A 55,454-nucleotide genomic window follows, 5' to 3' on the forward strand; every position below is an offset into this window, starting at 1 on the left:
CCGGGGAACGGGAAGATGTCCAGGGCGCGAAGCTACAGGTGATTAACGGTCACATGGGATTTGGGCGCGTGTGATAGGCATCCAGCAGGGCTTTGCCGTTTTCATAAAACGCAGTTTCACCAATCAGTTCTGTGATGCCGTAGCGATCCAGCTCGGCTTTCACATCTGGCTCGACCAGCGTGAAAACCAGCCGTATCCCCTTGGATTGCAGGAAATTGGCGATACTGCGCAACGTGAACCCGGCTGTGAAATCGACAACGTCAATTGCCGAGGCGTCGATGCAGAACCATGTCAGTTTTCCGTCTGCGTTCTGAACGATTGTTGTGACTTCCTCGGTGAATATCTGCATGTTCGCGTAGTACATGCCGTGGGAAAACCGGTAGATTACCAGACCGGGCTCGAATTGGTTTGGTGCTTCCAATCCCTTTGAACGCCAGCCACCGGACTCGGTACGCAATACTACCGAATTCTTTGGGTGGTATCCCCGGCGTGTGTGGTCGACCAAAGACAGGACCATGGCAAAAATGACGCCTTGCTCGACACCAACCAGAACAACCACGGTGGCGGTTGCCGTGGCAACCCAGAACTCGGACCGGGCCTGCCTGTAAATTGTTGCCATTCCGTGCAGGTCGATCAGCTTGAGACCGATCAGGAAAACGATGGCCGAAAGTGCTGCTGTGGGAAGATAGGCTAAAGGCTTGGTCAGAAACAGGATAACCAACAGGACTATTACCACTGTTGTCAGTTGCGCCACCTGGCTGCGCCCTCCGGCGCTGGCGACCATCTCGGTCTTTGTGGGGCTGCCATTGACCACGAATGTCCCCGTGAATGCGGCTCCGAAATTCGCAAGACCCAGTCCGATCAGGTCCGTGTTTTCGTTGAAAGTCTCATCATATCTCGAGGCGTATGCCCGCGATGTGGCGGCGCTTTGTGCCAGAATAACAACGAAGATGGACAAGGCCGTGGGGAGCAATTGTTTGAACAAGGTCCAGCTCCACTGCACGTCCGGGATCGAGAACGAGGGCAAACCGCCGGCAACCTCTCCCAACACCGAGATTCCGGAAGTGTTGAATGAAAAGGCCCAACTGCACAGGATCACCCCGACAATGGCAACCAACGGCCCCGGGATTTTGCGCGACAGTCTTGTGCATCCCAGGACAATGCCCAACACGGCTGATGTGACGATCACGGTTGGCCAGTTGACGTTGGATATGTTGAAGTAAACGTCCTTCAACCTTGCAAGTGTTCCGTGCCCAGCGGATTCGATGCCCAACAATCCGGGGATTTGGCCCGTTGCAACCTGAATGCCCACGCCGGTCAGAAAGCCGACCAATACCGTTCTGGACAGAAAATCAGCCAGAAACCCCAGCCCGATGACACGCGCGGCAATCAAAAGCATAGCAGCCATAAGCGCCAGCAAGGACGCCAGTGCCAGATACTCAGACGTTCCGGACATCGCCAAGCCCGCCAGTCCCGAGGCGGTGATGGCTGCTGTCGCCGAATCGGCGCCGACAACAAGGTGTCGGGACGATCCGAACAGCGCAAACAGAGCCATGGGAATCAGGATCGTATACAGCCCGGACATGACCGGAGTGCCGGCGATTTTGGTGTAACCCATGACTTCGGGGATCGCGAGACATGCAAAACTCAGACCAGCCAGCATTTCCGCCGGAAGGCGCGCGCGGTCAACAGGCAGAATGCCCTGCAGGATTTGCAGACGCGCCGCTCTCTGATTTCTGTCCTGTTTTTCCATGGGTTACCCTATACCCATTCAACCAGCGAACCGAATGTTCGAACCGTCAGGCTATCTTACAGGCAAATTATCACAGGTAAATTGGGTGGTCTGACGTGCCGCTTTTCCAGTTTTTCAGTTATTTTCGCCGAACTACGGGAATCCCCCAATTTCGCAAACTGCCGATCAGGGGTAAACATGACTTACCGTACTTACCACACACAAACACGGTATTTACTTTCCCCGATGAGGGGCTGGTCACACCCCCTCGGCCGGCCCCTCTTAACTTTTAGGGGTTCGCGAAGGCCCAAGTCATTCGTTTTATGACTCGTGTCGAGTGAACTTACTTAGTTTTGGATCAATTTGGTCACGAGTGTCGGCAGTGTTTCCGACGCACTGTAAGCAACGGTGTGCGGTATATTGGCCACCGGGGTTTTGCGGTACCCTTCCGTGAACAGCAGAAACGGTATCCTGGCGTTTACAGCTGTTTCTGCGTCGACCTCGCTGTCGCCGACATACAAGCGTGTACCCGAGGTCCCAAGTGCTTTGAAGCTTTCCAGCAGGTGGCCCGGATCCGGTTTGCGAATTGGCAATGTATCACCGCCGAAAACAACGTCGAAGAACCGGGATAGGTTGAGCGCCTCCAGCACGTGGCGTGCGGGTGCTTCGGGTTTGTTGGTGCAGATACCAAGAACGCAACCCATCTGTTTCAGTGTTTCCAGGGCTTCGGGAACTCCGGGATAAGGCACTGTCGTTGCACTGACCGCCGCATTGTAATGCTTCAGTGTCTGTTGCGTCAGTTCCGTGTGGCGGTCCATGGGCAAATCACAGTGTCGCATCAAACGCTCGACCAGTTTGGGAAGGCCATTGCCAACAAACCCTCTGATCACATCAACGGGCACAGGATCGTGACCCAAACCGTTCAGCGTTTTATTGGCCGCTGCTGCCAGGTCCCCGACGCTGTCGACCAACGTTCCATCCAGATCAAAAACAACTGCTGCGGTCACGTTTTGCTTGCCTTTCAATACCCGCCCCAAGTCTTAACCCGTCGTTTTCAGGGGTGCAATCGGCTCAATGATGCTTGATTTGAAACAGTGCTTGACATTCCTTACTAAAATAATCAGATTTAATAACAGGAACGGAAAGCCAACCCTCTCGGGTCAGCCAGATAAAACGAAACGCAACAGGTATGGCACCATGCCGACTCGCTCTGGAGATGCCCCGATGAACGTACAGAACCCGACCCCAACCCAAGGTTATGCTGTCTCGATGCTGCCTGCGCACAAGGCCGAGGATTTGACCAAAGGTGGCCACCTGGCCCATATCGAGTTGGGCGACCAATTGTATACCCTGCGCATCACCCGTGCAGGTAAACTGATCCTGACGAAATGAGCGCGCATTCAATGCGCGGCGGTGCTGCGGTCGGCCGTCTGGCGGACCTTGATCCTGTCGAAGCAGGTGCGGTGATGTATCTGCGGATGTGGAGCCAGGGTGAAAGCGGTCGCGCTGATATCGCGAGCGATTTTTGCATAGCGCTGGGATCAGATTATGGGCGTGCCGCCATGCTGACGCTGGATCGTCTGTGTTCGCTTTGCGCAACGCATTGTCGACGCCCGCTAATCAGGCACGGTCTGGGGTGTGCATGTCTGGGCGCGGATGAGAGTTGTTTTGCCCAAATGGTTGCCGCCGCATCCGAAGGGGCACGCGAAGACGCGATGATGATGGCGTCACTGATCGTGCGCCCGGATTTTGCGCCTGCTCTGGCATCCCTGTCGGAGGAACTGGGCCTGACGCTCCGGCGTATGACAACGGGAAATGCGATTCCGACGACAGGTCACGATACCCGCACTGCCGTTTTGCATTGACTGTTCTTGCAGGACGGTCAAACCCCGGCAAAGCGCCGGGGTCAATCCTTCAGCAGCACCCGCATCCCGCGTGGTGATGGTCGTGATCGCAAACCGGAGCAGGAGAGAAGTCACCGACCTCGGACAGCACGTCCCTTAGCGCCCACAGGATCATGTCCACATCCTCGACCTCAATCGTCAGCGGTGGGCGGATTTTCAGGATGTTGTCCTTTGGTCCCTCACTGCCGATCAGAATTCGGTGATCGCGCATCCGGTTTTTGACATAGCTGCAAATCTCGGTTCCTTCGGTTCCGTCGGTATTGATCAGCTCAACACCCAGAAACAGTCCCATGCCCCGTACATCGCCAACGCAATCAAAGTCGGCTTCGATCTGGCGCAGCCCCGCCATCAGGCGCTCACCCATCTGACGCGCATTGTCCTGCAGGCCTTCGTCATCGACAATGTCCAATACCTCTTTACCGATCCGGCAAGACAGCGTCGATCCGCCAAAGGTCGAGAAGAATTCGATCCCGTTATTGAAGCTGTCGGCAATCGCCCGCGTCGTCACCAGCACACCCAGAGGGTGCCCGTTACCAATGGGTTTACCCATCACCACGATATCAGGAAGCGCGCCCTGATGTTCAAATCCAAAGTAATACTCACCCAGGCGACCCAGACCGGTCTGTACCTCATCTGCAATGCAGACACCCCCGGCGGCGCGGATTTTTTCATAAACCGCAGGCAGGTAGCCCTTGGGCGGAATAATCTGTCCACCGACAGATGGGAAAGTTTCGGCGATGAACCCGGCTAGACCTTGACCCCGGTCCTGCAAGGCAGCAATGGCCGGGTCCACAAGATCAGCAAATTTCTGCGCCCGATCCGCATCGTCACGCTTGAACGAGCCGCGATAGTCGTCCGCAACCTCGACCAGTTCGACCCAATCGGCTTTCCCGATGCCACCCGGTTTGTTGAACTTGTAGGCCGATATCGCCACAGCCGCATTCGTATTGCCGTGATAGCCATGGTCTGGCGTCACGATCCCCTTGGCGCCGGTATGGGCACGGGCAAGCCGCAGGGCCAGTTCGTTCGCTTCAGTTCCGGAATTGACGAAGAAGCAGACCTCGAAGTGATCGGGCAGTTTGGACAGGATCTTGTCAGCAAAAGTTGTCTGTGCCGGATGCAGGTAGCGGGTATTCGAGTTCATCCGCTTCAACTGATCCGCCGCTACAGCTTGAATGCGGGGATGCGCATGACCCACATGAGGGACGTTGTTATAGGCGTCCAGATAGGGGCGGCCCCATTCGTCAAACAGGTGATGTTTCCACCCGCGTACGAGCATGACAGGGTCATCATAAGTCAGCGACAGGTTGCCGCCAAAGTGATCGCGGCGACCCTGCAGGATCGCCTGTTTGTCTGTGGGTTGGTAGAAAACCTTGTCATCCGGCAGGTTCAGTAAGGCCGCCGGGTTCGGGCAGACTGCGTGCCACAACTCCATCTCATCCGGATCGCCGACACCGGGCCAATCCGCCTCCATGCCATTGGTTGTCAGCGCCAGCTGGAAATGCACATGCGGTGCCCATCCGCCATTCTGGCTGGCGTCGCCCAACCGGGCGAACGCCGCCCCCTGTGCCACCGGATCACCGGGTTTCAACCGGTCACAGCATTCCGGGTCCAGATGACCATAGAGTGTATAGAACGGATCGCCCTCGGGTGTTTCATGGTGCAGGATAATTACCCCACCGTAATCGAGGTGCTGATCTCGGTTCTCGACCACCTCGACCCGCCCGCTCATTGGTGCGTGCAGCACCGTCCCTGCGGGTGCAAACACATCCACCGCCAGATGCACTGTTCGCCGGTCCGAGGCTTTCCATGGCCCTTTGCGAAATCCTGGCTCGGCATAAATCAGGCGGGGTTCGTTGTAATAGCCCAGCCACAGCCCTTCGCCGTATTCCTCGCCAACACGTGCGGCCTCGGCCAATGGCATGTGGAAAGGGTTCTGGGGCCACACGCAATTCTCGACTGACAACGACCCCATCGGAGTATCGCTTAGGTCCTGACCGAACATCTGGGAAAACCGGCCGCGATGTCCTTGCAGATACGCATGGATGCGTTCTGCGCCGTCCACGACCGGCAGCCCGCACGCTGCCCGAAGACGCGCAGACATCAGCCCGCCATTGACGGAAGCATTCTCAAGAAACCGCCACGCAGGTGCCTGAGAGATTGTCACATATGGGTCGTCCGGGTTTTCGACTGCCATCAGGGTCGAGTTGAGGACAGACACTGCCAATCGCATCCGCAGCAGCGGCCAGATCAGGTCGATCTCCTCGGCTTGCAGCCGGTTTGCGGCATGGTATCCCCGCACGAGAGCAGTCAATGCCCGCTCGGGTCTGGCATGATCTAGCACCACATAGGCCCCGGCGATCGCAAGATCACAGACGCGCGGTGCCGCACACATGTCACCCAGATCAATCAGGCCGGAAACCTGCCTCCGCTCACCCAATTCACCTTCAACCAGAATGTTATAGTCATTGGCGTCGTTGTGAATGGCCTGTTTCGGCAGCCGCCCCAGCCTATCCGTGATCGCCGTGAATTCGTTGCAGATATCCCGAAGCAACGCCCGACGCGCGGGATCGCTGATAGCGCCTATCTTGTTACTGATCCAACCCGCTTGCGTCAGGTCCCATTTGAAATCCGGGCGGTGCAAAGCTTCATGTTGAAACCCCTCCAGAGCGCGATCCGTTGAGCCCAGAACACGACCCAATTTCAGGATCAGCTCTTCGGATTTCGGGTTCGCTTGTGCATAGCATCGCCCGGGCAGGCGTTCCTGCAACCACACCAGCCGCGACTTCCCTTCGGAATCGGAATTTTCCGGCAATATTGCGCCGTTCAACGCCGGGAACACCTTTGGAAACGGCAACCCCGGTGCTTCCGAGGCGATATGCGCAAGTGCTTCGATCTGAAGATCTACCAGACCCGCATCGCACCCCGCGCGCATGACTTTCAGCACATAGTCCTGGCCATTTGTGGCTTGCGCCAGAAAGTTCAGATCATATTCGCCATCCAGCCGGGTCAACCGTGCGTCCAGTCCCCAGTTTTGGCGCAGCGCGTCCGCCCAGAAGTTCACCAAATCGCTCATGTCTTTCTCCGTCCCGCTCATCCGGGATCCTCTTCATCTGGCCGAAATATCCTCGGGGGTGAATTGGCCCAAAGGGACAAGAGGGGGCAGACAGCCCCCCGACCCCTTAATCCAAGGCACGCAAACGTTTGAACAGCGATGATGTGTCCCATCGCCCGCCGCCCAGTTTCTGCACGTCCTTGTAGAACTGATCGACCAGAGCGGTCACCGGCAGAGACGCGCCGGTTTCATTGGCCGTATCCAGACAAATCCCCAGATCCTTGCGCATCCAGTCCACAGCAAAGCCATGTTCGAACTGATCATTCAGCATGGTTTCATACCGGTTTGCCATCTGCCAGCTGCCAGCCGCACCCTGGCTGATCACCTCAACAACGGCCTTCCCGTCCAGGCCCGCTTTTTCGGCAAAGTGCAAGGCTTCGCTGAGACCCTGAACCAGACCAGCAATCGCGATCTGGTTGCACATCTTGGTCATCTGGCCCGCGCCGCTGGCTCCGAGCCGACGGCAGATTTTGGAATAGACGTTCATAACCGGCTCAGCCGCATCATAAGCTGTCTGATCGCCGCCACACATAATTGAGAGAACGCCGTTTTCAGCGCCGGCCTGACCGCCCGAAACCGGGGCGTCCACAAAAGCGATACCCTGAGATAGGCCAGCAGCGTAAAGCTCGCGCGTGACCTTTGCTGAAACCGTCGTATGGTCGACAAAAATGGCCCCGTTGGACATTCCTTGAAACGCGCCATCTTCTCCGGTGCAAACCGCGCGAAGGTCGTCGTCATTGCCGACGCAGGCCATGACAAACTCAGCACCCTTGACGGCGCCTTTCGGAGTGGTCGCCATTGCGCCGCCATGCTGCGCGACCCAGGCCTCGGCCTTGGTGGTCGTACGGTTGTAAACGGTGACGTCATGGCCTGCGGTTTGCAGATGTCCGGCCATGGGATAGCCCATGACACCAAGGCCAAGGAACGCGACTTTTGCCATTTTGTGATCCTCTCCGCTGTTCGGTCGGCTTTAGCGAAACAGGCCTGACCGAAATCTCTGGCGAAGACAAAGCAAAGCTGCGCCCAAAGGGCAACCCCAAGTCAGCCTTTCCCGCCCAGATCTCGCAGGATTGGGCAATCGGGCCGGTCGTCCCCCGCGCAGGCCTCGATCAGATGGCTCAGCGTATCGCGCATGGCGTTCAGGTCAGAGATCTTGGTTTCAATCTGAACAAGATGATCGCGTGCAACCTGTTTCACGTCGGCACTGGCACGGGTTTCATCTTCGTAGAGTGCCAGCAGGGTCCGGCAATCCTCGATGGTGAACCCAAGCGCCCGGGCGCGGCCCAGAAAGTTCAGCTTGTGCACGTCCTGGTCGCGAAACCGGCGGTAGCCATTGTCGTCGCGCATTGGTTTGATCAGGTTGATGTCCTCATAATACCGGATCGTCTTGGCGGGCAGGCCGGTGCGCGTGGAAACATCTCCGATATTCATGCGCGCACCTCTTTGGTGGCCGTACCTGAGGCTTCCGGCACGCTAGCGCGAATACGGCGCAGGCGCAGCGCATTCGAGACCACAAAAACGCTCGATAGTGCCATTGCACCAGCTGCCAGCGCCGGGGACAGCAGATAGCCGCCAAACGGGTACAGCGCACCGGCAGCCACCGGTATCAGAAGGACATTGTATCCGAAGGCCCAGCCCAAATTCTGGCGAATATTCCTCATTGTCCGGCGGCTGATCTCGGTCGCATTCGCGACGCCCCGCAAATCACCGGACATGAGGACAACGTCGGCTGTTTCGATGGCCACATCCGTGCCGGTTCCGATGGCGATGCCGATATCAGCCGCCGCCAGAGCGGGGGCGTCGTTGATCCCGTCACCGACAAAGGCCAGCACTCCGAACCGGTCCCTTAAGGCCGTGATTGCGTCTACCTTGCCATCAGGCAGTACCTCGGCAGTGACATGATCAATCCCCAGCCGGTCGGCCAGAGCCCGCGCCGTGCGTGCGTTGTCACCCGTGATCATGGCCACGGTCAAACCCATCTGGTGCAACCGTTCCAGCGCTTCCACTGTGCCGGGCTTGATCGGGTCGGAAACGGACAAAGTGGCCGCTGCCTGCCCACCCAGAGCGACGAACAGAGGGGTTGCCCCCTGTGCGGCACGGGCTTCTGCCTCATCCGCCAGGGCTCCAAGGGTGATCCCACGCTGCTGCATCAACCGGTGCGACCCGATCAACACGTCGCGGCTTTCAACCAACCCTTGCAGGCCAAGCCCGGTAAGCGAACGGACATCCGATACCTCTGGCAGTGTCGCGGGCCCCGCGCGGGTGATGGCGGATGCGATCGGGTGTTCCGACCGTGCCTCAAGGGCTGCAGTCAGCCGCAGAACCTCCTCCCGGTCAAATCCTTTCGCCGTAGTCACGCTGTCCAGTTCGGGGCGCCCCAGCGTCAGGGTTCCGGTCTTGTCCAACGCAATGACGCGCGCCTGCTGAAGCTGTTGCAACGCATCCCCCTTGCGGAACAAAACCCCGAGTTCTGCCGCACGCCCGGTGCCCACCATGATCGAGGTTGGGGTCGCCAACCCCATAGCGCAGGGGCAGGCGATGATCAGAACTGAAACACCTGCGACAAGCGCCAGGGGAAGGGCCGGGCTGGGGCCGAAGATCAGCCAGAGCGCGACGGTGATCACCGCAACAGCGATGACCGCAGGAACAAAGCGATAGGTAATCCGATCCACCAACCCCTGGATCGGCAGCTTCGCGCCCTGCGCCTGCTGCACCATTCGAATGATCTGTGCCAGAGCCGTGTCGCCGCCGACGCGGGTAGCGCTTACCCGTAAAGCGCCGGTGCCATTCACGGTGCCGCCGACAACAGGCGCGCCTGCCGACTTGCCAACAGGCACTGGTTCGCCCGTGATCATGCTTTCATCGACGTAAGAGGTGCCTTCAAGCACTTCGGCATCCACCGGTACACGCTCGCCGGGGCGGATGTGCAGGATATCTCCGACAACAATTTCGGCGATTGGCCGGTCCTGTATCTGTCCATCCAGTTCGACCCGCGCGGTTTTTGGTTGCAAACCCACCAGTTTTCGGATCGCAGCTCCTGTTTTGCCTTTGGCGCGCGCCTCCATCAACCGGCCGAGCAGGATCAGAACCACGATCACCGCGGCCGCTTCGAAATAGACATTGGCGGTACCTTGCGGCAGCAGGCCGGGCGCGAATGTGGCCGTGACCGAATACAGATAAGCCGCGCCGGTCCCAAGCGCTACCAACGCGTTCATGTCCGGCGTGCCTTGCAACAGCGACGGGATACCTTTGCGGTAAAACACACGGCCCGGTCCGATCAGCAAAGCCGAGGTCAGGGCAAACTGAATCAAATGGCTCGTCTGCGTTCCAATGGTCGCCTGTATCCAATGGTGGAAGGCGGGGATCATGTGCCCGCCCATCTCAAGAATGAATACGGGCAGGGCTAGTGCCGCTGCCAGTATTGTGGAACGGACCAGCCGCTGAATTTCACCGTCTTCCCGGCTTTCTGGTTCCGCAACGCCTTGGATACGCGCGGGGTATCCAATTTCGGTAACAACCTGAGCCAGCGCCTCGGGTGTAGTTGCCGCTATAGCATAAGTTACCGTGGCCGTCCGAGTTGCCAGATTGACCTGTGCTTCGATCACGCCAGCGGTGGATGCCAACGCGCGCTCGATCTTGCCAACGCAGGATGCGCAGTTCATGCCCTCGAAACTCAGATCCGCTTCACTAGTTTCAGCCGGATAGCCAGCTGCATCCAGCGCCGCTGTCAGTGCCGAGACCGGCCCGTCAAATGCCACCTGCGCTGTTTTGGTCGCGAAATTGACCGAGGCCGCATCAACACCAGACACATCACGCAGTGCAGCCTCGACACGGCCCACACAGGATGCGCATCCCATGCCGGTGATTTTCAGTTCTGTCAGTGCTTCTTGCGCCATGCGACTCATCCCAAGTGGTTTTCTGCCCTCCAGATGGGGGTTCCAGTGACGGGAAGGTCAAGGGGGTCGCGGCGAAATTCTACGACCCGGGCCCGCGCATGTTACGCTCCATTAAGCGCTGATACAGGCGTGGTGACAGTCGGTTGAACCACCACGATATGTGTGCAACGCGACCGACCGGGATCATGGGCTGCGATTTGTCCAGTCCGCGCAGGATTGCCATGGCGGCACTCTCGGGGCTCATTTCGTCCATTCCGTCCTTGGCCGATCCGGGACGCGCGGTTCCATCGGGTTGCTCCATTGCGTTGCCGGGGTTGGTGGCCACAAAAGACGGCGCTGCAATCTGAACCTGAACGCCATGTGGCTTTTCTTCGGATCGAAGCGATTTGAAAAAACCCTCAAGCGCGTGTTTTGAGGCTGCATAAGCCGTGCGATGGCAGAGCGGAGCGAAACCAGCCACCGACGAGATCGCCAGATGTGTTCCCTTTGACGCGCGGAGAGGCTGCAAAAATACGCGAGCCATCTCAATGGCTGCAAAATAGTTGATATCAAACAGTGCACGGTGACTGGCCGTGTCGGACTGGTCAAACCCCCGAATTTGCGTAACCCCGGCGTTGTAGATGACCAGATCAATGCTGTCGCTTGACGTGATCGCCCTTTGAGCTGCGTTGGCAAGCTGTTCGGGGTCAGTCAGATCACAGGCAATTGGCAGTTGGTTCGGTTCTGTTTGCAGACCGGACACATCAAGATCCAACAGCACCACCCGCCACCCACGGGCTTGCAGTGCACGGCTTAGAGCCTGTCCCAAACCGCCCGCACCGCCAGAGATGACCGCGGTTTTCATAACCCGGCCTGCCGTTGCCACAGCGCAAAAACCTCGGCGCTGGATTTTTCGGGCGTATAGCCGAATTCAGATTTCAGGGCGGAATTATCCAGAACTGGCCGATATTGAAGGAACCGTACCTGTTCCGGCCCATAGCGAGATAAACCCAGTGGGCGAGCCAAGGCTAGGGCCGCTTTCAGCACCCAGGGGGGGAGGCGCAGAACCGGTTTTCCCATGGCGCGCGCCAAGTCGTTCACACCCATCGTGCCGTCACCGGCGACGTTGTAAATCCCGGCTGGTCCGTCGGTTGCTGCGCGCTGAAGGATGCGTGCCAGGTCCCGGGTCCAGATAAAGACAAACGGGCTTTCGCTGCCGGACACCGCCAGCAACCGGGGCTTTCGAAACAGGGCGGTGATCTGGTTCTCGGTTCCGGCTCCCAGAACCGTACCCACACGCAGGACAACCTGCTCAAGATCGGGGGCGGTGCTGCGGGCTTCGGCCAAAATCTCTTCGACCTGACGCTTGTGATCTGAATAAGGAAACTCGGGGTTGCCGCGCAATGGATCGCCTTCGCGCAACGGCACAGGATTGTCTGCATGATAGCCATAAGCGGCACCGGAAGATGTGACGACCAATCTGCGCACCCCGTTTGCGATGGCGGCATTCACCACTTTTCGCGTGCCTTCGACATCGACAGCATAGGCTGCGGCGCGCCCCATCTTTGGCGGCGGCGTTACGACTGAAGCCAAATGCACAATCACATCCGGATTCACCTTGGCAATCGCACGTGCAGGAGCGTCGGTTGTAACATCCATGGACAAAAATGAGGCGTCTTCCGGCAGGTTATCCGGGCGTTTCAGATCGGTTGCAAAGACCTCGTGCCCAACAAGTTCGGGCAACAGCGCTTGCCCGACCATCCCGGCAGCGCCGGTAATCAGGATGCGGGTCATCGCGCGGCCTCGGTTCGTGCCATGACCGAAGCCAAAGCCAGGCCCGAAATAGCGTGCCATACTCCCCAGAATGCAGCGACCACGGCCATGCCGCCAAGACCGTTGAAGAATGCAAAGATCAGGACGAGCCCAAGCCCGGAGTTCTGAATGCCGGTCTCAATGGTGATGGCGCGGCGATCGAAGGGGGACAGCCCGGTCAGAGTGGCCACAACCCAACCGCCCCCCAGCGCCAGGGCATTGTGAAGGATTACAAGCCCGGCAACAGCCCCGGCAAACCCAAGGAAAAACCCCCAGTTGGCAGCCAGAGCAAGTACGATAAACCCAGCAAAGATACCCATCGACAGAAGTTGCAGCGGTGCGCGCAACCGTGCCGTCAAGGCGGGGAGGCGTTGATTCAGCGTAATTCCCAGAACCAGCGGCAGGATCAGCATCAGACCGACCAGGATTGCGATCTGCATTGGGTCGATCTGGGTCTGTTGCAGGATTGCGCGGGTCGGTGGGTAAAGCCCACCCCAAAGCGCAATATTGAAAGGTGTCATGAAGATCGCACAGATGGTGGCGAAGGCTGTCATCGACACCGAAAGCGCTGCATTCCCGCCCGCGCGGTGGGTGATGAAGTTCGAGATATTGCCCCCTGGGCAGGCCGCGACAAGGATCAGGCCAAGCGCAATTGACGGTTGCGGTGCTGCAATCCACACCATCACAAAGGTCAGCGCAGGCAGGACGACGAGTTGTGAAAACAATCCGACAACCACTGGTTTGGGTGCGCGCCTTAAACGGTCAAAATCCCGAGGCGTAAGGTCGATGGCAATCGAGAACATCACGATTGCCAGAATAGCATTCAACAGCGTCAGAGACGCCGGACTGAAATTCAGTGTGATCTGGTCAATACCACTCATGCGGCGGCCTTCCCCAGCCGGTCGATCCAGCCGGTGACAGCCTTTCTGTAGGTATTCTTGTCCACGTAATAGGCCATGCGGGGCAGGTCGATATAGTTCATGCCTCCGGTGGCGCGCGTATAACCTTTTTGCTTTTCTGCGTGCAGATCGGCTGCCACGGGGCAGCCGTGTCGAAGCCCCTTGATGTAGCGCGCCACCATCTCGGCCTGCTCGTGCCTGCCCTGCCAGCCCAGGCCCGTGGCCTCGACCATGCCCAGCACGAACAGATCGTCCCGTTCGGGATGTATCGTGTTCAGATACAGATGCGGGGCGTCGCCCTGCCAGTTCAGCAGGCCCTTGTCGATAAACGGGTAATGCAGTTTGTATCCGGTCGCGGCGAGGATCATGTCATAGTCGTCGCAGGAGCCGTCCTTGAAATGCACGGTGTGGCCCTCCAGCCGGTCGATATCCGGGCGGATGCTCAGATCGCCATGGCCTGCGTGATACAGGACCAGCGAATTCACCACGGGGTGGCTTTCGTACAGCTTGTAATCCGGTTTGGGAAAGCCGTATTTCTGTGGATCGCCGACAAACCAGCCAAGGATCAGGCTGTCGACCTTACGCTTCAGCCACATCGGCAGACGGATCTTTCCACCTATTGTGTCAGCGGGTTTGCCAAAGACGTATTTCGGGACGAAATAATACCCGCGCCGCATCGACAGATCGCAGCGTTTCGCGTGGTGGATGGCGTCGACGGCGATGTCACAGCCGGAGTTGCCTGCGCCCACGACCAGCACACGCTTGCCGTCGAATTGGCTTGGGTACCGATATTGCGAGGCATGGATCAACTCGCCGTCAAATGTACCCGGAAAGCTGGGTACATTCGGTTCCGACAGGGTACCGTTCGCAATGAGTACGCCGGCATATTCGGCCTGATGGTCGCCATCTTGGTCTCGCCAGCACACGCGCCAACCGTCACCCGGATTGCCCAGCGGAGCGACCTGAGTGACTTCCGCATTGAATTTGTAACCCTCTCGCAACCCGAAACGGTCCGCAAATGCGCGGAAATAGTCGCGCATCGCCCGGTGCGAGGGGTACTCGGCAACCGCGTCATCCATGGGGAAATCCGTAAACTCGGTCATGCGCTTGGACGAGATCAGGTGCGCCGACTCGTACATGGTTGATCTTGGAGCATCGATGTCCCACAGACCGCCCACATCCGAATGCAATTCAAACCCCTGAAATGCGATTCCCTGTTCTTTCAGCACCTTGGCCGCGGCCAAACCCATTGGCCCCGCCCCAATCAGGGCGAATGTGTCGCGCGTTTCTGTCATGAACCCTCCCAAAGTTCGTGAGGTTTAAATTGAACGAACGTCCAAAATAAGGCAAGGTGAATTTTATGACGCTGAAAAACGTAGAAAAGCCAAGACAAAGGGCACCGTCCAAGCGATCTTTGGAAACCAAAGCGCGGATCATGGACGCGGCCGAAACAGTCTTTGCCGAACGCGGATTCGAAGGCGCGTCGATCCGCGATATCGCTGCGCTTGCAGGGGTTCAGGTTGGCCTTGTTCATCACCATGGCGGCGGCAAGGAAGAGCTGTTTTTTCGAGCGATCGAACGCCGTGCGGGCAAGCTGGCACAAATCAGAACCGATGCGCTGGCCAAGGCAAGAAAAGCAGGTCCGCTAACATTGCGCAGCATTCTGGACAGTTTTATCCGGCCTTATGTGGAACTGGCAGAAACAGGCGGTTCGGGATGGATGGCGTATGGGCGCCTTGTGGCGCATGTCTCGGTCGATCCCCGCTGGCGCGATATCGCGGCTGAGTGTTTCGACCCGACCGCCCGGCATTTTATCGACGAAATCGCTGCGCTTTATCCGGATGTTGACCCTGCGCTGCTGGCCAGCGGCCAGGTCTATTCCGTGTCGGCAATGCTGGCGCATCTCAACAGTGGTTGGCGGGTCGGGGCCCTGTCGCATGGCGGCGGAGTGTCAGAGGTGGAACGCCTGATCGAATTTTGTGCAGCCGGTATCGAAGCGATGGTTCAGACCAGTCGCGGTTGAACGCGCAGCATTGCTATTGCTGCAAATGGTTGAACAGGATGGTGCTGAACACAGAAGGTGGTGACGTCCGGACGGCGCTGGGTGAAGCAAAGAAACCAAACATCATGATCATAAGGATCAGGGCTGCTCCGGCAAGGAACGCCGCAGAAAGCTGAAAGACCGAACGAACCATTGGATTATTCCCTGTAAATACTCAACAAAGCTTGCGGTGTCTTGCGCATCACGAGAGCTTTGACAGTTCTTGTCTCAGCCTTTCATTTTCGGCCTGCAACTGGGCCAGTTGCTGGCCTAAACTGTTTAGATGCGGGCGCAGTTCGGCTTCGGTGAAACGCGGCGTGATGTGGCGTGGGCAGTTCCAGTCAAGCGCCTCAACTCGAATGATCGCGGCCCGCTCTGCGGGGGCTTCGGCCCCCTCCGGATACAAGCTGGCTGCCGCTGCTTGACCTTCCGTGAATTCGACACGCCCCAGGATCTTCAAACGGTGTTGATTGGCATAATCCATCAGGATCATCGCGACCCGATCGTTGCCATCCAGATTTCCGCGCGAGATATACTGTCTGTTGCCTGAAAAATCGGCATATCCGATGGTTTGCGGCCCCAGCACCTTAAGAAACCCGACCGGCCCGCCGCGATACTGCACATAAGGCCAGCCTGTTTCAGACACCGAGGATTGATAAAACCCGTCGCGCGCCTGAATGAACTGTTTTTCGGGTTCGCCGATCAGATGGCCCTGTTGCGGGCCACCTTCAATGAATTTGGCATAGGTTTTTGCCGATCCCATCCGCTCCTGATGGGCGCGGACGGTTGGGGTGAAGGTCAGTTCTGAAAACGCACGCGGCACAGTATGTCCTTTCAAAGACCCAGATCAGACAACTCGGGATGGTCATCGGGGCGTTCACCCAATGGCCAATGAAACAAGCGGTCGCTTTCGGCTATGGGGTGATCATTCAGCGAGGCATGCCGATGCGACATGCGTCCGTCTTCGGCAAACTCCCAATTCTCGTTGCCATATGACCGGAACCACTGACCGCTATCGTCGTGCCACTCGTAAGCGTAACGCACTGCGATGCGATTACCGGTAAAGGCCCAGAGTTCCTTGATCAGCCGATAGTCCAGTTCCTTGTGCCACTTACGGCTTAGGAAGGCGTGAATTTCGTCATGCCCTGACAGAAATTCCGCCCGGTTTCGCCACTGACTGTCATCTGTGTATGCGGGGGTGACGCGGTCGGGATCGCGGCTGTTCCAGGCATTCTCTGCCATGCGCACTTTTTGCGTGGCAGTTTCCAACGTGAACGGGGGAAGAGGGGGTCGAGACATGGTGCAGGGGGCTTTCAGGTTAGAGAAGCGGCAAGAATGGCCAGTGTCAGAAGAAATGGAACGTACTGAGGGGGGAATATGCTGGCGCGACGTTTCATCGGTCAAATCCTCTGGTGTACTGATCGGTTAACTTTCCAATAAGGTGTACCGATCTGTTAACTTTTGCAAGAGGAAAAGCAGAAAATATTTCGCGCGGTTCAGGGCGAGCCATGAATTCTAATGAAAACAATGATTTGAGTTAGGCCGGTTGTACTTCATGTTTCGGGGTAATATGTACAGAACGGTACACCATGGAGCCGAATCATGCGTCCAAACAAACGGGATGAACTTGTCAGCAAAGCCCTGAAGGTTTTTTATCGCGACGGGTTTCACGCGACCGGCATGGATAAGCTGGTGGCGGAAACGGGCGTTTCGAAAACGTCGATGTACAAACATTTCCGCACTAAAGAAGACCTGATTGTAGCCGCTCTGCGTCTGCGGGATGAGAATTTTCGCGAGTGGTTCTATCGGCGCATCGAAGAGATGGCAGAAACACCGGCCGAGCAACTCATCGTCAGTTTTGATGCCTTGAAAGAATGGTTCGAGGAAGATGGATTCCGGGGCTGCATGTTCATCAAGGCCGGGGCAGAATATCAGGAAACAGACCATCCGATCCATGTGCAGGCAGCCGAACATAAACAGCTGTTGCTGGAGCATTTCACGTCCGTCGCCGAACAGGCTGGTGCGCGTGATCCTCAGAAACTCGCGAGCCAGATCGTGTTGTTGCAGGAAGGGGCAATTGTGTCTGCGGTTTTGCTCAAGAATTGTGATCCTGCGGAAGACGCCAGAGATGCGGCACAGCAATTGCTGGCATTGGCGCTGAGTTAATTTCCTTTAAAACAAGCAGGTTCTTAAAGTTACCTAGCAAAGAAACGTTGCGTTGTTCGAAGTCGGAACGCCACGTCACGTGGATTGGCGGGAATCGGGCTGAACGCTAGGCTTTCGCGAAAGACAGATTGGAGAGCCTTTGATGTCACTTTTCACTTCGACCGCGGCATGGATCACTGACGAACACCGCATGTTTGCGGATATGGCTGGCCGATTCATGGATGATGAACTGTCACCGAATATCGAAGCCTGGGTTGAAAACGGGGCCGTTGATCGCGACTTCTGGCGCAAGGCTGGTGAAACCGGCCTGATGGCTGGTGCAATCCCCGAAGAATATGGCGGCGTCGGCGGCGGTATGGGCTTTGACGCCATCACCGCGTACGAACAGGGTGCACGGGGCGACGCTGGCTGGGGCTATGGTATTCAGTCGATCGTGACCCACTATCTTACCGCCTATGGCAGCGAAGATCAGAAACGGAAATGGCTGCCCAAACTGGCTTCGGGTGAGATGGTCGGCGCACTTGCCATGACGGAACCTAGCACCGGCTCGGATGTTCAGGCTGTGCGCACAACGGCCGAGAAGGACGGAAACTCCTACCGGCTGAATGGCTCGAAAATCTTCATCACGAATGGCCAGACGGCGGATCTGATCATCGTGGCCGCCAAGACTGACAAGTCCGAGGGCGCGCGGGGTGTGTCATTGATCGTGGTCGAAACCGAAGGGGCCGAGGGGTTTCGCAGGGGGCGCAACCTCAAGAAACTGGGGATGAAGGGCAACGACACGGCCGAGCTGTTTTTCGAAGATGTCAAAGTGCCGATGACAAACCTGTTGGGCCCCGAGGAAGGGCAGGGGTTTTACCAGCTGATGAAGCAACTGCCGTGGGAACGGCTGAATATCGCGATCATGGCGCTGGGTTCGATCGATTTTGCCATTGCCGAAACGGTAAAGTACGTGCAGGAGCGCAAAGCGTTCGGTCAGCGGGTGATGGATTTTCAGAACACACGTTTCAAGCTTGCGGAATGCAAGACCAAGGCCGAGGTGCTGCGCAGTTTCGTCAATGACTGTATCGGCAAGCTGGAGGCAGGCGAACTGGACGCGGCAACCGCCTCGATGGCCAAGTACTGGGGGTCAGAGGTGCAGAACGAAATCATGCACGAATGTCTGCAACTGTTCGGTGGCTACGGTTTTATGATGGAATATCCAATTGCCCGCCTCTATGCAGACGCGCGCGTGCAGATGATTTACGGCGGCACGAACGAGGTCATGAAAGAGGTGATTGCACGGTCGCTCGACGTTTGAAGGTATCTGGGCGGCCTCTTGCCTGATGTCACCATTCCTAACGGACTATTCGCTTCTGTTGGACCTCGCAAGCCCGTGCTTGCGGGGTTTTTTTGTTGCTGACCCGACCGCAGTTGCCCACTTGCAAAGGACGTGCAGCGGTATGATGATCCGCCGACAAGACTCAGAGGTCTGACGTGAACGATCCCGAACAAGCCCTGTGGCGGACTACATGTACCGAAGCAGTCACAGCTCTGCCGCTGAGCAGTGACACAACCGTTGATCTGGCTATCATAGGTGGCGGATATACAGGGTGTTCAGCTGCCTTGACGGCAGCCCGGTCCGGCGCTTCGGTCTGTTTGGTGGAAGCGCAGAAGATCGGGTTTGGCGGGTCGGGGCGCAATGTCGGTCTGGTCAATGCCGGGCTGTGGCTGCCACCGGATGACATCCGCGCGCATATCGGTGCAGAGGCTGGCGATCGCCTGATCGATCTGCTGGGCAAGGCACCGTCGGACGTTTTTTCCCTGATCGAAGAACACGGCATCACATGCGAACCCATTCGCAACGGAACCCTGCATTGCGCGCATTCCGCCTCGGGGCTGAAGAACCTGCAAACGCGCCACGCGCAGCTAAGCGGGTCCGGCGCGCCGGTAGCACTGCTATCGGTGGATCAGGCCCGTGACCGGACCGGTAGCGATGCCTTCCATGGGGCGTTGTTCGATCCTCGCGCAGGAACCATACAACCCTTGGCTTATGTCATGGGATTGGCGCGTGCCGCGTCTCAGGCCGGGGCGCAGATCCATGAACAAAGCCCGGTACAGACCCTTCGGCACGAAGGTGGGCAATGGGTATTGACGACACCGGGCGGGAACGTACGGGCGAGGTCCGTCATTCAGGCAACCAACGCCTATCACCTTGGCTTGCCAGATACTGCGCCTGCCTATGTTCCCGTTTATTACTTTCAATACGCAACGACCCCGTTGTCGCATAATCTGCGCGCCAGCATCCTGCCGCAGGCAGAAGGGTGCTGGGATACCGGGCTGATCATGACGTCCTTCCGGCTGGATCAGGCGGGGCGGATGATCATTGGCGGCATGGGCGATCTGGGGAATGCAGGACGCAGTGTGCATACCGGATGGGTCCGACGCAAACTGGCTGAGCTTTATCCTCAGCTTGCCGATCAGCCGTTTGAACAGGGTTGGCACGGGCGGATTGCCATGACCTCGGACCATATCCCGAAAATCACGCAGATTGGCCCCAACGCTCTGGCCGCGCACGGATATTCCGGCCGTGGTATTGGCCCCGGCACGGTGTTCGGTCGAATGATGGCCAAAAGTCTTCTTGCAGGTGAGCTTTCGCTTTTGCCCGTTCCTGCGGTGCATGAGCATCGCGAAAGCTGGACGCGCGTGCGCCGCGCCTTTTTTGAATCCGGCGCGGCGCTGACGCATCTGATAAAGGCGCGGATCTGAATTCAGACCGAGCGGGTGATGCCACCATCAACCCGGATATTCTGCCCGGTGATGTAGCCACCGCCTTCGGATGCCAGCAGGGCAACGACCGAGGCGACCTCGTCATAACTGCGCCCATAGCGCCCCATGGGAATGCGCGCGCGGAATTCTTCTTTTTCGGGCAGGCTGTCAATGAAACCGGGCAGGATGTTGTTCATGCGGATGTTTTCGGCAGCGTATTTGTCCGAGAACAGTTTGGTGAACGCGGCCAGCCCGGCGCGAAACACGCCTGAGGTCGGGAAAACCGGGTCAGGTTCGAATGCAGCGAAGGTTGAGATATTGATGATCGATCCACCGCCCTGCGCTTGCATGATCGGCGTCACAAGCCGCGAGGGGCGGACGGCATTCATGAAATAGACATCCATACCGGTGTGCCAATCTTCGTCCGTCAACTCAAGGATCGGGGCACGGGGGCCGTGACCAGCGGAATTGACCAGAACGTCAATACGCCCCCAATGGGCCATGGCCGCATCAACAAGCTTTTGCAGATCCTCCGTGGACTGGTTCGAGCCGGTTACACCGACGCCTCCCAACTCATGCGCCAGCGCTTCGCCCTTGCCCGAGGATGACAGAATCCCGACCTTGAAACCGTCCGCGGCCAGCCGCCTCGCGGAATCCGCGCCCATGCCGCTGCCGCCTGCTGTGATCAGTGCTACTTTCTCCATCTGACGTCTCCGTTTTGATTTGGTTTCAGGATGGCGAATGAATTGCGGTTTGACCAATCCGTTTTGTTGAGTACTCGTAACCGTGTCCCGCAGCCGAACCTGGCCTTTGTTATGCGCAGCTGACGGCTGTCTCAGGTCTGAAGGGACGCTGCGATGGCTTCTATCCGGTCGCGTAACCAGCGGTGGGCGGGGTCATTGGCCGATCTTTGATGCCAGACCATGTAGATGGACACAGGGGGACAGGCGAAGGGTAAAGGTGCGCAATCCAGCGCGGCAAGTGGGCCCTGTTTCATCAGTGCCGTATCTGTCGAGATCAGGTCGCTGCCCTGCACAAAGGCCGGGATCGCGTTGAAATGCGGCAGGGTTACAACCGCAGGATTGATCTGGCTTTGATCAACGCCGCGCATAACGGCACGGGCGTTTCGGCCATCGGCAAAGCGCACTTCGACATGGTCGCTGTGGCAATAGTCCTGCCAGCTGTCCGGCGGCGTGCGTTGCGTGGCGTCGTAGAACACCATCAGCGGGCTTTCGATCAGTCTTTTCTGGAAAATATCCGGTCCGTCGGGCGGCAGCGGGGTTAGCATCAACTGGCACCGGTCGCTGCGCAACAATTCGGGGTCGGGCACACCCGATGGGATGAATTCCAACCGCAGGCGCGCGCCATCGGCGCGTGTGTCACGCAGCAACCATGGAAAGATCAGCTCTCGTGGCATGTCATTGGTGGCGATGCGGATGTTGATCTGTTCCGACAAAGGATCGAACGGCCGGCCGTCGGTCAGCGCGCGCATCCCGTCCAGTACCTTTTGCGCAGGCTCTTTCAGGGACAGGGCGCGTTCGGTTGGCGTCAGACCCTGACCTGAGCGAACAAACAGCGGGTCGCCCAGGACCTGCCGCAGTTTGGCCAGAGTATGACTGATCGCAGATTGCGTAACCCCCAGCCGATCTGCGGCTTTCGAGACCGAGTTTTCCTCGAGTATCGTCAAAAAAGTGCGTAGAACCTTGCCGTCGAGGTCAATGAAATCGAATTTGCTCATACCATTTATGATTAATCATGAATGGTTTTGCTGTCCATGGCGGGGTACGGGACGGGCATCAACAGGAGATATTCGATGGGGATCCGTTTATTCTCGGACAGAAACCGGCCCGTTCATATGGGCGGCTACCCGCTGGAGCGTTTGGACCGGCAAGATGACATGCCGGATCTGTCGCTTGTGCCCGCTTTGGCCGAGCTGAGTTTCCACCGACCGGAACACCCTGACAGCATCGTCAATGCGATGGGTGAGTTTCAGGCGATGATGGACGCTATCCGCGACGGAATGGTGAACCCGGTTGCGTCCGAGATTCCATCTAACCCGCAGGAACGGGCCAACCACATAAAAGCGTTCGGCTACTTCAACGATGCGTCGATGATTGGGTGCGGTCCACTGCCATCTGACGCCCTTTTGCCCGAGGCTCGCCGCAATCCCGATATTGACCGGCTTGCCCACGCGTTGCGCACCCGTCAGACCAAAACGCTGGCATCCGGGATCGACGTCATCATGGCTGATCTGAAAGACAGTATGGAGGCCGCGCCCAAGCCGATCGACAGCCATCGGCACAGCATTGTCTTTCTTTATGAACACAACCGCGATCCCGACCCGTCCGAACCCGGCGCTGATTGGATAGTCGACGCGCAGGACCATCGCGCCTGTCTGCTGGCGACCGAGAATGCGGTGGTCATTGCCAATTACATCCGCCTTTTGGGCTTTGACGCGCGGGCGCACAGCATGATGTCGACCGACGTTGATTTGGGCAAGCTGGCGGTCACCGCCGGGTTGGCTTCGGTCGAGGATGGAGAGGTTGTCGTGCCCTGGCTGGGCCAGCGCTTTGGTTTGGCCGCTGTGACGACTGACATGCCGATCGCCCATGACAAACCGCTGAAGCCTATGGCCGATCAGCCCTGGTTCCGGACGCAGGGGCCGGCATGGTGGTTGGGCACGGGCTTTGCCAAGAACGCCCTCAACCGTGACCCATATGCCAAACGGCGCTATGTGGACGGGGCGCATCCCTTCGAAAAGCTCAAACGGGTCGAGGCCCCGACAACCTATATCGACGAAGAGAACGTTGCCCGCGTTCCCAAGCGCGCCGACATGTTCGCCCGCGCCCAGTTCGGCGACATGGGGAAGCCATTGCAGGACGCCGCGAAAGGCGGGTACTACGTGCGCAAGGCCGCGCCCAGCTTTGCCCAACGCCGTGCTTTGGGTGCGTTTGTACTGTTGCAGGACGGTGAAAGTGCTGACGCGACCAAGCCATCTGACGCGCAACGCAACGCAGCAAACATCAAGGCTGCGACTTATTTTCTGGGGGTCGATGCGGTGGGTCTCAGCCGGTGCCCAGAATGGGCCTGGTATTCCCATGACGCGACAGGCGAAGAAATCGTGCCGCCCCATGATCAGGCCGTCAGCATGATCATCGATCAGGGATATGAGACGATGGAGGGTGCCAGCGGTGATGACTGGATCAGCGTCGCCCAATCGATGCGCGCCTATCTAAGGTTTTCTTTGCTGGGTGGCGTGATTGCACAGCAGATCCGCAATCTGGGCTACAAGGCCAAGGCGCACACGGTGATGGATGGCGAGGTTCTGCAACCTCCGCTTTTGTTGCTGTCCGGTCTGGGCGAGGTCAGCCGGATCGGCGAAGTGATCCTGAACCCCTATCTGGGGCCCCGCCTGAAATCAGGCGTGGTGACCACCGATATGCCGATCGCGCATGACAGACCCATTGATTTCGGTCTGCAAAGCTTTTGTGAGTCTTGCAACAAATGCGCGCGCGAATGCCCATCGGGCGCGATCACGGCTGGGCCAAAGCTGATGTTCAACGGCTATGAAATCTGGAAATCCGACAGCCAGAAATGCGCGACCTACCGCGTGACCACTCCGGGCGGCGCGATGTGCGGGCGGTGCATGAAGACCTGCCCCTGGAACCTTGAGGGTATCTTCAAGGAACGCCCGTTCCGTTGGGCCGCGATGAACATCCCCTCTGCGGCGCCTGCATTGGCCAAGCTGGATGATGCGGTTGGCAATGGCGGTCTGAACGACACCAAGAAATGGTGGTGGGATATCGAGTTGCAGCCCGACGGGGCGTATCGGCCAACAACACACCCTTTGAACCGGCGCGATCTGCAAAAGGATCTGGACCTTAGATACGAGGATCAGACATTGGCGGTCTACCCGGCCTATTTGGCCCCGCACCCTTGGCCCTATCCGTTTGCAATGGATCGCGAGGCAGGAATTGCCGCCTATGAGGCTTTGGTGACAGCCAAAGAGTACAAGGCGCGCAAAGCTGCGGGGGATATGTCGATCATTCATCGCTATCAGGTCGCAGGTGATGCGCCGGTGATGAGGGTCGCTGTGACTAAGGTCGACAAGATGACCGCTGACGTCACCAAGTATGAATTTGCCTCCCTTGACGGTGCGCCGCTTCCGGAATGGTCCGCAGGCGCGCATCTGGATGTGCTTGTCGCGCCAGAGTTCCTGCGACAATACTCCATGTCCGGCGACCCGTCAGAACGGGGAACCTATCAGATCGGTGTTCTGTGCGAGGATGAAGGGCGGGGTGGCTCGGCATTGCTGCACCGAATTTTCAACGTAGGGCGCAAGGTTTTCATATCGAAACCGATCAACCATTTCGAACTGGACGAAGAGGCGTCCAGAACCATTTTGATGGGGGGTGGTATCGGTATCACTCCGATGATCGCATTTGCTCATCGCCTGCATGCATTGGGCATGGATTTCGAGTTGCACTACTCGGCCAGGACGCGGGGCGGTGCGGGGTATCTGGATGATCTGGCGGGGATGCCCTGGGCGAACCGCGTCCACTACCATTTCTCGGATGAAGGCTCGCGCGCTGATCTGGATGCGATCCTTTCGGGGTATCAGCAGGGATGGCACGTCTATACGTGCGGGCCTGATCGGTACATGGATGGGGTCATGCAGGCCGCAGAACGTCAGGGTTTCCCCGAAGAGGCCCGACATCTTGAATATTTCTCGGTCCCGGAAACCCCGGAATACGAAAATCATCCATTTACCCTGAAACTCGCGCATTCAGGGAAGACGCTGCTGGTGCCCTCAGACAAGGATGCCGCGCAGGTTCTGAACGAAGCGGGTTTTCACGTGGATGTGAAATGCGCCGATGGTATCTGTGGTGTGTGCAAATGTGGCGTCCTTTCGGGCGAGGTCGAGCATCGGGATTTCGTGCTGTCCAAAAAGCAGCGCCAAGGGGCCATGATTCTGTGCCAAAGCCGCGCTGTGGCGCCGGATGGTGTGATCGAGCTCGATCTGTAAGCATGGTCAGAAAGCGACCTTTGGACGGTGAAATTTGGTCGCTCGGCCCATGGACGTCAGGTGGGTGGTGAATTAACGTCGCCCGGAACCCAGATATCCCTGACCAACAGGTGCGAGGTAGCATTATGGATTATCACAGCCCCGCCAGCTTTGCCGAGGCTTCGGCTCTGGCCGCAAATGCGACGGGCATCACGCGCTTTCTGGCGGGCGGCACTGACGTATTGGTGCAGCTGCGCTCGGAGTTGGTGACGCCTGATACGCTGATCGACATCAAGAAAATCAACGGTGTACACGACATCACCCGCAACGCTGATGGAAGCTGGACGTTGGGAATTGCCGCAACCGGTGCCGAAATGAGCGAGCATCCTGAGTTGGGTCGTGACTGGCCCGGTGTGGTCGAGGCGATGGACCTGATCGGATCAACCCAAGTGCAGGGGCGCGCAACACCGACTGGTAACCTGTGTAACGGCTCACCTGCGGCTGATTCCGTGCCCGCCATGGTCGCCGCTGGTGCGACCGTCACCGTGACCGGCCCGGACGGCACTCGCGAAGTCGCGGTCGAGGATATTCCGACCGGCCCCGGCAAAACCTCACTGGCCAAAGGCGAACTGATCTCGGCGGTCAATATCCCTGCGCGTGGTGAAAACGGCGGCGATGCCTATCTGCGGTTTATCCCCCGCACCGAAATGGACATCGCGGTGGTTGGCGTTGGTGTGAACCTGCGTCTTGACGGCGACACCATCACCGAGGCCCGCGTATCGCTGGGCGCAGTGGCCCCGACCGTTCTGCTGGTCGAAGACTGTGCCAAGGCCATTATCGGCAGCACGCTGGATGATGCGGCCATGGATGCGCTGGCCGCCGCCGCCTCTGCCGCTTGTAACCCGATTGACGACAAGCGCGGCACGATCGCGTTCCGTACCGAGGTCGCAGGCGTTCTGGCAAAGCGCGCCGCGAAAATTGCCTATGCCCGCGCGCAGGGAGAAGACGCATGAAAAAGTTCCACGTAACAACCACCGTGAATGGCGATGCGGTCGAATACTTGTGTGATCCGCGAGAAACTCTGCTGGATTGTCTGCGCGACAAGCTGAACCTGACTGGTGCGAAAGAAGGGTGTGGCACCGGCGATTGCGGCGCGTGTTCGGTCACCGTTGATGGCCGTCTGGTCTGTTCATGCCTGATGCTGGGTGTCGAGGCTGAAGGTAAGCAGATCGAAACGGTCGAAGGCATTGCCGACGGTGATATTCTGCATCCGCTGCAAAAGAAGATGATCGAATACGCTGCTCTGCAATGCGGCATCTGCACGCCGGGCATTCTGGTGGCGGCCAAGTCTTTGCTGGAGAAAAACCCGAACCCGACCGAGGAAGAGACGCGGTATTGGCTGGCAGGCAACCTCTGCCGCTGTACTGGGTATGACAAGATCATTCGCGCCGTGATGGATACGGCGGCTGAGATGCGGGAGGCGTCGTAATGGCTCTGGACGATCGTAAATCAGACTTCACTTTTGTCGGCACCCGCCCCAACCGTCCCGACGGTCTGGACAAGGTGACCGGCCGCGCCAAATTCGGAGCGGATGCCTACGCCCCGGGAATGCTGCATGGCGCGATCCTGCGCTCACCTCATGCGCATGCGCGGATCGTGAAAATCGACACGTCGAAAGCCGAGGCGCACAAGGATGTCAAAGCTGTTGTGACGCGTGCCGACTTTGCTGAAGTGCCGTTCAAGCCCGGTCTGGAAGGTGAATTCTACAACGTTCTGGAAAACGTTATGGCCGGTGAGAAAGCGCTATATGACGGGCACGCGGTTGCAGCGGTTGCTGCGACTTCGGCATTGGCGGCTCGTGACGCGCTCAAGCTGATCGAGGTCGAGTACGAAGTGCTGCCCCACGTCACCGATGTGGATAAGGCGATGGCACCGGATGCGCCTGTCATCCGCGAAGGAGCTGCGGATTATTCCGTGCCGGAAGGAATGCACCCGAACGTTGTCCGCTATCATGAAAGTGGTCACGGCGATGTTGAGGCCGGATTTGCCGAAGCTGATCTGGTCATCGAAGATAGTTTCGTCACCGAAGCGACGCATCAGGGTTATATCGAACCGCACGCTTGTTTGGCCATATTGGGTAATGACGGTAAGGGTGAGTTGTGGTGCACGACGCAGGGGCATTGGATTGCGCAGAAAACCTGTGCCGCGCTTCTGGGGATCGAAACCTCGCAGTTGCGTGTCACTGCGTCTGAGATCGGCGGAGGGTTTGGCGGTAAGACAACCGTTTTCATCGAACCCGTCGCATTAGCGCTCAGCCGTAAGGCCAATCGCCCGGTCAAGCTTGTGATGACCCGGTCCGAGGTGTTCCGGGCTACTGGTCCGACTTCGTCTGCCTCGATGGACGTCAAAATCGGCATGAAGAAAGACGGCACGATCTCGGCGGCTCAGGGCATCTTCCGCCTTCAGGGCGGAGCCTTTCCCGGCGCGCCGGGCGACATGACTGCCATGTGTGCCTTTGCGCCGTACAACCTGACCAACGTCAAGCAGATCGGCTATGACGTTATGGCCAACCGCCCAAAGCAGGCAGCGTACCGCGCGCCGGGTGCACCGATGGGTGCCTTTGCGGTCGAGTCGGTGATTGACGAGTTGTGCAACAAGCTGGGTCTCGACCCCGTTGAGGTACGCCTGAAAAACGCCGCGCATGAGGGCACGAAGGCCAGCTATGGACCGACCTACGAGCGCATCGGTCTTGTCGAAACGCTAGAAGCAGCCAAGGCGCATCCTCATTATTCGGCTCCGCTGAAGCCGGGGCAGGGGCGCGGTATTTCCTGTGGCTTCTGGTTCAACCATGGTGGCGAGACCAGCGTGTCGCTTGCCTTGTCCGAGGATGGCTCGGCTCAGGTGATGGTCGGAACGCCTGATATCGGTGGTTCGCGCGCATCGATGGCCCTGATGGCGGCCGAGGTTCTGGGCATCCCGTATGAGAATATCCGGGTGACCATCGCCGATACGGCCACACTGGGCTACAATGACGTAAGCCATGGCTCTCGCGTGACCTACGCGTCAGGGCTGGCGACAATCAAGGCTGCGAGACACGCGGTCGAGAAACTGTGCGAACGGGCCGCGGCCAAATGGGGCATCCCGGTTGATGCGGTGAAATGGGAAAATGGCTGTGCAGTGCCCTCAGGGCCGAATGCAGGCGATTTCGATCCGATGCCGCTGGCCGATATCACCGCCGATATGGGCCGCACCGGTGGTCCGATCTCGGGTCATTTCGAGGCAACCCCCGAAGGTGCTGGCGTGTCCTTTGGCACCCACATCGTCGATGCCGAGGTTGACCCGGAAACCGGTAAGACCAGTGTGACCCGCTACACGGTCATTCAGGACGCGGGCAAGGCGATCCACCCGACCTATGTCGAAGGCCAATATCAGGGCGGTGCAGCGCAAGGTATCGGCTGGGCCCTGAACGAGGAATATATCTACGGTGAAGACGGTCGCTTGCAGAACTCGATCTTTCTCGACTACCGCATCCCGGTGGCCAGCGACCTGCCGATGATCGACACCGTGATCGTCGAGGTTCCGAATCCAGGCCACCCGTTTGGCGTCCGCGGTGTGGGTGAGACGGGTATCGTGCCGCCACTGGCCGCCATTGCCAACGCTGTGTCCAACGCGGCTGGCGTGCGGATGAAGCGGTTGCCGATGTCGCCGCCACGTATTCTGGCCGCTCTCAAGGACAATGGTTGAGGTTCACCTCTGGTCCGGCCTCCGGTCACTGACCGGGGGCCAGCAGGTGGTTGAGGTCGAGGCCAAAACCACTGGCGAGTTGCTGCGCGCGCTCGTGCGTGCGCATCCGCAGCTTCAGGCACCCATCGACGCTGGCGTTTCTATCGCTGTCGACGGGCGCGTGATCGCGACCGGACTGACCGAACCAATTCCAGAGGGCAGTGAAGTCTATCTGATGCAAAGGCTGAGGGGCGGTTAAGCGTCAGGCGACCAAGGCTCGCGCCCGACCATTCGGTCTGCCTCGGCCGTGATATCGTTCATATGCTGCTCAAGGCTTTGGCGCAGCGTTTCGATTTCGTCTTCACTGGCTTTGCGCGGAACTGTTTCCGTCCATTCCCGGCACAGAAACACCCCCTGGTTACCCCATGGGCGGGGCATCAAAAGATGATCCCATGTTCCTGCTTCGCGCCCATGTTTCGCCGAAAAGGTAATACCAAACACACGTTTACCCGATGCGCGCGCCCAAACCAGCGGAACCGTCGACAAAACCCGCTCTGGCCCACGGGGGCCGTCTGCCGCTATGCCAATTGATATTCCCTGTTTCATTTTGCCAAGCACTTCGCGCGACAACGCCACGTGGCGTTGATGACTGGACATGGCAATCGTGTCCATTCCGAACAGCTTCTGCACGCGACCCACCATGCTGCCAGCCCGCGCAGAAGATGTAATCGAACAGATGCGCCCCTTGTCCAGCGGGAAGAAATAGGGCGACTGCGCCAGCCGTTGGTGCCAGAGAACAACGATGACCGGCTCACCCTGTTCGGCCAATTGGTCCAGTTCGTCATAGCCGATGCGCTGCCATCGTGTGTTGCGGTGTGCCAGCCGAATATAGTTTGCAATCCGACGCGCCACCCAGTTTAGCACAGCTTCGCTGTCTGCAATCTTCTTACGGAGGTTCACGCCGGGTTCCTTCTGCTAACCGGTCCTTGTCTTAGCGCACCATGCGTTTTGCGCAACTTGTTTGTCCGGGCATTTCGTGGATGGGAATCTGAAAAAGCCTCTTGAGTCCGCCGCGTGGCTGGCATATCTGGGGCTCACTACAGGGGTATAGCTCAGTTGGTAGAGCGACGGTCTCCAAAACCGTAGGTCGCGGGTTCGAACCCTGCTGCCCCTGCCACTAAAATTGTCCGAATACTAAGTTGAGATACCCAAGGGTGAACGGGTTTCAGCCTTTGAGTTCGCTTTGCCTGTATTTAGCCATTTCGCGCCTGGGTCATTGCTGGTCGCAGTATTGGCTCCGACAGCACTGCTACAATGGCGCGAGGCCATCGTGCCCTGTTATTATCTTTTGGTGGCACCTGTATTTTCGTGCGGACCTACGGCATCCAGTTTTTTAGCCCACATATGCTGATATTCTTGAAACACCGCCGGCTTGTTTGAGTGGAGCGCCATCAATGCACACGCGGCCCACATAGCGACATCGTAATCCGAGTCGCTCTTTTTCAATAATTGCGCATTCAGTGCAGCGGCTTCTGATGTCGAAGGTTTATGCATTGCCATCGGACCCTTTTTGCCAACTGATGCTGTTTTTCGCAATCGTCCTGTCACGGACATTCACGATAACCAACAGGCATCATTATGTGGGTAGAACAGTGAATGGGTTGGAAACAAGACGTTAACATGTCGTTAACTTTTTGCTGGGGTGCTTGTCCAAAAGAGTGTTCGTGTGACCGGTCCAACGGTGAACTTGGTCACAGACCAATCACTAGAATCCTGCTTTACTTACAATTGTTACGAGTTGGCGCTCACGTTCGGTACATGACGCTGTTTTTGTTTTTCTCTCTTGTGGATGGGGCGCGCTTGTGGTTGAGCGCGCCTTTCCCATTTCCGGGTAACTAGGTTGTCGCCGGTGTCGGTTCTGTGGCGGTAAACGAGGTTTCCTTGGGTGGGCGATTGACTTATTGTCCGGCCACGACGCAATCAGCCGGATGAGGATACATGTCGCGTTTTGATGGATATTTCCTGCGGCAATTGCTGGTTTTATTCGGCTTCTTCACCCTTGTCCTGGTGGGTGTGTTCTGGATCACCCGTTCCGTCAGCCTGTTTGACAAGGTCATCAGCGGTGGCCAGTCCGCTATGGTGTTTCTTGAATTCACCGCGCTTACCCTGCCGACGCTGGTTCGTACGGTTATGCCGATGGCGGTGTTTGCGGCTGCTGTCTATGCGACCAACAGATTGAGCCGCGAAAGCGAGATGACAGTGATGCTGGCAACCGGGTCAAGCCCGTGGCGACTGGCGCGTGCCGTAGTTTTGTTCGGTGTGATCACCGGTCTGATGATGGCCGCCATCAGCGTGTTCCTGCGCCCGGCCTCGGTCCAACAACTGGAATTCCGGCAAGCCGAAGTTGCAGGAGATGTGACAGCGCAGTTGTTGAATGAAGGTGAATTTCTGCACCCTGCCGAAGATGTTACGGTTTACATCGGTGGCATCGATCTGGACGGTACGTTGCACGAGGTGTTCGTATCGGATCGCCGCGACCCGGAAAACGCGGTCAGCTATTCCAGCGTGACAGCCTATCTGGTCAATAACGACGCGGGAATTCATCTGGTGATGGTCGATGGGGTGGCGCTGCGTTTGAACAAGGCGGGCAGGGTTCTGTCCTCGACCCTGTTTCAGGACGCATCATATGACATTTCGCAACTGACGAACGCAAGCCCGTTGGCAAGCCGCAGCCTCGAAGCCATTCCAACCTCTGATCTGATCCTCAACCGGGATGCGATTTCTGAAACCGAGGGGTTCAGCCAGGGTAAATTGATCGAAGAACTGCATCAGCGATTTTCCTGGATAGCCATTTGCATCGCCGTATCGCTGGCGGGTTATTCAACCCTGATGTTAGGCAGCTTTTCACGGTTTGGATTGTGGCCTCAGATTTTGGGTGCCTTTACCATTCTTGTGCTGCTTGAAGGTGTTCGCGGGTTTGTGTCCCCGGTTGTGATCGATGACCCGAAGCTTTGGGTGCTGCTTTACCTTCCTGCCGTTATGGGTGTGTTGATCTCGTGCTGTTTTCTGCTTGTCGCAGGTCGTCCACTTATGCGGAAACGTGCGCGCAGGTCCGAGGTCATCCCAACACCCGCTTGATTTCAGGTTCGAAGTTCTTCCAGACAACAACGAATGTCGTCGAATTCTTCGCGATCACTACGGGCGACCAGATACATCGGCAGCCGCAGGCTCACACTGTCCTCTACCGGTTCGAGTGCACCCGAAGCCAGATGTTGCGAAATGACGTAATCGGGGAAGTAGCCGCATCCGCCTCTATGCAAGACATAACGTAGCGCCATCATGCAATTTCCCAGAAACAAGATCTGCCCCGAGGCGCGTCGCACGGCCGATCTGACGTGGTCTTGGTAAATCTCTCCAAGTTCAAGGTTGACGAAGACCAAATCGTTTTCTGCTGTTGCTGCTTGCGGGGTTTTGACCAGGGTTAGAAGCTCCGGTTCCAGCTCGTGGTAGGTGACGCGTCGGTCTGATGGCGTTTCATGCGTGATCGCCACGTCCAGCACATGGGTCGCCACAGCTTCAACCATGTTCAGATCGTGGTCGTAATTCAGTGTCAGCAGCAGTTTGTCAAAGCGCTGTTCAAACCGAACAGCCAGATCCACAAGCAAAGGGTCCCAGATGCTAAGCTGACTACCCAACCGAAGCGCTGGACGGTTCTGTGTCTGCAACGATAAATCCCGCGACGCGAAGGCCCAAAGGGACAGAATTTGTTCTGCATATGGTTTGAATTGTCTGCCAAACTCGGTCAGCGCCGTGCCACCGGCTCCGCGGGTAAACAGTGGTCTGCCGGTTTCTTCTTCGATCAAATGAATGCGCGCGCTGACGGCCGTTTGAGTCACATTCAGCTTGCGGGCAGCGGCATGAAAACCACCTGTCTCGGCCACACATAGAAAGGTTTCCAAAGCTTTGGTTCGCATACCGAGAGTATTTTTTGATCATTGTGATAAAATCAATTCATTTTTTTGAAGTTGCGACTCGTAATATTGTCGGCTTCGGGAAACACGCCAAAGGATCAGCCATGCTGGACAAAAGCCACAAACCGACCTGGACCAGTTTTGAGAATGCCACCAAGGCCGACTGGGACGCCGTTATGGATTATGAAGAGGCGTATAATGCCGCCTTGCCGGATCGCATTCTGGACGCCATTCGGTCACTGGACGAGGAATGGACACCCTATCCGGTCAACCGGTATCAGCACAGCCTTCAGGCCGCGACCCGGGCTTATGAGGATGGCGCGGATGAGGAGTTGGTGGTCGCCGCTTTGATCCACGATACCGGCGACATTCTGTCACCCTACAACCATGGAGAGCTGTCAGCGGCGATGATGAAGCCCTATGTCAGCGAGAAAACCTATTGGATACTTAAGCACCATTGCGTGTTTCAGGGTTACTACTACAACCACCACCTTGGAGGAGACCGCAACGCGCGCGACAAGTATCGCGACAGCCCCCATTGGGAGGACTGCCGCTATTTCTGCCATGAATACGATCAGAAGGCGTTTGACCCAGACTATCCGACGAAACCGCTGGAGTTTTTTGAACCCATGCTGCGCCGCATCCTGAGCAAGGGCGAAGGCCATATGGAACTGAACGAAACTGCCGAAGATTAACAGGCAGCCATCAGGCGATAGACAATCTGAGCTGTGGTGAAGTCCCAGGCGGCATTGCCGTCCGGGGCCAGCTCAACCACATCGAAGCCCACGCATCTGCGCCCCTTGAGCGCGTGCTCGACCAGCCGCAGCGCCTGATAATAGCCCAACCCGCCAGGCACCGGTGTTCCGGTGGCGGGCATCAGCGATGGATCCAGCCCGTCGACGTCGAAACTGACATAGACCAGCTCGGGGAAGTCTGCAGGCAAGTCGACCGAATGGATGTTACCTGTCACCAGTTCCTCGGCATCCACGTGAAAGACGTGGTTTCTCAGTCGGCTTTGGGCCTCTTCAGTTGAAAAAGCGCGAACACCGAACTGGGCGAGCCGAACGCCTTCTTCGGCAAGCAGGTGCATCACTGAGGCGTGAGAGTGTTTTTCGCCCTGATAAGCGTTGCGCAGGTCGGCATGGGCGTCGATTTGGACGATGCCGATGGGTTGGTTTAGCGCACGGGCCACACCTATCACTGCGCCATAGCTGAGCGAATGCTCGCCGCCCAAAGTGACCGGTACCTTTCCGGCACGAATTGCAGCCTCGGTGCGTTGCGCAAGGCGTTCCATTACCTCGGGCAACGGGCCGTCACAATTTATTGGTTCTTCGGTGAAAATCCCCTCGACACAGGGCTCCGCGTGACCGGTAATGCGTTCCAGTTCATTACTGGCCTCGATAATTGCTTCGGGGCCTTTGGCCGTGCCGGACCCGTAAGAGACCGTGCGCTCCAAAGGCACCGGGATCACGCGAAAGCGGGCATCTTCGGTGCGTTCGGATGCGGTCAATTCGCTGTCGAGAAAAATGCTCATGAGAGTCTGTCCTTGAAGTCGTCATATCCGAACTGCCGGATGATCTTCAGCTCGTCTGTTTCGCTGTTCCACAGGGCGATTGTGGGCAGGGGGACGCCATTGAAGGTGTTTGTCTTGACCATCGAGTAATGTGCCTGATCGAGGAAGGCAAAACGCTGTCCGATCTCCAGCGGCTTGTCCCAGGTGTAGTCGCCAATAACGTCACCCGCCAAACAGGACGGGCCGCCAAGGCGATAGGTTTGGCCTGTTTCGGCCTCATCCATCAGGGCAGGGCGATAGGGGGCCTCGATCACGTCGGGCATGTGGCATGTGGCCGAGATATCAGTGATCGCGAGGTTCATGCCGTTGGTCGGCAGGTCGAGGATTTCACCGATCAGAACACCTGCGTCTAGTGCCACTGCTTCGCCGGGTTCGAGGTAAACATCAATGCCATAGGTTTCGCGAATGTCCTTGAGGAAAGCCACCAGCCCGTCGCGGTCATAATCGTCGCGGGTGATGTGGTGGCCACCGCCAAAGTTCACCCACTTGAGTTGATCAAGGTAGGGTTTGAGCTTCGGTTCGACAGCGTCCCAGGTGCGCTGCAAAGGCGCAAACCCTTGTTCACAAAGCGTATGCATGTGCAGCCCGTCAACGCCACGCAAGGTGTCGGCGGTCAGTTGGCTGACCGGCGTGCCAAGGCGCGAGCACGGGGCGCAGGGATCGTATTTCGGAACCTCGCCTTCGGAATGTTCCGGATTGATGCGCAGGCCAACCTGCACTTCTGCGGCTTGGGCTTTGGCGAGAAACCGGTCCTTTTGGGCAGGGGAGTTGAAGATGACATGATCCGACAGCGACAGGATTTCGTCGATGTCGGCGTCTTTGTACCCGGCGCAGAAGGTTGCGACCTCACCGCCATATTCCTCGCGTCCCAACCGGGCTTCATTGATACCCGAGGCGCAGGTTCCCACAAGGTGCCGGCGCACCAACGGGGCCAGCGAAAACATCGAAAACGCCTTGAGCGCGCTGAGAACATGCGCGCCGGAGCGGGTTCCGACATCAGCGAGGATTTTCAGGTTCCGTTCTACCGCCCTTTCGTCGACCACAAAGCAGGGGCTGGGTACACGGGAGAGGTCGAAATTGCGGAAGGCGCCGGCGTCACCGGCCTGTGTGGTCATCATGTCGGACATAACCGGCGTCTCCGTTTGGTGGAGAGGCCGGGGGCGCTGCCCCCGGACCCCCGGGATATTTAGGGCCAGATGAAGCTGAAGCGGATCAGAAGGTGACCGGGCCGTCGAGTTCATGGACCTGCCACGGCAGGCCATGTTCGTTCAGCATGGCCATGAAGTCGTCCGGGTCGAGCTGTTCCATGTTCCACACGCCAGGCTCGGACCAGTTGCCTTTCAGCACCTGCGCGGCGCCGATCATGGCGGGGACACCGGTGGTGTAGCTGACGGCCTGACTGCCGACTTCCGCATAGCATTCCTGATGATCGCAGATGTTGTAGATGTAATAGGTTTTCTCGCCCGAGCCATCCTTGGCCTGACCTGTGGCGATGTCGCCGATGCAGGCCTTGCCCTTGGTTTCCGCGCCCAGATCACCGGGATCGGGCAGAAGGGTTTTCAGGAACTGGATCGGGATGATTTCCTTGCCGTCATGCATCACTGGGTCGATGCGGGTCATGCCGACATTTTCCAAGACCTTGGCATGCATGATATAGGCGTCGCCGAAGGTCATCCAGAAGCGGGCGCGCTCAATCTCGGGGAAGTGGGTCGAGAGCGATTCCAGTTCCTCGTGATACATCAGGTACATGTTTTTGGGGCCGATGGCGGGGAAATCGAATTCGACCTTGTGGGTCATGGCGGGAGAGTGTTTCCATTCGCCGTTTTCCCAGTGGCGCACTTCAGCCAGAACTTCGCGCAGGTTGATTTCGGGGTTGAAGTTGGTGGCAAATTCCTGATCGTTCGAACCGCCATTGGCGTCCAGCACGTCGATCTGGCGGATGGTGTCCAGCTTGTGCTTTTTCAACCATTTGGCAAAGACCGATGTAACGCCGGGATCAAAGCCCGAACCAAGGATGGCGGTCAAACCGGCCGCTTTGAACCGTTCCTGATAGGCCCATTGCCAGTGGTATTCGAACTTGGCCTCATCCTCGGGCTCATAGTTTGCCGTATCCACATAATGAATGCCCGCCTCAAGGCATGCGTCCATCAGCACCAGATCCTGATAGGGCAGGGCGAGGTTCACGAGGATTTCAGCACCAGTTTCCTTGATCAGCTTTACGGTGTCTTCTACCTTGTAGGCGTCCAGTTCGGCGGTCGCGATATCAACGCCCACACGGTCTTTCACCGATTTGGCGATCGCGTCGCATTTCGATTTCGTGCGGCTGGCCAGTGTGATTTCGGTGAAGATATCCGAATTCATTGCCATCTTGTGCACGGCAGCGTGGGATACGCCGCCCGCGCCGACAACCAGTGTTTTGCCACTCAAAGTGCCCATGGGGGTGATCTCCTCTCAGGGGTTATTCGTAATAGGTGTAACCGTTGATCGAGTCGCGGTAAGCGCTCATCAGGGTTTTGCGGTCCTTGGCTTTCAGGGTGCCAGTCGAAATCGCCTCATCCACCATTTTGCGGAAGGCGGCGACGCAATCCTGCGGGACGAACTCGACATATGACAGAACCTGGCTGATCGTGTCGCCCTCTTGTTCGTGCAGCAGGTCAAAGCCGCCATCCGGGCGCAGGTCGATGGTGACCACGTTGGTGTCACCAAAGAGATTGTGTAGATCTCCCAGCGTTTCCTGATAGGCGCCAACGAAGAAGACGCCCATGAAATATTCGTCCTCTTCAGGCAGGGAATGCACCGGCAGGCTGGGGGACACACCGTCGGCCAGAATAAACCGGTCAATCTTGCCGTCGCTGTCGCAGGTGATGTCGGACAGCACGGCGCGACGGTCGGGGATCTGGTTCAGATATTGCAGCGGCACGATCGGGTGCAACTGGTCGATGGCCCAGACATCTGGCAGCGACTGGAACAGCGAGAAGTTGCAGTGATAGATATCAGCAACCTTTTCAAGCTGGTCATTCAGGTCCGTTTCCAGATCCTCTGACGCGGCCAACGCCTTGAGCCGCGCCATCAGCGACAGGTATATCCGTTCGGCCCGGGCCATCTGACGCAGGTCGACATAGCCGCGACGAAACAGGGCGCGCAGCTCGTTACGATAGAAGGTGGCGTCGTTCCAGCATTCCTGCAGGCGGTCGCGAGAGAGGTATCCGTGCACCGCGGCGAGGTCCGAGACCAAGTGGTGGTCATCCGGATCAACCTCGGGGCCATTGGGCGCATCGTAAAGCGTGCTTTCGAGCACGTTGAAGACCAGCATCGAGGACGTCGCCACCACCGCGCGCCCACTTTCCGTGACCAGTGTCGGATGGCCCACCTCTGCCTCGTCCATGGCGTAAGCCACGGTTTCGACGACATTGGCACAATATTCTTCGACCGTGTAGTTGATCGAGTTTTCGGCGGCTTTCTTTTCGCCGGTGTAATCGACCCCCATGCCGCCACCCAGATCCAGGTGAGTCAATGGAACGCCTTCGCGAGTGAGCTCGGTGTAATAGCGACAGGCTTCGCCCACAGCGCGGCGCACATCGTTGACATCCTGAACCTGGCTGCCCAGATGTGAATGCTGCAGCTTGAGGCAATGCAGCAAGCCTGCGTCTTTCAGCTTGTCTACCGTGGCGATAAGCTGATCGGTGTTCATCCCAAAGGCCGAGCGGTCGCCCGAACTTTCTTCCCATTTGCCGCTGATCTGGTTGGTCAGCTTCACCCGAACACCGATCAGGGGCTCGATGCCCAGTTCGTTGTAAACTTCGATTACCGTGTCGGCCTCTTTCGGGCTTTCCAGAACGATGACCGTGTTGAACCCAATCTTGCGGCTTAGAATAGCCAGTTGGATGAATTCGGCATCTTTGACACCGTTACACACGATCAGCGCTTCGGGGGCCAGGCGATGCGCCAGCGCAATCACCAGTTCGGGTTTGGAGCCGGCCTCGAGCCCATAATTGTATTTCTTTCCAAACTCGACGATCCGGTCAACAACCTGCGCCTGCTGGTTCACCTTGATCGGGAATACGCCGCGATAGCTGCCTGAGTAGCCCACGCGCGCAATCGCATCTTGGAAACTTTCGTTCAGATGCGCGATTTCGTGTTCCAGATAAGACGCGACTCGCAGGACCATCGGTGCCTTGATGCCGCGGTCGTCCAGATCGCTGAGGATACCGGGCAGGCTAATCGCCGCTGTCTCGGGGGCCATGGGATTGCGCAGACCGATCTCACCCTGTTCGGTCACCTCGATGAGGCCTTTGCCCCATTTCTCAACTCCGTAGATGGAATGCGGTGCGTCGGGCGTCTGTTTCAATCAAGTCGGTCCTTAACGTAGGGTGCCAGTTTCGCGCCCGCCAATACGGCAGCAGTTTGATTCTTCCAAGTGTAAACTATCTGATTGGGGATTCCGAATTTTACGCGGACGGGTGGATCGGGATCAGATGATTGTCCCATTGGCATTCGGCGCGGGTTCGAACAGCTGGGCGCGCGCCCATCAATGTCCCGAAAGCGCCTGTTCCCGTGGTAAAGACCAACCCGCCCGCCCCGGCCCCAAGCCCGCAGACATCCTCAAGCGCGAAGGCGCCGGTGAGTGTGCCGCTGGTTATGTCGAACTGGTGCAGCGCATTGCCGCGCGGACAGGTTATTGCGATCATATCGGCGTCGGCTGAAAACGCGACGCTGCCAGCGTATCCCTGCAACATGCTTTGTTCGTGATCCGGTGCCGCCAGCAGGCGTGGGGCTTCACCCTGACGATGCAAGCCCAACAGGGGCAGGTGTTCGGACTTGCTGCCCTGCCATTGCATGGCAAAGCCAACCAGACCGTCGCTCCGCACCGCCAGATGGCGGATCGAGTTTTTGTGAAGCTGGTGAGGTAACGACACCTGCTCGTGGATCCTGCCCGACAGGGTAAGATAGCTCAGGTTGGGTGCCATCGTCGGCAGGTTCAGCTTTGTGCGCCCGGTTTCGGGGTGGGTTTCGATCCCGCCATTGGCAATCACCAGCGTTTCCCCATCGGGCATCAGGCGCATGTCATGCGGGCCTATTCCACCAGATGAAAACTCATCCAGACGCGAAAAGCTTTCAGCGTCCCAGACACCGATAATACCTGTCCCGGCTTCGTAGTCGTTCTCGGTGGCAAAAAAATACGCGCCATCCGCCGAGAATGTGCCGTGGCCGTAGAAGTGGCGGCTTTCAGGGGCATTGAGCTGTGCAATCTGCGCGCCGGTTGCGCAATCGATGACGATGGCAAAGGTGCCCGGACGTCTGGCAAACGCGACCGCAAAGGCCTTGTGCGGATGGGCTGCGGCCGCATGTCCGCGTCCGGGTAGAGGCACGGAGAACACGATTTTCCCCAATGTGCTCAACCCGGCAAGTCGAAAGGACCCGTCGGGAAACAGCCCTGCGGCCAGAAAATCAGGCGAACCGGCCGAGGCCCACCCGCGGACCGGGGAAATCGCGGCTGCGGCAAGACCGGCAAGAAAATGGCGGCGTGACGTCACGGGTTAGTCTCCGTCCAGCGAGTTGAATCCTGCGCTGATCCCCAATGTCGGACCCAGCTCGGTCACGGCGATGGTGCGGATATCGTGGATCGACTGTTGAAGCGCCTCGATCCGGAACCGGGCTTGGGGATCTGAAACCCCGGCCAGCGAGGGATCGTCAATGGATTGAGCGTTCTGGATGGCACGTGCAAACGCAGCGTCCAGTTCCGACGCGATTTCGGGGTGATCAAAAGACAGCCGTGCGGCTAAATCCCGCAAGGATATCAGCGACAGTTCTACATGGCGCAAAGACCGCCCGGACCGCCGCGCCTCGGCCCGGTTCGGACGGGGGCGGTCGAATGTCCCCATGGGGCGACCCAGCCGAGTGTCCGCCGTGAACTCAAGACCGGTAGATAGGGCCTTGAACAGCTCCTGCATCGCTTCGTCCTGCGTCCGGTAGCGGCTGTTCTCTCCGGGTAGGGTAAGGCTTGGGGCATAGCTGTGCCAGTCCTGCGCCATCGCGCGGGCATTGGCATCGATATCCGCCGTGATCGCCCTGATCAGCGCGCAGCGATATTCGGCATTGCCCTGTTCCGCGTAATTGGGATCGAACAGCATCCGTTCGAGAGCAAAGAACCCGCGCCCTGCTATGGACGTTTCGGCATAGGTCTCCGGGCTTTGCACGGCATCATCCTGAGCTTCGATATGCTGGGATAGCGCTTTGGATGTGAACCCTTTCGTGTCGGGCCAAAAAGCCATGGCGAAAGCGCGGTCATCGATCTCGGTCGGACCAAACCGCAGGTGGCTGGCGGATATCCAGCTGTCAAAAGCCGCATCGTAGGCCGCGCGCAGCGCCGGTGAGGTCGGATCGCACTCAACCAGGGATGCGCTGACCAGCGCGCCCGTCGTTTCCGGGAGCGTGTCGAACCGGGGCAGGATATGGGTTTCAGTCACATCCATCAGGATCGGCGCGCGATCCTGTGCCTGCGCGGCAAGTGGCATGATCAACACTGCAACAAGGGTAAAAACTCGCATGGGTCAGAGGCTCTCCAGAAATTGGATCAGGGCGTCACGGTCTGCCTTGGGCATCGAGACAACGGTGTCGCGGGTAGACTGCGCTTCACCGCCATGCCACAGGATTGCTTCAAGCAAGGTGCGCGCCCGCCCGTCATGCAGAAATTCTGTGTGGCCCGAGACGCGTTTCGTCAGGCCAACACCCCACAAAGGCGGCGTGCGCCATTCCCGGCCCGTTGCGCGGGCCTCGGGGCGATTGTCGGCCAGACCTTCGCCCAGGTCATGAAGCAACAGGTCGGTGTAGGGCCATATCAGCTGAAAACTGTGCTCGGGCCGGTCTTCCATCCGATGAGTGACATGTGACGGTGTGTGGCATGACGCGCAGCCGGTCGCATGAAATACCTCTTTCCCGCGCAACACCTTGGGGTTGTCCATGTCGCGGCGACCCGGCACCCCCAGATTGCGGCTGTAGAAAGCGACCAGGTCCATACCCTGATGATCGATCTCGAAGCCGCGCTCATCATTGTCGCCATGCGGGGCTTGGATGCAGTTCACCTGCACATTGGTGCAATCCCCGTGCGGAGCAGGGTAGAGTGGGTTCGATATGCCGATATCCCCGGCAAAAGCAGCAGCCGATTGCTCCATCACTGTCGGCATCCCTGCTTTGTGACCGAACCGGCCCATCATCGGGGCGTCAAACTCGACTGACCAGACGATATTCGGGCGACCTGATATGCCGTCCCCATCGAAATCGTTAGGGTCGGCCTTGGCAAGCAGGTCTTCGACCGGGATCGCTTCCAACAGGCCAAGCCCGATCATCTGCGGCGCGACCCGTGGGCTTAGCATCGCGTCCGGGTGCAGCGGGCCATAACCCAGATCGGCTGCCTGATAAGTCGGGCGGCGCAATGAGGCGGTTTCACCGTCAGAAAGCTCTACCGGGATTTCTTCGTATGAGATGTCCAGCCGGTATTCCGCTGGATGACCTGCCAGTGCGAAATCCTGCATCTGTCCACCATAGGTAGGCTCGGGCAGAGTGGCGATGTAATCTTCGATCGCTGCATAACCATCCTCCGACGTGCCGGGGATCGAGACCCGCAAGAACATCGAAACCGCGTTGTCATCGGGCCCGTTTGGCGTGTGTCCGCGCCCATCCTTGATGTGGCAGCGCTGGCACGACCGCGCGTTATAGAGCGGCCCCAACCCGTCAGAGGCGAGTGTCGATGAGGGCGACGAAACCCAGACCTTCTTGAACAGTCCGTTTCCGACTTTGAAGTTCAGCTCCTGTTCAAAGCTCAGGTTGTCTGACGGTTGCGAGAACGCATCCGCGTCCGTACGGACCCGAACAGTCGCAGCCCCGGCGGGCAGTTCTTCAAACTGCTGCGGTGCGTTGAAATCCTGGGGCGCCGCCGTCACAACAGCAATTCGGGCGCGTTCATCGTCAGTGCGGGGGGTGACATTCAGATGCAGATCCTGCAGCTCGGCTGACAGGGAAGGGGTGGCCGCGAAAGCCACCACCGACAGGGCGACAAGGCTACTCGCCTTCGCCCATTTTCGATGCGTTGAGTTGCGCATAATTGGCTTCGCCGATCCTTTCATAGAGGTCGAGCTGCGTTTCGAGAAAGTCGATATGGCCCTCTTCATCGGACATCAACGTTTCGAACAGCGACATCGAGACATAGTCGCCGGCATCCCGACAGTATTCGCGCGCTTCCTTGTACAGGGCCCGTGCATCGATCTCGGCCGCAAGGTCACATTCCAGCGTTTCCTTTGGTGTTTGACCGATCCGAAGCGGGTCAAGCTTCTGAAGGTTGGGGTGGCCTTCCAGAAAGATGATCCGTTCGATCAGCTTGTCCGCGTGGCCCATCTCTTCGATGCTTTCCTCGCGGCTTTTCTTGGCCATGTGGCCAAGCCCCCAGTCTTCCTGCAACCGGTAGTGCAGCCAGTACTGGCTGACTGCAGTCAGTTCATGCCGCAGAGATTTGTTGAGATATTCGATGACTTTTGGATCGCCCTTCATCTGCACTCTCCTGTGATACTGCCGCGCGCAGGGCGCGGAGTTGCATGGGTACTTCGAGATTATCGCTTGACCGCATCGTGTCCAGAAACAGAGGCATGCATCCGCCGCAATCCGCCGATTTTCCAAGAGCACGGTAAACCTTGCCGGGGGTGATGATGGTTTGGGGGTCGGCTGTCCGCATCCAGTCGATGGCGGCGCGGATGTCGTGGTCCGAGATGTTGGTGCAGTGGCAGACAATCATGAATGTTGGCTTGGGTTTGTGTGGTTCAAAGGGCTGGCGGGTTAGCGTGCTGAGTGTACCGGGGGCAGGCAAGCCCCCGGCACGCGTTCTTGTTTAGTGGAATACCGCGTCGGGGTTATCCAGACTGTCTGATCCTTCAAATTCAATCTGGTCCAGTTCCAGTGTGGTCACGATGCGCTCTATTGTTTTGGTCTGGTCGATCAGGCCGTTGACGCCGGCCATGATCAGGGTTTCACCGCCTTCGTTGCCGCGTTCCAGCATTTGGTCATAGGCAAACCCTGCTTCCGCGGTCGATTTGATCCTGCCAAGGGCTTGCATCGTGACGGCCAGTTTCGCCTTCATCTCGGCGTCCAGTGCCGGATCAGTTGCGATTACCAGATCGGCCAGCGATGCGCCTGATACAGGTGTGCCATCGATGCGGGTATAGCTGCCCAGATAGACGTTCAGAACGCCCAGTCCATCGTAGTAATGGCTGTTGTGGGTGTTGTCCGAAAAGCAATCATGTTCTTCTTCCGGGTCGTTCAGCATCAGGCCCAGACGCATCCGCTCACCCGCTTGTTCACCGTAGGACAGTGAACCCATACCGGTCAGGATCGCACTGACACCCGCGGTTTCATTTTCCATCAGCGCCGTGCGCGCCGCGCCGCCTTGTTTCCACTGATCGGCCATCCAGGTCAGATCGCTGACCAGCAGGTCGGTTGCGGCGCTCAGATACTGGGCACGACGGTCGCAATTGCCACCAGTGCAGGTATCGCCGTTTGCATAATCAGTGGCTGGACGGTTGCCTGCACCGGCGCCGTGGCCGTTCATGTCCTGACCCCACAGCAGGAACTCGATAGCGTGGTAGCCGGTCGCGACATTGGCTTCGATACCATCAGCTTCGTGCAGGGTTTCGCTCAGCAGTTCCGGAGTAATCTCGCTGGCGTCAATGGTTTCGCCCGACAGTTCGAAGCTAGGGTTGGCGATGACATTCAGAACCGCAAACTCGTTCTCATCCGTCGCGCCACCATAGGCCGCGTCGACATAATCAATCAGACCTTCATCCAGTGGCCAACCGTTTACTTTGCCTTCCCAGTCATCAACGATTGCGTTGCCAAAACGATAAACTTCGGTCTGTTGATAAGGCACACGCGCTGCAACCCATGCTGCCCGTGCCGCATTCAGGGTCGCGTCCGAGGGTTCGGCAATCAGCACACCGACTGCGTCCCGCAAAACCTTTGCCGCAGTCAGGCTGTCGTCATACTTGGCTTCGGCAATATCGGCATAGGTTTCCAGAATATCCGCTTTTGTCGGCACATCACCGGCAAAAGCAAAAGTGGCTGTCGCAAATGTCAAAGCGCTGGCTGTTGCAAACAACTTGGTCATAGGGGTCGTTACTTTCTTGTCTGAACTGTCAAATCAGGCGGGTTTGTTCCCGCGGCGGCTTTCGTTGAAATAACTGAGTTAAAAAGTCAACATTGTCAATCTGAGTTTTTTTGTCGGATAATGAAACCGCTGACTCGGTTGCCACTATCCCCATATCTGGCGGGGGCTCGGTCCGGCGGATCACATTGTGCGGTACATGTTTCGGGCTAAAATCAGCCAAGTGATTCTTTGTAGGTGGTTTGTTGTTCATGAAGCGCGTGGTTCTGGCCTTGTTCCTGTTTCTTGCGGCACTTGCGGCGCAAGCAACGCAGGTTTCCACGCCTCATCACCATGGTTCGGCCCAGATCGACATCGTGTTTTCTGACACCGGGTTCGCCTTGGCGCTGAGGGTGCCAAGCATGGACATCGTCGGGTTTGAAACCCCGGTTGAAAACGATGACAACCGCACGCGTGTGGCCATAGCAATGTCAAAACTTTCCGACCCGCTGAACCTGTTCGTAACCCCGCCCGAAGCTGGGTGCTCTACGGTGGGCGCCCATGTGGTTCTGACATATGGCATCACACAGCAGAGTGGTGAGGCGAACGCAGTCACAGGCTCCACAACGGAGGAGAGTCACTCGGAGTTTCAGGCGGACTATGTCATTCAGTGTCAGGATATGAATGCGCTGAACATGATCGAGTTCGCCTATTTCGCGCGGTTCAGTGGGACTGGCCAGCTGAACATCCACTTGAATACGAACGGGGTACAGGACGCTGTCGAAATCACACGCGCGGCACCATATCTCGATCTTCCGCCGGATCGATGAGCGCTGAAATCATAAGGAAAACCACAACTGGTGTTTCGGTTTGATGCTCTGGGGAATTGGTAGCGGAGGAGGCTACATGTATTGATTGTCATGCGTTGCCACACCTTGAAGTAACACTTTAATACAATGAAAGGTTCTTGTTGCGCGTTGCCGTCCGTGGCCATACATTGACAAAAAAATGTTGGGTAAAATGGCAGGCAAACGCAAAGGCAAACATCCCCACAATGCACTTGCACCGGCTTTCGTTAAGTCGGCAAAGGGGCCTGCCTTGTATGCTGACGGAAATGGCCTGTATCTCAAGGTTGACGAAAGCGGGGCACGCCGCTGGATTCAACGCCTGATGATACGCGGCAAGCGGAGAGAACTCGCAATTGGCTCTGTTGCTCTCGTTTCCTTGTCGAGTGCCAGAGATGCAGCAATCGAGAATAGGCGCGTTGCTCGGACGGGGGGCGACCCTCTCGCGAACAAGAAGAAAGCCCAAGCTATCCCGACATTCGAAGAGGCGGCGAGAGAGGTGCACAAGGCAAACTTGTCGTCTTGGAGCAACCCTCAGCACGCCCAGAAATACATCAGTTCATTGGAGGCATACGCATTCCCGCACTTTGGCAAGGTCAGTGTGGCTGAGGTCGACGGTGGCCAAGTGCTTGCCGCGCTGCTGCCCATATGGACAACCAAAGACGACACTGCGCGTAGAGTGCGTCAGCGTATCGGGTCAGTTCTCAAATGGGCAATCGCGAAAGGTTGGCGCACAGACAACCCAGCGGAGGCCGTCAAGGCTGTGCTGCCCAAGCAGGACATGACCAAGCGGAAAAACAGAAAGGCGCTTCCTTACGCTGATGTGTCCCGATGCATTCAATCTGTCCAGAATTCAGATGCAGACAGTTCAACTAAATTAGCCGTCGAGTTCCTGATACTGACAGCCTGCCGCTCAAAGGAAGTTAGAGAGGCGAAGTGGTCTGAAGTGAACACAGGGCAAAGAGAGTGGACTGTGCCTGCCACCCGAATGAAAATGAAGGTCGCGCACAAAGTCCCGCTTACGGACCGGGCCATTAAGATATTAGAACAGGCGCGAAAACTGCACCAAGGCGACCTAGTCTTTCCTGGTCGAAAGCACGAGAAGCCGTTAAGTGATGCCACGTTATTAAAACTTGTCCGAGAGCAAGGTTACAACTGCGACATACATGGGTTTCGGGCTAGCTTTCGAACGTGGGCGCAGGAGCAAACGAATTTTCCACGCGAGGTCTGCGAAATGGCGCTGGCGCATAAAGTGGGGGATGACACCGAAATAGCTTATGCAAGGTCTGACCTGTTCGCAAAGCGCCGGATGCTCATGGATGCCTGGGCCTCATATCTTGCGCAAAATAGCGGCACGGTCATCGAAATGGCGGGGCGGGCATGAGACAAGATCCAAACCGATATTATCCCCCTGGGTATTGCGGGACTTATAGCCTGATAGAACGTGCCTACTTTCACTTGTTCCCGAAACCACCGCAAGATTCTGAGCTTATTGAAGCATCATTGAAGTACATGGACTTTGAAGATGAAATTACCCGGAATAACCGACGCCTTGATGCACCTAGTCTTCCAAAGGACATCGGGCAAAGACTTCGCCGTGAAATCGGCAATCTAGTGACCGAAATTGCCTTATGCCGGTTTGTGGAAAGGGCGATGACGGACAGGCTGTTCAATCCTGTTCTTTCGTTGTTTCCGCCGTTCACCGAGTTTGAATTCGTCAACTTCCCGTTGGCCGGACATGAGTATGTGACTGCTGGGACATCAACTAAGCCGGATTGGCTGGAACACCAGACCCCTCCTTGGCACATCGCTGAAATCGGGCAATCGAGATTCCTCCAAGTGACTAACTTGTTGCGCGACAAGCTATTTGCGGGTGATTTGTCCTGCACTCTTTCTCATCAAACAACCGGTTTATTTGAGCTTGAGGAAAGCGGTTTATGGCTGGACGTAGCCACGTCCAATGCTCTCTTTCTATCAGGCGAGCTTCAAATAGAAGGCTCGGATATCGTTTACAATGCGATGTTTCGTGAGAATGAGGTTAAGCGTGTATTCTCACCGGCGAAGCCGGACCGCAGCGAACCTAAGAAATCGAAAGGCGGACGCAAGAATTTGCTGAACCCCGCCATTGATGCACTTCGTAAGCTGCATCCGAACGGGAGGCCGAATGTGCCGGTAAAGACCCTTAGAAAGCAGGTCGAAGATGAAATCGGGCGAGAGGTCGGCACATCTACAATGACCAAGGCTATTGCCGCAGCCTGGAAGAGTCAGCACAATAGCCACGAATAGCCAAAAACTGAGCCAAAATAGCCAAAACCGACACCCAAATTCCAAGATCCTAAAGTTGGGTATCTTGGGTAAAATATCGTGTTCACAACGCCTTAGCTGTGCCTAGAATAGCTAACCATTGAAGTCGCTGGACATTGGTTGCCGGTGGCAGACAATGGGAAAAGCGATGATAGAAAAGCATTATCGCCGCAAGGAAGTGGAAGACCTGACGGGCCTATCTTGCCGTCAGATTTACCGCTTGATGGATCAGGGAGAGTTCCCTCGTCCAGTCAAAATGTCAGCAAATATTGTAGCGTGGAAGGAAAGCGACCTTAGCGGCTTCCTTGAAAGCCGCAAACCGGTCGCCGCTTAAACGAAACCCGCGCCATGGGACAACATGGACACGGGCTAATTCGTTTAAGCAGTCATTCCAGCGACTAAGCGAAAAGTACCGTGTTCCGCCCTAAAGCGCAAGCTTGAGGTATCCGAGCATGAAGAACATAGCATCTGAAACACTCCTGAAAACCGCTCTATGGGTCACTGCATGGCGTGACCTTCCGACCAAGACTGAATCCGCCAAATATCAGGTCACTGATGGTGCAGGCGAGACCCGAAATATATGGGTCAGCAAAAACAAACGTCGCATTGTTGATGCCTTGATTGACGGCCCGGTGCATTGCGCATCGCCGTGCCGTCTTTCGCACTTTGTCATGGGTCTGCGTGAGGAGCAGGGGTTGAACATTGAGACCGTATGGTTCGACATCGACCCTAAAGCCGGGCGCGCGCGCTGTGGAGTTTACACGCTTCTGGACAAAGTCACCCGGATCGACGGTCAGGAGGTGCGCTAATGAAAACGCGCACGCTCCAAGCCCGCACCCTGCGCCGCAAACACGGCCTGTCCGAAACCGCTGCACGCCTGATTGCCAGCCTTCACTATGGGGAGGCTCGGTCGTGATGGTTGTTATTAAATGCAATGAGCGGGAGGAAATCCGCATCTCCCGCGAGCCTGTGGACGCAAAACCCCATCCGGGGTGCGACGTTGTTGAATTCCGCATCTGGTCAAAAACTAAGACGGGGTTACGCCGCACCAATAGAGGCGTTTTGTTTGAAGCGTCCCTACTGCCTGAAGTTTTGAGGGCTCTGTTGAACGTCGCCAACAGGGAACAGGTGGGGTAATGGGGCGCGATAAGAAAAACGAGCAACGCGTCGAGCACTGGACGAAACTTGTGCGAAACATGATGGAGGAGCCCGCTTGGCGGGCCCTCTCCCCTGTAGCACAGGCGTTGTACCCTTGGCTCAAGCTTGAATGGCGAGGCCCGCAGGCCAACAACAACGGAAAGATCCAATTCAGCGTCAGGCAGGCCGCAGAAGCGCTTGGTGTGGCTCTGAACACTGCTGCTCGTGCATTCCACGACTTGCAGGCCAAAGGCTTTTTGGTTGTCACAAAGCCAGCCCAGCTTGGCCTTGGCGGCGAAGCTCGCTCAGCCCTCTACGAGCTTACAGAAATAGAGATGCCACACAGCAATCGTAGGGGCGGACGGATGCTGTACCGGCAGTGGGCACCAGGCAATGAATTTCGTGTTCATAAGGCCGCTGCACACAACCCGACTGGCAAAGGTGGAAAAACTAAACCCTGTCTCAATTTTGAAGACGTGACCGTCTTAAATTTTGAGACGTGTAAGGAAAGGACGTCTCAAAAATGAAGACAGCACGTCGCAATTTTGAAGACGTAAACGGCCTTTTTCAGCGCTCCCACGTCGCAATTTTTGAGACATCCTTAATCTACCAGGGGGTCTGGGGGAAACGGACACCTTCTGCACCAATAACCAAACACGGCGAGGCATGAGCGATGGCGGATGAAACCGAACGAAAAAACGTGGCCAATACGTATACTGACGAGAACGGGAAATTCGCTCAAGGCAATCCCGGCAAGCCACGCGGAACCCGACACCGGGTCACAAGAGCAGTTGAGGAACTGCTTGAGGGGCAGTCCGAGGTCATCACCCAAAAAGCGGTGGATATGGCACTTGAAGGCGACAGCACGGCCTTACGGCTGTGCCTGGAACGAATAGCGCCCACCAGAAAGGACGCACCTGTCAGTTTCGACCTTCCATCCATCCAATCCGCAGAGGAGGCCTCGGAGGCGGCGCAGGCGGTTCTACAGGCGGTTTCTCAGGGCGAGATAACCCCGTTGGAGGGAGCAACCGTCATGGGGCTGATAGAGCAGTACAGGCGGGTGCTGGAAACGACCGAATTGGAAAAACGCATCACGGCATTGGAGACACAGAAATGAACATCAGAAACAGGTTAGCGGCTTTGGAAAGTAGAAAATTGGAGAGTGCCGTCTCAAACTCGGACGCGTCGAACCTACTGGTAAAGCGATTGCTGGCCACAGCGGAACGTATGCGTGAAACACCGTTGAACCAATTGACTGCCAATGCGTCACCTTTGGAAATTGCCGCCCTCATTATGGATGGCCGTGTTGATGACGAAGTGGCTCGGCAATGTGTCGAGTTTTCAAAGCACGAAACCGACAGCGCTGTTCTTTTCTCAGCATTTCTCGACGCGGCCAACGGCGCTGACTGCAACCCAACTCGAGAAGAGCATCAAACATGACCATCAGGAACCGAGTCCAGAGATTGGAGCAAACACACAGCCACGGAACGGTCATCTACATCACGGACCCCTTCAAAGGCAAAGACGATGGTGAACCAGTCATTCTAAGCGCGTACGTCGGTGGCAACTTGCACGTACGCAAGCCGCGAGAGGATCAGGGCGCGTTCACCAGACGCGTAAACCCTACCGGGCAGCGAAGTGTTTTTCTTGAATCAGACGCGGATCAACTTTGAGGGAGACAGACAACATGAGCGTGAAGAGCAGGATATCCAAGCTGGAAGCCCGGAAGGGCACCAAGAAAATGACGGCGATTATCCACTTGCCGAAAGACATGACGGATGAAGATGAAGTGCGTGAAGTCGTGGCCCGTCTTACTGCCAACATCTCAGAGCCGTTTGATGAGTGGGTAATTCATGACAACGACGCCTCAGAACCGACGATTGGCGTTGTGGATCTAGATGAGTTGTTGGCTGACATAGCCGCCGACAGCAAACGGATTGGTGTGGACGCATGAGCATCAGACGCCGACAAGACAAACTGGAAACCGCTGTTTTCACTGAGGCGAAAAGAAAACCCCCTATTCGTTAGCGTTGTGCCTGCAAAAGATGGGCAACAAAGCGGGCCTGCTGTGTTTCACCATGCGATTATCGCTGGAACCACACTCGGTAAAATCGTGCGGGATAATGCTGAGTCTGAGCATGAATTTGCACGCCGCGTCTATGCCATGGCAGCAGGCGACAAACGTCTTGAAGACATGACCGATACGGGAATCCCCCAATTTCGGGCTTTGCTTGAGTTTGATAGATTGGGATCAGAATAACCACTTACCCCCTCGTGACGAAGATAGGGGCTGGCCTCCACCCCCTCAGCCAGCCCTTATTCTTGTTCTGGCCACCCCGGCAGATTGTTTGGAACAGGGACGTCATTCCGAACCAGCCAGTCACGTATTGCTGCCCAGTGGTCCTGTGACCCAGCTGTGTACCGCCGTGAATGTAAATCGGCTATCTGTTGTTCAAGGTAAGGCCACCAGTGCAGCTTGATCCTTAGGCCATGGGATTTGGCCCAAGCGCGGATCGCCGCCTGCCAATCATCAACTCGCCGGGATTCAAGTTCCTTGTAAAGGTCAAAGGGGATTCGATAAGGCCAGTCAGACATGCGGAACAGATAGCGAACTTCTGGAGCTTGTCCAAACGGTTTAAGAAGCCTACCGTTGTCTAATGTGCAACCTGTACTCAAACACCACTCCCGCAGAAGCAATGCGCCAGCTGTTTGATGTAGCAGTTGAACAGAACCGCCTCGGGAATGCTGAACCGCTGCCCGCAATTTATCCAAAGCACATGGCCCCGGTTGTCAGGCTGGCTGAGGATGGAAAGCGGGAACTCGTGCAGCTTAGTTGGGGATTTCGAACCACGAAGAAATCGAAGAAGACAGGGGCAATTATCCAACCTGGAGCTTGGAACAACGCGCGAGATGACAAGGTGCGCTCAAGCGGGCTTTGGCGTGGCAGTTTCGAGGAAAGGCGCTGTTTGGTTCCTGCCAGCTCGTTCTGTGAAGCCAAGGGACGTAGCCCTGCAACCTATTACTGGTTTGCCCTCAAGGGTGAAGAAGACCGCCCGCCTTTTGCGTTTGCCGGAATGTGGCAGACGTCGCGCTATCAGGGCAAGGACGGGCCGGAAGAAGCAGCAACTTACACCATCATCACCACGACAGCGAATGAAATTGTAAAACCAATACACCCGCAAAGAATGCCGGTGATCCTGCAGCCGGACGACTACGAGCAATGGTTGTCGGGAAACCCTGAAGAGGCCTTAGACCTACTTCAGCCCTACGATGCGGACGATATGCAAATCGTTCGCAGCGGCGAGAGTGAGAAGTCAGATCCGTTGACCTGAATTCTCCATCCTTTGAGCTTTTCCATTCGCCCGCTATGAGCCCATATTCTTTACTAATCAATCTCAATTACAAATGAATAGAACCAACCCACGTCATCTCCCCATGTAGGTGAATGTTGCACTTGGATTTCCGACGAGTTCCTGCGGGTTGGATGCCAAAAGGTCGCTACGTTCTCGTTAGAATTTCCCCAATCGTTTGGCTGATCAAAAAACCAATTGGTGAACATGACGTCTTCGCCACTGTGCCAGCGCCACCCACCATTAGGTTCTTTTGCTCCTGTTTCTTGAAACAATCCAATACCGGGGCCTACCCAAGAGTTTCCATCCCCACTTAAACGCCAGAACTTTGGATCTCTGCTCGTAAGGTGGTGGACAAATTCATTCTCTGCAGCCGAAGAAATCGAGACGAGATAACCACCTGAATTTTCCGCCAATTCCATCGCAGTTGTACTTGGCATACCGGCCAAAGGAGCAACTGCGAGATAAAGGCTGTCCCCAATGTTTCCGAACGCGAATTCCAAGCTTTCTAATGATTTCGCAGCTCTTGTTAGCCGGTCATCGGGACTAATATACTCAAAAACCTCTGGCGCTCTAAGTTGAGCTGTTTGAGCGGAGGAAAGGACGTCGTCCCAGTCTGAGGCACGCAGTTCATTACTCACGCCAAGGGACGACAAAGTCTTGGCATTTAAAAATGAATCCTTCTCAAGCCCGTGTGCTTGTTGAAAATCAGAAATTGCCAAGCGAGTAGTATCCCCGAGTACGCCGCTTTCAAAACTGGTTAGAAAACCTTGCTCCTTGAGAACCTCTTGCGCTCCAAGCACCATCGCCGAGAACCGTTTCTCCAGGGTTGGGCGCTTAAAAAGGGTCCCAAAGTCAACCAAATACGCCGCACCTATCGCAGCAACAACTACAGCTGCTGCTACCGCGCCGACATAACGTCTAGAACGTAGAACAAGGTTAGGTTTAGCACCCATACCAACTGTTTTGGTCTCAACCGAATAAACACGAACGGGCGTCGCAATGTTCTTGAGCTTCTTTTTCCCGAGGGCGTGATAGCGAACTGGAACCTGGTTCTTTAGTAAATCGTAGGCGGAACCGGATACCAAGACTCCACCAGCAGGGGCCAAGCTTTCAAGCCTAGCTGCAACATTGACGCCATCACCAAAAATATCGCCATCATCGAACACTACATCGCCAAGGTTTATGGCCATGCGATACTGTATTTTTCTTTCGTCAGAGAACTCCTCCTCACGCTCGGCTATCTCGTTTTGGATGTGGACGGCGCATTGGACCGCTTGCACGACAGAAGTGAACTCTGCCAGCAAACCATCACCGGTAAACTTAATAATTGAGCCGCTAAGTCGTTCAATTGTTGGTTCTACGACTTCCAGTCGGTATTTCTTTTGACGACCTAGCGTACCCTCTTCGTCCAGTTCAATCAGGCGACTGAAGCTTACCATGTCGGAGGCGAGGACCGCCGCTATTCTACGCTCAAGGACCATGTTTTATTGAGCTTCCCTCAACAAGGTATCGGAGCCACCATTCGGCCTTTGGGTATCGCCTTATCCTTGTCAAAGCAGGAAACCTTCCTTGGTCCGTCACGCCAAAAAAAGTTGGGATCCAAGTGACAAGTAGGCCAGTCGTTGCACCACCGAACTGCAAAGTGGACGTGAGGTGTTTTGCCAATGCTCGGGCGATTTGCTTTTTGGACGTGGCCAACGATTTGCCCCGCGCGAACAGATTGTCCCCGCTTCAAACCTTCTACGGGAACAATGTGAACCATTTCGACAAAGACGCGGGACCCGCTCGCACCTTCTCGGTGCTTAACAGAGAATCCGGTAGTTATTCCTACAACTCCGCCATAGGTTTTGTTGTCCCACTCTATATATCGGATTTTGCCGTCAACTGGCGAAATCACGGGAGAACCTGCGCTTTTGCAGAAGTCTATACCTTCGTGACTTGTAATAGTTCTTGTAGGCTCGACTACGCGGTACGGCTGCCCATTACCAAGCCTCGTTTTGCCATAATCAAGACAGAGGCCCGACTTCCTCGGTTTCTTCTTTGCCCCTATGACTACTGGTTTTCCATTAGCTCCAATCAAAGAAGTTTCTTGAGCTGAAGCGGTCGAACCCAGAACGAGCGACAAGGACAAAACTGAAACTGCAAAAATGGAGGTTACAATAACGGCAAAGCCAATTTTCATAGCAAACCTCATATAACAAAGTGGATTAAGTCGAACGCTTTCAGGCTAGGTGAATGGCAGAGACGAGACAACAGTTATAGTTTTGCTCTCCTTTCTCCTCTTCTCTCCTACCTAGCGGGGCTTCGGCTCAACTAATTCATTGCGGATAGAACGAACGGCAGGTCCGTCCGGCAGAGCAGATATTGCCTCATAGGTTTCACCTGCAATAACCCGCTCTTCTAAGCCGTGATTTTGCCGCTGGGGTCTCTAAATGCCGGTATCGGCCACCTGAGTACCTACGGCAGTCCAAAGCGTGCCCAGCGGCGATTACAGCGGCCCCTATGTCCTGGCCGTCGGCATAGCACACCCCAACCCATCGGTCGTGCGTACGTTCACCGTTCAAATCGCATGAAATGGATTTGCCGCGCAGATAGTTCACCATCCAGCGCTTTGCGTCCTGACCTGACCTTGTCCCGAGTTCGGGGGCATCGACACCGTTCAGTCGAACCGGAGTTCCGTCAACAACAATCGTGTCAGCATCACGCACATGCAGGCTGGCGGCATAGGCAGAAGGCGCAAGAAGGATCAAAAGCAAAAGTAAGCGTTTCATTCCGACGATATAGGCAATCCGCGCAAACTCTTCACCCCTATCCAGCGCAATGGAAAGCCAGCGTTGTTTTCAGGGGGGAATCACCGTTCACACCGAGGCGCAAAGATACCTCAGATTGAATCAAATGTTCACGTCACGTTCTTGCCTAAATAGAGGTAATATGATACCTTCTAATAAAGAAACCGAGGCAGGCAAGGCAGAGCAGATGAGCGTGGAAATCCGAGAGATTATTGCCAAACAGGTTCAGGCCGAGCGGGAAATCGCGGCGCTGCACCAATGGGTACTGGACGGGCAAAAAGACCCGCTGACACCCGACCTGAAAGTAAGGTGGCTGAGCATGGTTGCAGAGCACGA

The 55,454-nt window shown here is 56.9% G+C and carries 56 protein-coding genes, 1 tRNA gene and 1 pseudogene (2 of these 58 only partly in view); 27 read left to right on the forward strand and 31 right to left on the reverse strand.

Features of this window, described 5'->3' with window-relative positions; genetic code table 11:
* Positions 1 to 42, forward strand: a pseudogene (locus ACR0ES_RS07945) (D-lactate dehydrogenase) (its annotated part extends 147 nt beyond the left edge of the window); the annotation flags it as partial.
* A 7-nt stretch (positions 43 to 49) separates the two neighbouring features.
* On the opposite strand, the gene ACR0ES_RS07950 reads toward ACR0ES_RS07945, so the two are convergent.
* Both ACR0ES_RS07950 and gph read right to left on the reverse strand, forming a co-directional pair.
* Positions 50 to 1,753, reverse strand: a complete 1,704-nt coding sequence (locus tag ACR0ES_RS07950; RefSeq protein WP_480870095.1) for a SulP family inorganic anion transporter — start codon at positions 1,751 to 1,753, stop codon at positions 50 to 52.
* Between the two features lie 326 nt (positions 1,754 to 2,079).
* Complete coding sequence (gene gph / locus ACR0ES_RS07955) at positions 2,080 to 2,739, reverse strand: phosphoglycolate phosphatase (protein WP_480870097.1); 660 nt, start codon at positions 2,737 to 2,739, stop codon at positions 2,080 to 2,082.
* A gap of 217 nt (positions 2,740 to 2,956) precedes the next feature.
* On the opposite strand from gph, the gene hemP reads away from it, so the two are divergent.
* Together hemP and ACR0ES_RS07965 are read left to right on the forward strand one after the other, a co-directional pair.
* A complete protein-coding gene (gene hemP / locus ACR0ES_RS07960; protein WP_209504713.1) occupies positions 2,957 to 3,124 on the forward strand; it encodes a hemin uptake protein HemP in 168 nt (55 codons plus the stop codon).
* The gene (locus ACR0ES_RS07965; protein ID WP_480870099.1) at positions 3,121 to 3,597 is read left to right on the forward strand and encodes a hypothetical protein; all 477 of its coding nucleotides are present in this window, start codon (positions 3,121 to 3,123) and stop codon (positions 3,595 to 3,597) included. Before hemP ends, ACR0ES_RS07965 begins: the two co-directional genes overlap by 4 nt.
* A 49-nt stretch (positions 3,598 to 3,646) precedes the next feature.
* Here the strand turns inward: ACR0ES_RS07965 and ACR0ES_RS07970 are convergent, their stop codons facing one another.
* The 8 genes from ACR0ES_RS07970 to ACR0ES_RS08005 form a co-directional block, all read right to left on the reverse strand.
* Positions 3,647 to 6,712: an aminotransferase class III-fold pyridoxal phosphate-dependent enzyme gene (locus ACR0ES_RS07970; RefSeq protein ID WP_480870100.1), complete on the reverse strand. Its 3,066-nt coding sequence runs from the start codon at positions 6,710 to 6,712 to the stop codon at positions 3,647 to 3,649.
* 106 nt (positions 6,713 to 6,818) lie between these two features.
* The gene (locus ACR0ES_RS07975) at positions 6,819 to 7,691 is read right to left on the reverse strand and encodes an NAD(P)-dependent oxidoreductase (protein ID WP_480870102.1); all 873 of its coding nucleotides are present in this window, start codon (positions 7,689 to 7,691) and stop codon (positions 6,819 to 6,821) included.
* A gap of 101 nt (positions 7,692 to 7,792) precedes the next feature.
* Positions 7,793 to 8,182, reverse strand: a complete 390-nt coding sequence (gene cueR, locus ACR0ES_RS07980) for a Cu(I)-responsive transcriptional regulator (RefSeq protein WP_480831360.1) — start codon at positions 8,180 to 8,182, stop codon at positions 7,793 to 7,795.
* Positions 8,179 to 10,647, reverse strand: a complete 2,469-nt coding sequence (locus ACR0ES_RS07985; RefSeq protein WP_480831362.1) for a heavy metal translocating P-type ATPase — start codon at positions 10,645 to 10,647, stop codon at positions 8,179 to 8,181. The genes cueR and ACR0ES_RS07985 overlap by 4 nt, the downstream gene beginning before the upstream one ends.
* A gap of 79 nt (positions 10,648 to 10,726) precedes the next feature.
* The gene (locus ACR0ES_RS07990; protein ID WP_480870104.1) at positions 10,727 to 11,491 is read right to left on the reverse strand and encodes an SDR family NAD(P)-dependent oxidoreductase; all 765 of its coding nucleotides are present in this window, start codon (positions 11,489 to 11,491) and stop codon (positions 10,727 to 10,729) included.
* A complete protein-coding gene (locus tag ACR0ES_RS07995; RefSeq protein ID WP_480616674.1) occupies positions 11,488 to 12,420 on the reverse strand; it encodes an SDR family oxidoreductase in 933 nt (310 codons plus the stop codon). Before ACR0ES_RS07995 ends, ACR0ES_RS07990 begins: the two co-directional genes overlap by 4 nt.
* Positions 12,417 to 13,319: a bile acid:sodium symporter family protein gene (locus ACR0ES_RS08000; RefSeq protein WP_480482148.1), complete on the reverse strand. Its 903-nt coding sequence runs from the start codon at positions 13,317 to 13,319 to the stop codon at positions 12,417 to 12,419. Before ACR0ES_RS08000 ends, ACR0ES_RS07995 begins: the two co-directional genes overlap by 4 nt.
* Positions 13,316 to 14,632 (reverse strand): flavin-containing monooxygenase, encoded by a 1,317-nt coding sequence (locus ACR0ES_RS08005; RefSeq protein WP_480487653.1) that lies wholly within the window; start codon positions 14,630 to 14,632, stop codon positions 13,316 to 13,318. Before ACR0ES_RS08005 ends, ACR0ES_RS08000 begins: the two co-directional genes overlap by 4 nt.
* Positions 14,633 to 14,697: 65 nt before the next feature.
* Between ACR0ES_RS08005 and ACR0ES_RS08010 the strand changes: the two genes are divergently transcribed.
* Entirely contained in the window at positions 14,698 to 15,360 is a 663-nt protein-coding gene (locus ACR0ES_RS08010; protein WP_480487655.1) for a TetR/AcrR family transcriptional regulator, read from the forward strand.
* 13 nt (positions 15,361 to 15,373) lie between these two features.
* Here ACR0ES_RS08010 and ACR0ES_RS08015 read toward each other — a convergent pair whose 3' ends face one another.
* Genes ACR0ES_RS08015 through ACR0ES_RS08025 form a run of 3 tightly spaced genes read right to left on the reverse strand, consistent with a single transcriptional unit; the run spans position 15,374 to position 16,677 of the window.
* A complete protein-coding gene (locus tag ACR0ES_RS08015; RefSeq protein WP_480487657.1) occupies positions 15,374 to 15,532 on the reverse strand; it encodes a hypothetical protein in 159 nt (52 codons plus the stop codon).
* Between the two features lie 48 nt (positions 15,533 to 15,580).
* Positions 15,581 to 16,201, reverse strand: coding sequence for a pyridoxamine 5'-phosphate oxidase family protein (locus ACR0ES_RS08020; protein WP_480487659.1), 621 nt, complete (start codon positions 16,199 to 16,201; stop codon positions 15,581 to 15,583).
* Positions 16,202 to 16,212: 11 nt separating this feature from the next.
* A complete protein-coding gene (locus ACR0ES_RS08025) occupies positions 16,213 to 16,677 on the reverse strand; it encodes a nuclear transport factor 2 family protein (RefSeq protein ID WP_209504702.1) in 465 nt (154 codons plus the stop codon).
* Positions 16,678 to 16,980: 303 nt separating this feature from the next.
* On the opposite strand from ACR0ES_RS08025, the gene ACR0ES_RS08030 reads away from it, so the two are divergent.
* From ACR0ES_RS08030 to ACR0ES_RS08040, 3 genes are all read left to right on the forward strand, one after another.
* Positions 16,981 to 17,544 carry a TetR/AcrR family transcriptional regulator gene (locus ACR0ES_RS08030; RefSeq protein WP_480870106.1) on the forward strand — a complete coding sequence of 188 codons (564 nt, stop codon included), beginning with the start codon at positions 16,981 to 16,983 and terminating at the stop codon, positions 17,542 to 17,544.
* Between the two features lie 142 nt (positions 17,545 to 17,686).
* Positions 17,687 to 18,844: an acyl-CoA dehydrogenase family protein gene (locus ACR0ES_RS08035; RefSeq protein WP_480487661.1), complete on the forward strand. Its 1,158-nt coding sequence runs from the start codon at positions 17,687 to 17,689 to the stop codon at positions 18,842 to 18,844.
* 176 nt (positions 18,845 to 19,020) lie between these two features.
* Positions 19,021 to 20,292, forward strand: a complete 1,272-nt coding sequence (locus ACR0ES_RS08040; protein WP_480870108.1) for an NAD(P)/FAD-dependent oxidoreductase — start codon at positions 19,021 to 19,023, stop codon at positions 20,290 to 20,292.
* A gap of 2 nt (positions 20,293 to 20,294) precedes the next feature.
* Here ACR0ES_RS08040 and ACR0ES_RS08045 read toward each other — a convergent pair whose 3' ends face one another.
* The gene (locus ACR0ES_RS08045; RefSeq protein WP_480482134.1) at positions 20,295 to 20,996 is read right to left on the reverse strand and encodes an SDR family oxidoreductase; all 702 of its coding nucleotides are present in this window, start codon (positions 20,994 to 20,996) and stop codon (positions 20,295 to 20,297) included.
* Between the two features lie 131 nt (positions 20,997 to 21,127).
* Positions 21,128 to 22,030 carry a LysR family transcriptional regulator gene (locus ACR0ES_RS08050; protein WP_480870109.1) on the reverse strand — a complete coding sequence of 301 codons (903 nt, stop codon included), beginning with the start codon at positions 22,028 to 22,030 and terminating at the stop codon, positions 21,128 to 21,130.
* Between the two features lie 75 nt (positions 22,031 to 22,105).
* On the opposite strand from ACR0ES_RS08050, the gene ACR0ES_RS08055 reads away from it, so the two are divergent.
* The 5 genes from ACR0ES_RS08055 (at position 22,106) to ACR0ES_RS08075 (ending at position 29,279) form a co-directional block, all read left to right on the forward strand.
* Positions 22,106 to 25,318 (forward strand): reductive dehalogenase, encoded by a 3,213-nt coding sequence (locus ACR0ES_RS08055; protein ID WP_480870111.1) that lies wholly within the window; start codon positions 22,106 to 22,108, stop codon positions 25,316 to 25,318.
* A gap of 125 nt (positions 25,319 to 25,443) precedes the next feature.
* Entirely contained in the window at positions 25,444 to 26,310 is an 867-nt protein-coding gene (locus tag ACR0ES_RS08060; protein ID WP_480870113.1) for an FAD binding domain-containing protein, read from the forward strand.
* Positions 26,307 to 26,786 carry a (2Fe-2S)-binding protein gene (locus tag ACR0ES_RS08065; protein WP_209504694.1) on the forward strand — a complete coding sequence of 160 codons (480 nt, stop codon included), beginning with the start codon at positions 26,307 to 26,309 and terminating at the stop codon, positions 26,784 to 26,786. The genes ACR0ES_RS08060 and ACR0ES_RS08065 overlap by 4 nt, the downstream gene beginning before the upstream one ends.
* Positions 26,786 to 29,041 carry a xanthine dehydrogenase family protein molybdopterin-binding subunit gene (locus ACR0ES_RS08070; protein ID WP_480870115.1) on the forward strand — a complete coding sequence of 752 codons (2,256 nt, stop codon included), beginning with the start codon at positions 26,786 to 26,788 and terminating at the stop codon, positions 29,039 to 29,041. The genes ACR0ES_RS08065 and ACR0ES_RS08070 overlap by 1 nt, the downstream gene beginning before the upstream one ends.
* Positions 29,034 to 29,279, forward strand: coding sequence for a MoaD/ThiS family protein (locus ACR0ES_RS08075; RefSeq protein ID WP_170346142.1), 246 nt, complete (start codon positions 29,034 to 29,036; stop codon positions 29,277 to 29,279). The genes ACR0ES_RS08070 and ACR0ES_RS08075 overlap by 8 nt, the downstream gene beginning before the upstream one ends.
* Here ACR0ES_RS08075 and ACR0ES_RS08080 read toward each other — a convergent pair.
* Positions 29,276 to 29,980, reverse strand: a complete 705-nt coding sequence (locus ACR0ES_RS08080) for a lysophospholipid acyltransferase family protein (protein WP_480773729.1) — start codon at positions 29,978 to 29,980, stop codon at positions 29,276 to 29,278. The two genes, ACR0ES_RS08075 and ACR0ES_RS08080, sit on opposite strands and share 4 nt — an antisense overlap.
* 141 nt (positions 29,981 to 30,121) lie before the next feature.
* Between ACR0ES_RS08080 and ACR0ES_RS08085 the strand changes: the two genes are divergently transcribed.
* Positions 30,122 to 30,197 (forward strand) — tRNA-Trp (locus tag ACR0ES_RS08085).
* Positions 30,198 to 30,361: 164 nt separating this feature from the next.
* Here ACR0ES_RS08085 and ACR0ES_RS08090 read toward each other — a convergent pair.
* A complete protein-coding gene (locus ACR0ES_RS08090) occupies positions 30,362 to 30,634 on the reverse strand; it encodes a hypothetical protein (protein WP_480870118.1) in 273 nt (90 codons plus the stop codon).
* 384 nt (positions 30,635 to 31,018) lie between these two features.
* Between ACR0ES_RS08090 and lptF the strand changes: the two genes are divergently transcribed.
* A complete protein-coding gene (lptF, locus tag ACR0ES_RS08095; RefSeq protein ID WP_480870121.1) occupies positions 31,019 to 32,158 on the forward strand; it encodes an LPS export ABC transporter permease LptF in 1,140 nt (379 codons plus the stop codon).
* Positions 32,159 to 32,160: 2 nt separating this feature from the next.
* Here lptF and ACR0ES_RS08100 read toward each other — a convergent pair whose 3' ends face one another.
* Entirely contained in the window at positions 32,161 to 32,994 is an 834-nt protein-coding gene (locus tag ACR0ES_RS08100) for a LysR family transcriptional regulator (protein ID WP_480773726.1), read from the reverse strand.
* Between the two features lie 101 nt (positions 32,995 to 33,095).
* On the opposite strand from ACR0ES_RS08100, the gene ACR0ES_RS08105 reads away from it, so the two are divergent.
* On the forward strand, positions 33,096 to 33,686 hold the full coding sequence (locus ACR0ES_RS08105) for an HD domain-containing protein (RefSeq protein ID WP_480605317.1): 591 nt from the start codon (positions 33,096 to 33,098) through the stop codon (positions 33,684 to 33,686).
* On the opposite strand, the gene speB is transcribed toward ACR0ES_RS08105, so the two are convergent.
* The 10 genes from speB to ACR0ES_RS08155 form a co-directional block, all read right to left on the reverse strand.
* Positions 33,683 to 34,525: an agmatinase gene (gene speB, locus ACR0ES_RS08110; protein WP_480870124.1), complete on the reverse strand. Its 843-nt coding sequence runs from the start codon at positions 34,523 to 34,525 to the stop codon at positions 33,683 to 33,685. The two genes, ACR0ES_RS08105 and speB, sit on opposite strands and share 4 nt — an antisense overlap.
* On the reverse strand, positions 34,522 to 35,691 hold the full coding sequence (gene nspC / locus ACR0ES_RS08115; RefSeq protein WP_480870127.1) for a carboxynorspermidine decarboxylase: 1,170 nt from the start codon (positions 35,689 to 35,691) through the stop codon (positions 34,522 to 34,524). Before nspC ends, speB begins: the two co-directional genes overlap by 4 nt.
* Positions 35,692 to 35,776: 85 nt before the next feature.
* A complete protein-coding gene (locus ACR0ES_RS08120) occupies positions 35,777 to 37,000 on the reverse strand; it encodes a saccharopine dehydrogenase family protein (RefSeq protein ID WP_480870130.1) in 1,224 nt (407 codons plus the stop codon).
* Between the two features lie 22 nt (positions 37,001 to 37,022).
* Positions 37,023 to 38,912: a biosynthetic arginine decarboxylase gene (gene speA, locus ACR0ES_RS08125; RefSeq protein ID WP_480870133.1), complete on the reverse strand. Its 1,890-nt coding sequence runs from the start codon at positions 38,910 to 38,912 to the stop codon at positions 37,023 to 37,025.
* Positions 38,913 to 39,012: 100 nt separating this feature from the next.
* Entirely contained in the window at positions 39,013 to 40,098 is a 1,086-nt protein-coding gene (locus ACR0ES_RS08130; RefSeq protein ID WP_480487681.1) for a DUF1513 domain-containing protein, read from the reverse strand.
* 3 nt (positions 40,099 to 40,101) lie between these two features.
* Positions 40,102 to 41,112: an imelysin family protein gene (locus tag ACR0ES_RS08135; RefSeq protein WP_480870136.1), complete on the reverse strand. Its 1,011-nt coding sequence runs from the start codon at positions 41,110 to 41,112 to the stop codon at positions 40,102 to 40,104.
* A gap of 3 nt (positions 41,113 to 41,115) precedes the next feature.
* Entirely contained in the window at positions 41,116 to 42,663 is a 1,548-nt protein-coding gene (locus ACR0ES_RS08140; RefSeq protein WP_480870139.1) for a di-heme oxidoreductase family protein, read from the reverse strand.
* A complete protein-coding gene (gene bfr, locus ACR0ES_RS08145; protein ID WP_480870141.1) occupies positions 42,623 to 43,108 on the reverse strand; it encodes a bacterioferritin in 486 nt (161 codons plus the stop codon). The genes ACR0ES_RS08140 and bfr overlap by 41 nt, the downstream gene beginning before the upstream one ends.
* Positions 43,056 to 43,349, reverse strand: coding sequence for a (2Fe-2S)-binding protein (locus ACR0ES_RS08150; RefSeq protein WP_480482354.1), 294 nt, complete (start codon positions 43,347 to 43,349; stop codon positions 43,056 to 43,058). Before ACR0ES_RS08150 ends, bfr begins: the two co-directional genes overlap by 53 nt.
* Positions 43,350 to 43,442: 93 nt before the next feature.
* Positions 43,443 to 44,714 (reverse strand): imelysin family protein, encoded by a 1,272-nt coding sequence (locus tag ACR0ES_RS08155; protein WP_480870144.1) that lies wholly within the window; start codon positions 44,712 to 44,714, stop codon positions 43,443 to 43,445.
* A gap of 248 nt (positions 44,715 to 44,962) precedes the next feature.
* Between ACR0ES_RS08155 and ACR0ES_RS08160 the strand changes: the two genes are divergently transcribed.
* The 11 genes from ACR0ES_RS08160 (at position 44,963) to ACR0ES_RS08210 (ending at position 52,308) form a co-directional block, all read left to right on the forward strand.
* Positions 44,963 to 45,520 (forward strand): ZrgA family zinc uptake protein, encoded by a 558-nt coding sequence (locus tag ACR0ES_RS08160; protein WP_480870147.1) that lies wholly within the window; start codon positions 44,963 to 44,965, stop codon positions 45,518 to 45,520.
* A gap of 178 nt (positions 45,521 to 45,698) precedes the next feature.
* On the forward strand, positions 45,699 to 46,919 hold the full coding sequence (locus ACR0ES_RS08165; RefSeq protein WP_480870150.1) for a tyrosine-type recombinase/integrase: 1,221 nt from the start codon (positions 45,699 to 45,701) through the stop codon (positions 46,917 to 46,919).
* Entirely contained in the window at positions 46,916 to 47,821 is a 906-nt protein-coding gene (locus tag ACR0ES_RS08170) for a hypothetical protein (protein WP_480870153.1), read from the forward strand. The genes ACR0ES_RS08165 and ACR0ES_RS08170 overlap by 4 nt, the downstream gene beginning before the upstream one ends.
* Before the next feature lie 154 nt (positions 47,822 to 47,975).
* Complete coding sequence (locus ACR0ES_RS08175) at positions 47,976 to 48,173, forward strand: helix-turn-helix transcriptional regulator (RefSeq protein WP_480870156.1); 198 nt, start codon at positions 47,976 to 47,978, stop codon at positions 48,171 to 48,173.
* 118 nt (positions 48,174 to 48,291) lie between these two features.
* Positions 48,292 to 48,648, forward strand: a complete 357-nt coding sequence (locus ACR0ES_RS08180) for a hypothetical protein (RefSeq protein WP_480870159.1) — start codon at positions 48,292 to 48,294, stop codon at positions 48,646 to 48,648.
* A gap of 327 nt (positions 48,649 to 48,975) precedes the next feature.
* Complete coding sequence (locus ACR0ES_RS08185) at positions 48,976 to 49,503, forward strand: GntR family transcriptional regulator (RefSeq protein ID WP_480870161.1); 528 nt, start codon at positions 48,976 to 48,978, stop codon at positions 49,501 to 49,503.
* A 146-nt stretch (positions 49,504 to 49,649) separates the two neighbouring features.
* Entirely contained in the window at positions 49,650 to 50,093 is a 444-nt protein-coding gene (locus ACR0ES_RS08190; RefSeq protein WP_480870164.1) for a DUF5681 domain-containing protein, read from the forward strand.
* On the forward strand, positions 50,090 to 50,416 hold the full coding sequence (locus tag ACR0ES_RS08195; RefSeq protein WP_480870167.1) for a hypothetical protein: 327 nt from the start codon (positions 50,090 to 50,092) through the stop codon (positions 50,414 to 50,416). The genes ACR0ES_RS08190 and ACR0ES_RS08195 overlap by 4 nt, the downstream gene beginning before the upstream one ends.
* 247 nt (positions 50,417 to 50,663) lie before the next feature.
* Positions 50,664 to 50,930 (forward strand): hypothetical protein, encoded by a 267-nt coding sequence (locus ACR0ES_RS08200; protein ID WP_480870170.1) that lies wholly within the window; start codon positions 50,664 to 50,666, stop codon positions 50,928 to 50,930.
* Between the two features lie 78 nt (positions 50,931 to 51,008).
* Entirely contained in the window at positions 51,009 to 51,236 is a 228-nt protein-coding gene (locus ACR0ES_RS08205) for a hypothetical protein (protein ID WP_480870173.1), read from the forward strand.
* Positions 51,237 to 51,633: 397 nt separating this feature from the next.
* Positions 51,634 to 52,308 (forward strand): SOS response-associated peptidase, encoded by a 675-nt coding sequence (locus ACR0ES_RS08210; RefSeq protein ID WP_480870175.1) that lies wholly within the window; start codon positions 51,634 to 51,636, stop codon positions 52,306 to 52,308.
* Positions 52,309 to 52,361: 53 nt separating this feature from the next.
* Here ACR0ES_RS08210 and ACR0ES_RS08215 read toward each other — a convergent pair whose 3' ends face one another.
* From ACR0ES_RS08215 to ACR0ES_RS08225, 3 genes are all read right to left on the reverse strand, one after another.
* Positions 52,362 to 53,810: an adenylate/guanylate cyclase domain-containing protein gene (locus tag ACR0ES_RS08215; RefSeq protein ID WP_480870178.1), complete on the reverse strand. Its 1,449-nt coding sequence runs from the start codon at positions 53,808 to 53,810 to the stop codon at positions 52,362 to 52,364.
* Between the two features lie 17 nt (positions 53,811 to 53,827).
* Positions 53,828 to 54,523, reverse strand: coding sequence for a M23 family metallopeptidase (locus ACR0ES_RS08220; RefSeq protein WP_480870181.1), 696 nt, complete (start codon positions 54,521 to 54,523; stop codon positions 53,828 to 53,830).
* Between the two features lie 184 nt (positions 54,524 to 54,707).
* Complete coding sequence (locus ACR0ES_RS08225; RefSeq protein WP_480870184.1) at positions 54,708 to 55,100, reverse strand: thermonuclease family protein; 393 nt, start codon at positions 55,098 to 55,100, stop codon at positions 54,708 to 54,710.
* A 160-nt stretch (positions 55,101 to 55,260) separates the two neighbouring features.
* Here ACR0ES_RS08225 and ACR0ES_RS08230 point away from each other — a divergent pair, with 160 nt between their 5' ends.
* Positions 55,261 to 55,454, forward strand: the 5' portion of a protein-coding gene (locus ACR0ES_RS08230; protein WP_480870187.1) for a hypothetical protein. It continues 70 nt past the right edge of the window; the window shows 194 of its 264 coding nt (coding positions 1-194); the start codon lies at positions 55,261 to 55,263; its stop codon lies beyond the right edge, outside the window.

The organism is Ruegeria sp. N7 (genome assembly GCF_056531345.1).

What these genes read in the sequence shown, in the direction of transcription:
- ACR0ES_RS08190 (WP_480870164.1), top strand. Translation starts at nt 49,650, where the DNA reads ATGGCGGATGAAACCGAACGAAAAAACGTGGCCAATACGTATACTGAC.
- ACR0ES_RS08035 (WP_480487661.1), top strand. Translation starts at nt 17,687, where the DNA reads ATGTCACTTTTCACTTCGACCGCGGCATGGATCACTGACGAACACCGC.
- ACR0ES_RS07950 (WP_480870095.1), bottom strand. Translation starts at nt 1,753, where the DNA reads ATGGAAAAACAGGACAGAAATCAGAGAGCGGCGCGTCTGCAAATCCTG.
- ACR0ES_RS08025 (WP_209504702.1), bottom strand. Translation starts at nt 16,677, where the DNA reads ATGTCTCGACCCCCTCTTCCCCCGTTCACGTTGGAAACTGCCACGCAA.
- ACR0ES_RS07970 (WP_480870100.1), bottom strand. Translation starts at nt 6,712, where the DNA reads ATGAGCGATTTGGTGAACTTCTGGGCGGACGCGCTGCGCCAAAACTGG.
- ACR0ES_RS08005 (WP_480487653.1), bottom strand. Translation starts at nt 14,632, where the DNA reads ATGACAGAAACGCGCGACACATTCGCCCTGATTGGGGCGGGGCCAATG.
- ACR0ES_RS07990 (WP_480870104.1), bottom strand. Translation starts at nt 11,491, where the DNA reads ATGAAAACCGCGGTCATCTCTGGCGGTGCGGGCGGTTTGGGACAGGCT.
- ACR0ES_RS08220 (WP_480870181.1), bottom strand. Translation starts at nt 54,523, where the DNA reads ATGAGGTTTGCTATGAAAATTGGCTTTGCCGTTATTGTAACCTCCATT.
- ACR0ES_RS08210 (WP_480870175.1), top strand. Translation starts at nt 51,634, where the DNA reads ATGTGCAACCTGTACTCAAACACCACTCCCGCAGAAGCAATGCGCCAG.
- ACR0ES_RS08160 (WP_480870147.1), top strand. Translation starts at nt 44,963, where the DNA reads ATGAAGCGCGTGGTTCTGGCCTTGTTCCTGTTTCTTGCGGCACTTGCG.
- ACR0ES_RS08195 (WP_480870167.1), top strand. Translation starts at nt 50,090, where the DNA reads ATGAACATCAGAAACAGGTTAGCGGCTTTGGAAAGTAGAAAATTGGAG.
- ACR0ES_RS08105 (WP_480605317.1), top strand. Translation starts at nt 33,096, where the DNA reads ATGCTGGACAAAAGCCACAAACCGACCTGGACCAGTTTTGAGAATGCC.
- ACR0ES_RS08030 (WP_480870106.1), top strand. Translation starts at nt 16,981, where the DNA reads ATGCGTCCAAACAAACGGGATGAACTTGTCAGCAAAGCCCTGAAGGTT.
- ACR0ES_RS07985 (WP_480831362.1), bottom strand. Translation starts at nt 10,647, where the DNA reads ATGGCGCAAGAAGCACTGACAGAACTGAAAATCACCGGCATGGGATGC.
- ACR0ES_RS08090 (WP_480870118.1), bottom strand. Translation starts at nt 30,634, where the DNA reads ATGTCCGTGACAGGACGATTGCGAAAAACAGCATCAGTTGGCAAAAAG.
- ACR0ES_RS08165 (WP_480870150.1), top strand. Translation starts at nt 45,699, where the DNA reads ATGTTGGGTAAAATGGCAGGCAAACGCAAAGGCAAACATCCCCACAAT.
- ACR0ES_RS08185 (WP_480870161.1), top strand. Translation starts at nt 48,976, where the DNA reads ATGGGGCGCGATAAGAAAAACGAGCAACGCGTCGAGCACTGGACGAAA.
- ACR0ES_RS08155 (WP_480870144.1), bottom strand. Translation starts at nt 44,714, where the DNA reads ATGACCAAGTTGTTTGCAACAGCCAGCGCTTTGACATTTGCGACAGCC.
- ACR0ES_RS08225 (WP_480870184.1), bottom strand. Translation starts at nt 55,100, where the DNA reads ATGAAACGCTTACTTTTGCTTTTGATCCTTCTTGCGCCTTCTGCCTAT.
- ACR0ES_RS08175 (WP_480870156.1), top strand. Translation starts at nt 47,976, where the DNA reads ATGGGAAAAGCGATGATAGAAAAGCATTATCGCCGCAAGGAAGTGGAA.
- ACR0ES_RS08180 (WP_480870159.1), top strand. Translation starts at nt 48,292, where the DNA reads ATGAAGAACATAGCATCTGAAACACTCCTGAAAACCGCTCTATGGGTC.
- ACR0ES_RS08000 (WP_480482148.1), bottom strand. Translation starts at nt 13,319, where the DNA reads ATGAGTGGTATTGACCAGATCACACTGAATTTCAGTCCGGCGTCTCTG.
- ACR0ES_RS07995 (WP_480616674.1), bottom strand. Translation starts at nt 12,420, where the DNA reads ATGACCCGCATCCTGATTACCGGCGCTGCCGGGATGGTCGGGCAAGCG.
- cueR (WP_480831360.1), bottom strand. Translation starts at nt 8,182, where the DNA reads ATGAATATCGGAGATGTTTCCACGCGCACCGGCCTGCCCGCCAAGACG.
- ACR0ES_RS08135 (WP_480870136.1), bottom strand. Translation starts at nt 41,112, where the DNA reads ATGCGAGTTTTTACCCTTGTTGCAGTGTTGATCATGCCACTTGCCGCG.
- ACR0ES_RS08060 (WP_480870113.1), top strand. Translation starts at nt 25,444, where the DNA reads ATGGATTATCACAGCCCCGCCAGCTTTGCCGAGGCTTCGGCTCTGGCC.
- ACR0ES_RS08015 (WP_480487657.1), bottom strand. Translation starts at nt 15,532, where the DNA reads ATGGTTCGTTCGGTCTTTCAGCTTTCTGCGGCGTTCCTTGCCGGAGCA.
- ACR0ES_RS08150 (WP_480482354.1), bottom strand. Translation starts at nt 43,349, where the DNA reads ATGATTGTCTGCCACTGCACCAACATCTCGGACCACGACATCCGCGCC.
- ACR0ES_RS08065 (WP_209504694.1), top strand. Translation starts at nt 26,307, where the DNA reads ATGAAAAAGTTCCACGTAACAACCACCGTGAATGGCGATGCGGTCGAA.
- ACR0ES_RS08120 (WP_480870130.1), bottom strand. Translation starts at nt 37,000, where the DNA reads ATGGGCACTTTGAGTGGCAAAACACTGGTTGTCGGCGCGGGCGGCGTA.
- ACR0ES_RS07975 (WP_480870102.1), bottom strand. Translation starts at nt 7,691, where the DNA reads ATGGCAAAAGTCGCGTTCCTTGGCCTTGGTGTCATGGGCTATCCCATG.
- speB (WP_480870124.1), bottom strand. Translation starts at nt 34,525, where the DNA reads ATGAGCATTTTTCTCGACAGCGAATTGACCGCATCCGAACGCACCGAA.
- ACR0ES_RS08100 (WP_480773726.1), bottom strand. Translation starts at nt 32,994, where the DNA reads ATGCGAACCAAAGCTTTGGAAACCTTTCTATGTGTGGCCGAGACAGGT.
- ACR0ES_RS08215 (WP_480870178.1), bottom strand. Translation starts at nt 53,810, where the DNA reads ATGGTCCTTGAGCGTAGAATAGCGGCGGTCCTCGCCTCCGACATGGTA.
- ACR0ES_RS08170 (WP_480870153.1), top strand. Translation starts at nt 46,916, where the DNA reads ATGAGACAAGATCCAAACCGATATTATCCCCCTGGGTATTGCGGGACT.
- ACR0ES_RS08140 (WP_480870139.1), bottom strand. Translation starts at nt 42,663, where the DNA reads ATGCGCAACTCAACGCATCGAAAATGGGCGAAGGCGAGTAGCCTTGTC.
- lptF (WP_480870121.1), top strand. Translation starts at nt 31,019, where the DNA reads ATGTCGCGTTTTGATGGATATTTCCTGCGGCAATTGCTGGTTTTATTC.
- bfr (WP_480870141.1), bottom strand. Translation starts at nt 43,108, where the DNA reads ATGAAGGGCGATCCAAAAGTCATCGAATATCTCAACAAATCTCTGCGG.
- ACR0ES_RS08055 (WP_480870111.1), top strand. Translation starts at nt 22,106, where the DNA reads ATGGGGATCCGTTTATTCTCGGACAGAAACCGGCCCGTTCATATGGGC.
- ACR0ES_RS08050 (WP_480870109.1), bottom strand. Translation starts at nt 22,030, where the DNA reads ATGAGCAAATTCGATTTCATTGACCTCGACGGCAAGGTTCTACGCACT.
- ACR0ES_RS08045 (WP_480482134.1), bottom strand. Translation starts at nt 20,996, where the DNA reads ATGGAGAAAGTAGCACTGATCACAGCAGGCGGCAGCGGCATGGGCGCG.
- ACR0ES_RS08010 (WP_480487655.1), top strand. Translation starts at nt 14,698, where the DNA reads ATGACGCTGAAAAACGTAGAAAAGCCAAGACAAAGGGCACCGTCCAAG.
- ACR0ES_RS07965 (WP_480870099.1), top strand. Translation starts at nt 3,121, where the DNA reads ATGAGCGCGCATTCAATGCGCGGCGGTGCTGCGGTCGGCCGTCTGGCG.
- ACR0ES_RS08075 (WP_170346142.1), top strand. Translation starts at nt 29,034, where the DNA reads ATGGTTGAGGTTCACCTCTGGTCCGGCCTCCGGTCACTGACCGGGGGC.
- nspC (WP_480870127.1), bottom strand. Translation starts at nt 35,691, where the DNA reads ATGTCCGACATGATGACCACACAGGCCGGTGACGCCGGCGCCTTCCGC.
- ACR0ES_RS08200 (WP_480870170.1), top strand. Translation starts at nt 50,664, where the DNA reads ATGAGCGTGAAGAGCAGGATATCCAAGCTGGAAGCCCGGAAGGGCACC.
- ACR0ES_RS08070 (WP_480870115.1), top strand. Translation starts at nt 26,786, where the DNA reads ATGGCTCTGGACGATCGTAAATCAGACTTCACTTTTGTCGGCACCCGC.
- hemP (WP_209504713.1), top strand. Translation starts at nt 2,957, where the DNA reads ATGAACGTACAGAACCCGACCCCAACCCAAGGTTATGCTGTCTCGATG.